The sequence below is a fragment of the Shewanella psychropiezotolerans genome, from assembly GCF_007197555.1.
Lineage (GTDB): Bacteria > Pseudomonadota > Gammaproteobacteria > Enterobacterales > Shewanellaceae > Shewanella > Shewanella psychropiezotolerans.
Genome location: NZ_CP041614.1, coordinates 3627710 through 3685380, shown reverse-complemented (window position 1 = coordinate 3685380; position 57671 = coordinate 3627710). Strand labels below are relative to the sequence as shown.

At 46.1% G+C, this 57671-nt stretch carries 45 protein-coding genes and 3 pseudogenes (1 of these 48 cut by a window edge); 31 read left to right on the top strand and 17 right to left on the bottom strand.

What is annotated here, in order from left to right; genetic code table 11:
- Positions 1-37: 37 nt before the first annotated feature.
- The 3 genes from FM037_RS16305 (at position 38) to FM037_RS16290 (ending at position 2276) form a co-directional block, all read left to right on the top strand.
- A complete protein-coding gene (locus tag FM037_RS16305; protein ID WP_144046838.1) occupies positions 38-397 on the top strand; it encodes a DUF3802 family protein in 360 nt (119 codons plus the stop codon).
- A 531-nt stretch (positions 398-928) separates the two neighbouring features.
- Positions 929-1300 (top strand): SpoIIAA family protein, encoded by a 372-nt coding sequence (locus tag FM037_RS16295; RefSeq protein ID WP_144046836.1) that lies wholly within the window; start codon positions 929-931, stop codon positions 1298-1300.
- Positions 1301-1406: 106 nt separating this feature from the next.
- Positions 1407-2276, top strand: coding sequence for a putative ATP-dependent zinc protease (locus FM037_RS16290; protein WP_144046835.1), 870 nt, complete (start codon positions 1407-1409; stop codon positions 2274-2276).
- Between the two features lie 141 nt (positions 2277-2417).
- Here the strand turns inward: FM037_RS16290 and FM037_RS16285 are convergent, their stop codons facing one another.
- The 3 genes from FM037_RS16285 to FM037_RS16280 form a co-directional block, all read right to left on the bottom strand.
- On the bottom strand, positions 2418-4646 hold the full coding sequence (locus tag FM037_RS16285; RefSeq protein WP_229380916.1) for a PAS domain-containing protein: 2229 nt from the start codon (positions 4644-4646) through the stop codon (positions 2418-2420).
- On the bottom strand, positions 4595-5038 hold the full coding sequence (locus FM037_RS29575; RefSeq protein WP_229380915.1) for a hypothetical protein: 444 nt from the start codon (positions 5036-5038) through the stop codon (positions 4595-4597). The genes FM037_RS16285 and FM037_RS29575 overlap by 52 nt, the downstream gene beginning before the upstream one ends.
- 190 nt (positions 5039-5228) lie before the next feature.
- Positions 5229-6731, bottom strand: coding sequence for a methyl-accepting chemotaxis protein (locus tag FM037_RS16280; RefSeq protein WP_144046834.1), 1503 nt, complete (start codon positions 6729-6731; stop codon positions 5229-5231).
- A 389-nt stretch (positions 6732-7120) separates the two neighbouring features.
- Here FM037_RS16280 and pheS point away from each other — a divergent pair, with 389 nt between their 5' ends.
- The 4 genes from pheS (at position 7121) to lpxM (ending at position 11928) form a co-directional block, all read left to right on the top strand.
- Positions 7121-8104 carry a phenylalanine--tRNA ligase subunit alpha gene (gene pheS / locus FM037_RS16275; protein ID WP_144048997.1) on the top strand — a complete coding sequence of 328 codons (984 nt, stop codon included), beginning with the start codon at positions 7121-7123 and terminating at the stop codon, positions 8102-8104.
- 14 nt (positions 8105-8118) lie between these two features.
- On the top strand, positions 8119-10506 hold the full coding sequence (gene pheT / locus FM037_RS16270) for a phenylalanine--tRNA ligase subunit beta (RefSeq protein WP_144046833.1): 2388 nt from the start codon (positions 8119-8121) through the stop codon (positions 10504-10506).
- Positions 10507-10510: 4 nt separating this feature from the next.
- Positions 10511-10807 carry an integration host factor subunit alpha gene (gene ihfA, locus FM037_RS16265; protein WP_013051789.1) on the top strand — a complete coding sequence of 99 codons (297 nt, stop codon included), beginning with the start codon at positions 10511-10513 and terminating at the stop codon, positions 10805-10807.
- A gap of 185 nt (positions 10808-10992) precedes the next feature.
- Positions 10993-11928, top strand: coding sequence for a lauroyl-Kdo(2)-lipid IV(A) myristoyltransferase (gene lpxM / locus FM037_RS16260; protein ID WP_144046832.1), 936 nt, complete (start codon positions 10993-10995; stop codon positions 11926-11928).
- Between the two features lie 145 nt (positions 11929-12073).
- On the opposite strand, the gene FM037_RS16255 is transcribed toward lpxM, so the two are convergent.
- Entirely contained in the window at positions 12074-12592 is a 519-nt protein-coding gene (locus FM037_RS16255) for a GNAT family N-acetyltransferase (protein WP_144046831.1), read from the bottom strand.
- A gap of 762 nt (positions 12593-13354) precedes the next feature.
- Between FM037_RS16255 and FM037_RS16250 the strand changes: the two genes are divergently transcribed.
- Both FM037_RS16250 and FM037_RS16245 read left to right on the top strand, forming a co-directional pair.
- The gene (locus FM037_RS16250; protein WP_144046830.1) at positions 13355-14842 is read left to right on the top strand and encodes a SulP family inorganic anion transporter; all 1488 of its coding nucleotides are present in this window, start codon (positions 13355-13357) and stop codon (positions 14840-14842) included.
- A 13-nt stretch (positions 14843-14855) separates the two neighbouring features.
- On the top strand, positions 14856-15701 hold the full coding sequence (locus tag FM037_RS16245) for a universal stress protein (RefSeq protein WP_144046829.1): 846 nt from the start codon (positions 14856-14858) through the stop codon (positions 15699-15701).
- Positions 15702-15889: 188 nt separating this feature from the next.
- Here FM037_RS16245 and FM037_RS16240 read toward each other — a convergent pair whose 3' ends face one another.
- Positions 15890-16996: a phosphoribosylaminoimidazolesuccinocarboxamide synthase gene (locus tag FM037_RS16240; protein WP_144046828.1), complete on the bottom strand. Its 1107-nt coding sequence runs from the start codon at positions 16994-16996 to the stop codon at positions 15890-15892.
- A gap of 398 nt (positions 16997-17394) precedes the next feature.
- Here FM037_RS16240 and FM037_RS16235 point away from each other — a divergent pair, with 398 nt between their 5' ends.
- A complete protein-coding gene (locus tag FM037_RS16235; protein WP_229380914.1) occupies positions 17395-18279 on the top strand; it encodes a substrate-binding periplasmic protein in 885 nt (294 codons plus the stop codon).
- A 44-nt stretch (positions 18280-18323) separates the two neighbouring features.
- Here FM037_RS16235 and FM037_RS16230 read toward each other — a convergent pair whose 3' ends face one another.
- The 11 genes and pseudogenes from FM037_RS16230 to FM037_RS16180 all read right to left on the bottom strand — a co-directional run bounded on the left by FM037_RS16230 (position 18324) and on the right by FM037_RS16180 (position 28493).
- Positions 18324-19085, bottom strand: coding sequence for a type 2 periplasmic-binding domain-containing protein (locus tag FM037_RS16230; RefSeq protein ID WP_144046827.1), 762 nt, complete (start codon positions 19083-19085; stop codon positions 18324-18326).
- 165 nt (positions 19086-19250) lie between these two features.
- On the bottom strand, positions 19251-19886 hold the full coding sequence (gene hisIE / locus FM037_RS16225; RefSeq protein WP_144046826.1) for a bifunctional phosphoribosyl-AMP cyclohydrolase/phosphoribosyl-ATP diphosphatase HisIE: 636 nt from the start codon (positions 19884-19886) through the stop codon (positions 19251-19253).
- Positions 19887-19975: 89 nt separating this feature from the next.
- Positions 19976-20749: an imidazole glycerol phosphate synthase subunit HisF gene (gene hisF, locus FM037_RS16220; RefSeq protein ID WP_144046825.1), complete on the bottom strand. Its 774-nt coding sequence runs from the start codon at positions 20747-20749 to the stop codon at positions 19976-19978.
- Between the two features lie 77 nt (positions 20750-20826).
- Entirely contained in the window at positions 20827-21585 is a 759-nt protein-coding gene (gene hisA, locus FM037_RS16215) for a 1-(5-phosphoribosyl)-5-[(5-phosphoribosylamino)methylideneamino]imidazole-4-carboxamide isomerase (protein ID WP_144046824.1), read from the bottom strand.
- Positions 21582-22289: an imidazole glycerol phosphate synthase subunit HisH gene (gene hisH, locus FM037_RS16210; RefSeq protein WP_144046823.1), complete on the bottom strand. Its 708-nt coding sequence runs from the start codon at positions 22287-22289 to the stop codon at positions 21582-21584. Before hisH ends, hisA begins: the two co-directional genes overlap by 4 nt.
- Positions 22286-23352: pseudogene (gene hisB, locus FM037_RS16205) on the bottom strand (bifunctional histidinol-phosphatase/imidazoleglycerol-phosphate dehydratase HisB). Before hisB ends, hisH begins: the two are co-directional and overlap by 4 nt.
- 98 nt (positions 23353-23450) lie before the next feature.
- Entirely contained in the window at positions 23451-24539 is a 1089-nt protein-coding gene (hisC, locus tag FM037_RS16200) for a histidinol-phosphate transaminase (RefSeq protein WP_144046822.1), read from the bottom strand.
- Entirely contained in the window at positions 24536-25840 is a 1305-nt protein-coding gene (gene hisD / locus FM037_RS16195) for a histidinol dehydrogenase (RefSeq protein ID WP_144046821.1), read from the bottom strand. Before hisD ends, hisC begins: the two co-directional genes overlap by 4 nt.
- A 73-nt stretch (positions 25841-25913) precedes the next feature.
- Positions 25914-26683: pseudogene (hisG, locus tag FM037_RS16190) on the bottom strand (ATP phosphoribosyltransferase); the annotation flags it as partial.
- A 717-nt stretch (positions 26684-27400) separates the two neighbouring features.
- Positions 27401-27745: an AzlD domain-containing protein gene (locus FM037_RS16185; protein WP_144046820.1), complete on the bottom strand. Its 345-nt coding sequence runs from the start codon at positions 27743-27745 to the stop codon at positions 27401-27403.
- A 4-nt stretch (positions 27746-27749) separates the two neighbouring features.
- Positions 27750-28493, bottom strand: coding sequence for an AzlC family ABC transporter permease (locus FM037_RS16180; protein WP_144046819.1), 744 nt, complete (start codon positions 28491-28493; stop codon positions 27750-27752).
- Positions 28494-28784: 291 nt separating this feature from the next.
- Here FM037_RS16180 and FM037_RS16175 point away from each other — a divergent pair, with 291 nt between their 5' ends.
- The 12 genes from FM037_RS16175 to FM037_RS16130 all read left to right on the top strand — a co-directional run bounded on the left by FM037_RS16175 (position 28785) and on the right by FM037_RS16130 (position 47974).
- Positions 28785-29165 carry a RidA family protein gene (locus FM037_RS16175; RefSeq protein WP_144046818.1) on the top strand — a complete coding sequence of 127 codons (381 nt, stop codon included), beginning with the start codon at positions 28785-28787 and terminating at the stop codon, positions 29163-29165.
- A gap of 133 nt (positions 29166-29298) precedes the next feature.
- Positions 29299-30573 carry an L-cysteine desulfidase family protein gene (locus FM037_RS16170; protein WP_144046817.1) on the top strand — a complete coding sequence of 425 codons (1275 nt, stop codon included), beginning with the start codon at positions 29299-29301 and terminating at the stop codon, positions 30571-30573.
- A 69-nt stretch (positions 30574-30642) separates the two neighbouring features.
- Positions 30643-31290 (top strand): helix-turn-helix transcriptional regulator, encoded by a 648-nt coding sequence (locus FM037_RS16165; protein WP_144046816.1) that lies wholly within the window; start codon positions 30643-30645, stop codon positions 31288-31290.
- Positions 31291-31530: 240 nt separating this feature from the next.
- Positions 31531-32751, top strand: a complete 1221-nt coding sequence (locus FM037_RS16160) for an HD-GYP domain-containing protein (RefSeq protein WP_144046815.1) — start codon at positions 31531-31533, stop codon at positions 32749-32751.
- Between the two features lie 211 nt (positions 32752-32962).
- A complete protein-coding gene (locus FM037_RS16155) occupies positions 32963-34897 on the top strand; it encodes an ATP-dependent DNA helicase (protein WP_144046814.1) in 1935 nt (644 codons plus the stop codon).
- A gap of 277 nt (positions 34898-35174) precedes the next feature.
- Positions 35175-35321: a hypothetical protein gene (locus FM037_RS28580; RefSeq protein WP_185976841.1), complete on the top strand. Its 147-nt coding sequence runs from the start codon at positions 35175-35177 to the stop codon at positions 35319-35321.
- Positions 35299-40839, top strand: a complete 5541-nt coding sequence (locus FM037_RS16150; RefSeq protein ID WP_144046813.1) for a PAS domain S-box protein — start codon at positions 35299-35301, stop codon at positions 40837-40839. Before FM037_RS28580 ends, FM037_RS16150 begins: the two co-directional genes overlap by 23 nt.
- Before the next feature lie 104 nt (positions 40840-40943).
- Positions 40944-45239, top strand: coding sequence for a response regulator (locus FM037_RS16145; RefSeq protein WP_144046812.1), 4296 nt, complete (start codon positions 40944-40946; stop codon positions 45237-45239).
- A 23-nt stretch (positions 45240-45262) separates the two neighbouring features.
- Positions 45263-46093, top strand: coding sequence for a CheR family methyltransferase (locus tag FM037_RS16140; RefSeq protein WP_185976840.1), 831 nt, complete (start codon positions 45263-45265; stop codon positions 46091-46093).
- The gene (locus tag FM037_RS16135) at positions 46086-46685 is read left to right on the top strand and encodes a chemotaxis protein CheB (RefSeq protein WP_144046810.1); all 600 of its coding nucleotides are present in this window, start codon (positions 46086-46088) and stop codon (positions 46683-46685) included. The genes FM037_RS16140 and FM037_RS16135 overlap by 8 nt, the downstream gene beginning before the upstream one ends.
- Positions 46686-46805: 120 nt before the next feature.
- Positions 46806-46988 (top strand): response regulator, encoded by a 183-nt coding sequence (locus tag FM037_RS29570; RefSeq protein ID WP_229380913.1) that lies wholly within the window; start codon positions 46806-46808, stop codon positions 46986-46988.
- An 8-nt stretch (positions 46989-46996) separates the two neighbouring features.
- Positions 46997-47974 carry a sensor histidine kinase gene (locus FM037_RS16130; protein ID WP_229380912.1) on the top strand — a complete coding sequence of 326 codons (978 nt, stop codon included), beginning with the start codon at positions 46997-46999 and terminating at the stop codon, positions 47972-47974.
- Between the two features lie 68 nt (positions 47975-48042).
- On the opposite strand, the gene FM037_RS16125 is transcribed toward FM037_RS16130, so the two are convergent.
- Positions 48043-49344, bottom strand: coding sequence for an NAD(P)/FAD-dependent oxidoreductase (locus FM037_RS16125; protein ID WP_144046809.1), 1302 nt, complete (start codon positions 49342-49344; stop codon positions 48043-48045).
- A gap of 319 nt (positions 49345-49663) precedes the next feature.
- On the opposite strand from FM037_RS16125, the gene FM037_RS16120 reads away from it, so the two are divergent.
- From FM037_RS16120 to tsaB, 9 genes and pseudogenes are all read left to right on the top strand, one after another.
- Positions 49664-50638 carry a LysR family transcriptional regulator gene (locus FM037_RS16120; RefSeq protein WP_144046808.1) on the top strand — a complete coding sequence of 325 codons (975 nt, stop codon included), beginning with the start codon at positions 49664-49666 and terminating at the stop codon, positions 50636-50638.
- Between the two features lie 291 nt (positions 50639-50929).
- Positions 50930-52307 (top strand): annotated as a pseudogene (eat, locus tag FM037_RS16115) (ethanolamine permease).
- Between the two features lie 157 nt (positions 52308-52464).
- Positions 52465-53832: a glutamine synthetase family protein gene (locus tag FM037_RS16110; protein WP_144048995.1), complete on the top strand. Its 1368-nt coding sequence runs from the start codon at positions 52465-52467 to the stop codon at positions 53830-53832.
- A gap of 49 nt (positions 53833-53881) precedes the next feature.
- Entirely contained in the window at positions 53882-55324 is a 1443-nt protein-coding gene (locus tag FM037_RS16105; RefSeq protein ID WP_227992900.1) for an aldehyde dehydrogenase family protein, read from the top strand.
- A gap of 71 nt (positions 55325-55395) precedes the next feature.
- Entirely contained in the window at positions 55396-55701 is a 306-nt protein-coding gene (locus tag FM037_RS30190; protein ID WP_324617068.1) for an iron-containing alcohol dehydrogenase, read from the top strand.
- Entirely contained in the window at positions 55644-56210 is a 567-nt protein-coding gene (locus FM037_RS30185; RefSeq protein ID WP_324617067.1) for an iron-containing alcohol dehydrogenase, read from the top strand. The genes FM037_RS30190 and FM037_RS30185 overlap by 58 nt, the downstream gene beginning before the upstream one ends.
- Entirely contained in the window at positions 56198-56566 is a 369-nt protein-coding gene (locus tag FM037_RS30180; RefSeq protein ID WP_324617066.1) for a dehydroquinate synthase/iron-containing alcohol dehydrogenase family protein, read from the top strand. Before FM037_RS30185 ends, FM037_RS30180 begins: the two co-directional genes overlap by 13 nt.
- A 33-nt stretch (positions 56567-56599) precedes the next feature.
- Positions 56600-57298 (top strand): glutamine amidotransferase-related protein, encoded by a 699-nt coding sequence (locus FM037_RS16095; RefSeq protein WP_144046807.1) that lies wholly within the window; start codon positions 56600-56602, stop codon positions 57296-57298.
- A gap of 181 nt (positions 57299-57479) precedes the next feature.
- Positions 57480-57671: the 5' portion of a tRNA (adenosine(37)-N6)-threonylcarbamoyltransferase complex dimerization subunit type 1 TsaB gene (tsaB, locus tag FM037_RS16090; RefSeq protein WP_144046806.1), read on the top strand. The gene runs 528 nt beyond the window's last position; 192 of the gene's 720 nt are visible here — the first part of the coding sequence; the start codon lies at positions 57480-57482; the stop codon falls past the right edge of the window.

Below are 57671 nucleotides of genomic sequence, written 5' to 3'. Positions count from 1 at the left end.
TACCATGCTCTAACTGAATAGGTGAATAGGGTTTAAGATGGTTACAGATAAAGATGGATATATGCATCTCATTCAGTACCTCACAGAGCATTTAGGTCTGTTTGAGGGGCAAGAGGTGGTTTCCGTGGTGGGAGATACCGTGATGGAACTATTCGAAGAGCAGTTATCGGCGCAAATCATCATGGTGTGTGGTCAAAATCCTTCTCTGAGTTTTGCTCAAAGAAATACGGTGATCCGTGAAATTGATGCGATAGTCTACGATCTCGAAGAGATCTTAGCCAATGTAGCCAAAAGAAATGCAACTCCTGAGCAGACGCTGTTTATCACCGAATTCTCTGGCTTGATCAAAAACCTGTTCGATCAAGAAATCTCTAAATTGGTGGAAGCACCGCAGTAACTATAGAGTCGCCGTAAATATTTGTCGCGCTAGCTATTCGTCGTACAAAATACTCTTTGTATCAAAATGATTGGTACGTTTATTTTTAGCTCGATTTTATATTTAGTTACAGTCTTTTACATCTCCATTCTTGTGGTCAATTCATTAGGCGCCTAATGTTATACCGATGGGTATAATACCTTCTAAACATTAGGACTCTCATTTGAACGGTTTCACTGGCTCTAGTCACAATCAGCATTTAGCTGTGTATCTGGCACTCTTGTTATTTTGGTGGGCGATTCACACTTTTAGTGCTAATGCGTTCGAGCTTGGATGGGGTTTTTTCCCATTAGTTGTGTCGCTTCCATTTGTTCCGTTTATACTTGTTTGGTTAGGTGTTCAATTTTCCCGGCATTTTAGGTGCTTTAAAACTGGTGCAAACTTAGGCAAGCATCTGATTCATTGTTTGTGTATTTTTAGCCTATTTAGTTTGTTTATTTTTCATTTTATCTACTGATAGTTCGTTGTTAACAGCTTTGCAAGGAGAGCATAATGTTAGAAATCTTGGATGGGTTTAATCACGATACCGTGGCGATAAAGGCCTCTGGTGTTGTCACTGGCGATGACTATGACAAGCGTTTGCTGCCTGCGATTGAAGGCAGACTTAAAGACCATGCGTCGATCAAACTTTGGTATGAGTTTGACGAAGGCTTCAAGGGCATCACGGTGGAAACATTATGGGATGATGCTATGTTAGGTTTTTTTCATTTGACTGACTTTTCCAGAGTCGTCATTATTACTGACAGTGATTGGGTCACTGGCATGGCGAAAGCTATGGCTTATATGATCCCCTGTCCGGTTAAGGTGTTCGATAAAAGTAGTAGCCATTTGGCTGAACAATGGATTGCAGATAACGAAAGTTAATCTCTCGCTTTGGTTAATGGATAACCACTTGAAATCGGGTCGGCTCTTGGGTCGGCCTTTTTACTGTTTAATTTCTATCTTTGATCTTTTGGAGTTGGTAAACATAATGCTGAAAAAAATAGGTTTATGTATGTTGTTACTCTCTACACCTGTGTTAGCACAAGATAAAACCATCATAGGTCCGACGGCACAAATGTCTGTGGTCGAGACTAAGCTCGCCTTTGAGGCCAGAATCGACACAGGGGCGGTAAATACTTCATTGAATGCCTTCGATCTGCAAGTGGAAGGTGGCAGTGCGAAGAAAATGAAAGATAATGTGGGCAAGATGCTGCATTTTACCACAGAGAATGCTTCTGGAGAGCGTCAAAGACTGTCGGCTCCAATAGTAAGAACATCGACCGTGAGTAATTCTCAGGGACGTGAGACTCGCTATATGGTCTGGCTCCACGTGGGCTTCGATGGCAAGGAACGTAAAGTGCTGGTTAATTTACGCGATAGAAGCCACATGGATTACAAATTACTCATTGGCCGCAGCTGGCTAAAGGGAAAATACCTAGTCGATGTGTCTGATAAGAAAGTGATAGGGCCTGTAGCACCTATCCATATCATTGAGACGGGCTTAATGTTTAAGACTCGTATCGACACAGGCGCTGTGGAAAATTCACTTCATGCGGTAGATTTGAAAGTCGACAATGGGGTCGATAACATGAACGAAAATATCGGTAAGATGCTCAGCTTTACCACGGAGAATGAGAAGGGTGTTTCTCATCGTGTGAAGGCCATGATTGTCGAGACATCGCTGATCCGTAACGCCCAGGGCAGTGAGATCCGCTATATGGTGGAGCTCAATGTTGGAGAGCCTGGTCAGGAATATAAGGTGAAAGTGAACCTCAGAGACAGAAGCAAAATGAGTTATAAGTTACTCATAGGACGAAACTGGCTCCAGGGTCATTACCTGGTGGACGTAGAGCGTTAATCAGCTGAGTGTTTATAGACGAGAGAGGCGTTCCCTCTCTCGTCTTGTTTTTCTATTCGTGTTGTTTTCAAGTCGGGTCATCTAGTTCATTCAACTTTGTCTCTAGGCATTGTTCCTAGGCTCTTTTTCTAGGTATTGCCTTTAGTCACTGCCATCAGGAATGGTGAGTAAACACCTTATTTCTGTGTATTTGGACAGTTCAGAGCTAAGACTTAACTCTCCTCCAAATTCGATTTTCAGCCAGAGGGCTAACTCTGCCAGGGTGCCTGTACTCGTGTGTTCTTTAATCTGCTTATTTATCTCTTCCAGATATGAAGGTTCGACACCTACGCCATTATCCCTGATGCATATCACTAGCTGTTGGCCGTCTTTATGCACTGAGATCGCGATCTCATTCTGATCTGTGTCCATGGTGAAGCCATGGGATAAGGTGTTCTGTAACAGTTTATAAAACAGCAGTAACAGTGACCAGGGCGAGACTTGTAAGGCCAATTGCTCAGAACATTCCAGGCTAGCCTTCACCTTGTATACATCGAATTGTGGGGCTAACACGGCCAACAGATGTTCCACAAACTGTTTGATGTGCACCGACTTGATTTCTTCGCTCTGGGGCACAACCAGGTAGAGCAGGTGACGAAGCTTATCGGTTTGCTCTGTGACAAGGCGCATAAGCTCCAACAGCTCATCCCCCCGTTGTAACGGACTGTTCTGACGCAGCTTAGTGAAGATCAGTTCATGTTCCTTAAGTTGTTCTCGTAAGATGTCTGTGATCAGTTGAGGCATCAACTTATGGTTCTGAGCCCCGATATGTTGCAGTTGTAGCGATTGTTGCTGGTGTTTTTCTATGCTGATGCTCGACAGCTCAACCCGGCGTAGCGTCATCTTGAGCTGCTGCACCTGCATCTCCCGGTGAACTAAGTCTTGATTGAGTTGTTCAACCTGGCCGGTCAACTCCTGGTTAACTGCCTTTATATGACTGATATCGAACGCCATGGCGCCCAAAGCAAAAATATTTCCTTCATTATCCTGAATGGGATATTTAGTGATCAGGTAAGTGATTTCACCTTGATTGGTTGGTATGGGTTGCTCAAAACTTTGTGGGGTTTCTGTGCTGGCGATGATCTTGTCATGTCTGGCAATGATCTCGGCGATGTGGGCAGGAAAAAGATCCCTGTCTTTAGCCCCGATCACCTTGTCACGTTCAAGGCCTAACACTTCACAGAACCTATCATTCACTAAGGTATAAAAGCCTTCTGTGTTCTTGATGCAGATGAGGTTTTGTGATGAATTGAGCAGGTCATTGAGTTGATTTTTATGTTTGCTCAATTGAATTTGTGCGTGTTTTTGCATCGCGAGTTGCTGTTCCAGCGCTAGGTTACCGGCATCTAAACTGGCATAGGCTATTTCAAGTTGTTGATTTCTTTTTGTAAATGCCTTGGCTAGCTTGCCTATTTCATCTTTACGTTGATTGGCGGTTAGCTCTAATTTCGCTATGTTGCCCTCTTGCAGAGACTCGACCATCTTGGAGATGGGCTTGATAAATAATCTATGCTGGAATATAAACAGCACTACAAGGGCAATCAATTGAGTTAAGAGCAAAAAAATACCAATTTTTGCCGCAATTGCATGCTCTTTATTACCCACTTCACTCAAGGGCGTTACTAAGATTATTTTCCAGTAGGTTCTTGGCATGTGAAACACTGAAACCAATACAGGCTCCTTGAGCTGAGGGTCTTGGTCTAAGACGAAGCTAGTGGTTCGTTCAGAGTTTGGCGATATTCCCCTGGCATTGGCATTGATAAGCGCCGAGAGCCTGTCTCGTTTAGATGCATCCAGGGTATTTAACAGAGTATCGAGTTGGGTTTTATCATAGGTGCTGCTCGTCCCCGCTTGCTTTAGGAATTGCGCATCAATTTTCTCTACCTCAGTCAGAATCGAGGCGTATGCAGGATGATCTTGGGTGAATTTCTCGAACGGATAACTCAAGTAAGGGGATGGTTTACTTGAGTCTTGCTCTTCAGAATCATAGGGATGAGCCAAGAGGTTGTTGTTACTATCGAGTGCGAACAAGTAACCTTGGTGCAGCTCTAGTTTATTAAAAAAGGATTTTAGTGATGAAAGCGCCAGATCGACAGTAGATACCCCGATAAATTGATGTTCTAACCACATGGGGACCGAAGCGGTGATCATGGTTTCATCAGTATAAGGATCGATATAGGCATCGGACCAGTAAGTGGTGCCGACAGGATAAAAACGCGTCGGTTTGTACCAGATTTCTGAATGGTAACCCGATCCATTGGCATTATTATATCCGTAGACTAGCTCAAATTTATTTTGCTCATTACGGGCCCAGAAGTAACTGTTACGCAATTTAGATGAATCGAAAGCACCGGGCTCGGGCCATATTCCCCCCCCGCGATCAGGGATTTTTGCCCATCGGTATCGAGGAGGGCTGGGACTATCTGCTGTAGTTGAGATGGAGAATGTGCGTAAGTGACGCCTATAGAGGCCATAGAGGCGGCGAGGGCTTCAATTTTTGATGTGGTTTGCTGCAGTTGAGCGACTATGGCCAAGCCTAAATTCTGGCTTAAGGACAGTTGGGTCTCCTGATGGTGCTTCTTCTCTATGGATAGAATAAGCCAGATACTCGACGCGATGATCAGGCCTACGATACAAAACTGAATAATAGAAAACTTAAAGGGCAAGCTGTTCAGCCAATGTGTATTGAAAGAGCGCTGGTCATCGGGTCCATTATTTCCCATTTAGGCATACTTCCTTTTTACTCTCATCATCATTGATGATTGAATTCTACCATAAATTAAAAACCACCAAGTTTAAATCAGGTCGAGGGCTAGCTTGACTGATTAGAAGCATTAAAAGGCCCTGTGCGTTAAGCATAGGGCCTTATATTCTATTATTTAAATTACCTACCCGAGCATAACTCTTGAGTCATTAAATTTTGAGTCCTACCAGCAATTGATCTAACTGCTCCGCAGTAGCATGCAATTCATCACAACCCGATACCGAGTCATTAGCCGATTGTTCAACGTTATGGGATTGGTTGCGGATCTCCATCAAGTTTGTCGCGATCTCATTTGCCACTGCCGATTGCTCATCGGCGGATGTGGCGATGAGTACACTCATCTCATATACGCGGCCACTGTGTTCGGCAATGGCTTTTAAGTCATCACCCGTATCGAGAACGTGTTTCTTACCTTCGTTTGCCTTGTCTACGGTGCGCTTCATCACTTGAGTCAAGTCTTGTGATCCCGTCTGCAGTGCCTCGATCATCGATTTTATCTCGACAGTCGCATCTTGAGTTCGACCCGCTAAGGTTCGGACTTCATCGGCGACAACTGCAAATCCACGACCTTGCTCACCAGCACGAGCGGCTTCGATAGCAGCGTTGAGTGCGAGCAGGTTAGTTTGTTCAGAAATAGAATTAATCGTGGTAACCACGGCGTCAATTTTTGCCGCATTTTCATTTAGGGTATTCACTGCCGTGGAGGCTTCACCTATCTCATCTGATAGCATCTCGATGGCGTTAACGGTAGTGGCAATATCCTTTGAGCCTGCATCAACCTGAGCATTAGCCTCTTGGGTCTCAATAGATGACTGCTCGGCATTACGCGCCACCTCTTTAACTGCTGCCGTCATCTCTTCCATGGCCGTTGCCAGTGAGTCGAGATGCTGTCTCTGATTAGAGGCCAGAGATTGACCTTCCTGGGCATTTTGACGAAATGATTGCACCACTTGACGGATTTGCATGCTGGCCTGACTAAGCTCAGTCACTAAATTATGTTGGCGCTCGACCAAGGTATCTATACTGATCGCTAATATACTGAACTCATCTTTGACCTCGAAGAAGTTGAGTCTGGCGGTAAGATCACCATCTGCCGCTCTCTTAAGCGCCATCACATTCGTGTAGAGGGCACCACCGACGAAAGAGGCAATGTAATAGTTGGAGATAATGATGATTAAGATGAGTGTCAATAAGCTGGTTATGACATAGCCCCAAGATCCATCCATAACACGCTTGAGATCACTCACTGTCACGACAGCGACAACACCGTCTCGACCCATGGAACCTATGGCTTGAGTCTGATAATTATCGCTGACGATGCCACCACCTTGATTGGCCGCCTTAGCTTGATCCCGAGATAAATTCTGCTTATTGATAACCAGCTGTAGTCGTGTCAGTTGGCCTAGATATTCGGCTTGTTGCTCCTGAGGGATATATTGAGCACTGAGTGTCACTATTTCGTCGATGGCTCTTGTTTGCTGCTGGGCGGCATCATGCTGGCTCTGTGTTATCTGCAGCATAAATTGGCTATAAAGGATAAAAGAAAGACCTACTAAGGTGAGAATCGGAATAATAGCTAGAATGGCGAATTTAGTTTTCAGTGTCATTTTTATAAGAAACTGGTCTACCCAACGAAATTTTACTTCTTTCATAGCACTTCTCTGTTGCTGAATGTCATCACACAGGTATATCGGATGTTTCTCCAATTTCTTAACGTGTATTTAGTATTCATGGATTTGATCGTTTAATGTTTGTTCGAATTGTTGGTTAAATGCGTGTTTAGCCTCAACTCTTTTACATTTGTGAAGCGAGAAGTTCGAGTCTTATTCAGGCATTGGGTATTTAATTGTTGATGCAGAGGGATATATATTGGGGATATGAAGGATATATCTAGGTTTTATGGGTAAAAAGCGTAAATTAGCCCTAGTCAAAATCGATGAGCTCACGTAAAATTTGTCTCTTTTTCTATTTTCGTAAGATAAATAGACAGTAACACAAAGTAATGGCCTTAATGAAAAGGTCAAATGCACTGGAAGAAATGATGTCACAGTTAACAGAGATCGTAGAACAGGCCTTGTTGGCCGTCGATGGGGCGAGTGATCTTAAAGCCCTCGATGAACTTCGTGTCGAATACCTGGGTAAGAAAGGTAAAATAACCGACATGATGAAGATGATGGGTAAACTGAGCCCGGCTGAGAAACCCGCTTTCGGTCAAGCTGTGAACCAAGCCAAACAGGCCGTTCAGCAGAAATTATCTGAGCGTATCGAAGGCTTAAAAGCGTCAGAGCTAGCCACTAAACTCGCGACTGAGAGTATAGATGTGACTCTGCCCGGTCGTTCAATCGATAACGGTGGACTACACCCGGTAACGCGTACTATCGAACGTATCGAAACCTTCTTTGGTGAACTTGGCTTTAGCGTTAAGCAGGGGCCTGAAATTGAAGATGATTTCCATAACTTCGACGCACTGAACATCTCGGAGCATCATCCTGCTCGTGCCGATCACGATACTTTTTACTTTAATCCTAAAGTCATGTTGCGTACTCAAACATCTGGTGTGCAGATCCGCACCATGGAGAATGAGAAGCCGCCTCTACGCATCATCTCTCCGGGCCGCGTCTACCGTAATGATTACGATCAGACTCACACGCCTATGTTCCATCAGGTGGAAGGTTTGTTGGTTGCTGAAAACGTGAACTTTGCCGAGTTAAAAGGCATATTGCACGACTTTTTGCGTAACTTCTTCGAGGAAGACTTAGAAGTGCGTTTCCGTCCTTCATACTTCCCATTCACTGAGCCATCGGCCGAAGTGGATGTGATGGGTAAAAACGGTAAATGGTTAGAAGTGCTAGGTTGCGGCATGGTACATCCCAATGTCCTGCGCAGTGTCGGCATCGATCCTGAAAAATACTCTGGCTTTGCTTTCGGCATGGGGGTTGAGCGTCTGTCTATGTTGCGTTACGGCGTTAACGATCTACGTTCATTCTTCGAAAATGACCTACGTTTCCTCAAGCAATTTAAATAACGGAGCTGTACAGCATGAAATTTAGTGAATCCTGGCTCCGTGAGTGGGTTAACCCAAACATAAGCCGTGACGAATTGTCACATCAAATCACCATGGCCGGTCTCGAAGTCGATGGTATCGAAGGCGTGGCTGGTGAGTTTTCTGGCGTTATCGTCGGTGAAGTTGTCGAATGTGGTCAACACCCGGATGCAGACAAGCTACGTGTAACCAAAATTAATGTCGGTCAAGATGAGCTTATCGATATCGTTTGTGGTGCACCTAACTGTCGTCTAGGCCTGAAAGTCGCCGTTGCCATGGTCGGCGCTGTGCTGCCGGGTAATTTTAAAATCAAAAAGGCTAAGCTTCGCGGTGAACCCTCATTTGGTATGTTGTGCTCCTACGGTGAGCTTGGCATAGATATCGACAGCGACGGCATCCTTGAGCTCCCAACTGACGCGCCAATAGGCGTAGATATCCGTGAGTTTTTGAGTCTGGAAGATGCGATTATCGATGTCGATCTTACAGCAAACCGCGCCGATTGCCTCGGTATGTCGGGTCTGGCACGTGAGGTTGGCGTATTAAACCGTCAAGCCGTGACTGAGCCTACATGGGAAAAAGTCGTTCCTTCGATCGATGATTCGATTCAGATTGACCTTCAAGCTCCCGAGTCTTGTGCTCGTTATCTTGGCCGCGTGGTTAAGAATGTGAACGTTCTGGCTCAATCGCCATTATGGATGCAAGAGAAACTGCGTCGCAGTGGCATTCGCTCCATCGATCCCATTGTCGATATTACTAACTATGTCTTGATCGAATTTGGCCAGCCTATGCATGCCTTCGACCTGGCCAAGCTAAGCGGTGACATTCAGGTTCGCATGGCAACAGGCGATGAGAAGCTCACATTGCTTGATGGTAACGAGATCACCGTTCCAGCGGATATGTTAGTCATCAGTGACCAAGAGAAGCCTCTGGCGCTTGCAGGTGTCTTTGGTGGCGAATTTTCAGGTGTGAGCAGTGAGACTCAAGATATCTTGCTTGAATGTGCCTTCTTCGCGCCTCTGGCTATCTTAGGTAAGACACGTCGCCTCGGACTGCACACTGATTCATCTCATCGTTTCGAGCGAGGTGTGGACCCTGAGTTGCAGCATAAGGTGATGGATAGAGCGACACGTCTGGTTCTCGATATCTGTGGCGGCGAAGCCGGACCGGTTATCGAAGCTAAATCTGATGAGCTTCTGCCTAAGCCTGTATCGATCACCTTGCGTCGCAGCAAGTTAGATCGCATCTTAGGTCATCATATCTCAGACGCTGAAGTCACCGAAATCCTTGAGCGTTTGGGGTTTGCGGTCGAATTTACTGCTGAGCAATGGAATGTGGTTACCGCCACATACCGTTTCGATATGGCTATCGAAGAAGACTTGATCGAAGAAGTCGCCCGTATCTATGGCTACAACAACATACCTAACATAGCGCCTGTCGGCTCTTTGAGCATGCCTGACCATAAAGAGTCTGATATCAGCTTAAAGCGTGTGCGTAGCATGCTGGTGGCTCGTGGATTCCAGGAAGCCATTACCTACAGTTTCGTCGATCCTAAGCTTCAAGATAAGGTGCATCCGGGCTGTGAAGCTATGGTCTTGCCTAATCCTATCTCTATCGAGATGTCGGCAATGCGTCTGTCGTTATTTACTGGCCTGCTAGGTGCCGTCGGCCATAACCAGAGCCGACAGCAAAACCGCGTTCGTCTGTTCGAAACTGGCCTGCGTTTCGTGCCAGATACATCTGCCGATTCAAATGTGCGTCAAGAGCCCATGATTGGAGCTGTAATTTCTGGTAATCAGAATGACGAACATTGGTCAATGGAATCTAAAACTGCAGACTTTTTTGACCTCAAGGGCGATCTTGAAGCAATTATAGGCTTGACAGTTTCCGATGAAGAATTTACTTTTAGATCAGCAACTCATCCTGCACTTCATCCAGGGCAATGTGCTGAAATATTAAGAAATGATCGCGTAATAGGTATCATAGGTACAGTTCACCCGAGCTTAGAAAAGCCGTTTGGCCTCAATGGCAAAACAATTGTTTTCGAGCTTGAATTGAACGCTTTATTACATGCTAGTTTACCGCAAGCTCAGGCTGTATCTAAGTTCCCGGCTAATCGTCGTGATATAGCTATCGTAGTCGATGACAATATTTCCGCTGGTGATGTTGTAAAAATGATAAGAAAAGTTGGCCAAAATCAGTTGGTTGGCATAAACTTATTCGATGTATACCAAGGTAAAGGCGTTGAGTCAGGCAAAAAGAGCCTAGCGATCGCACTTACATTACAAGACAACACTCGTACACTTGAAGAAAAAGAGATAGCTGAGATGGTTGATTCAGTGGTTTCTGCACTCAAGTCCGAGTTCAACGCATTGTTGAGGGATTAAAAGTATGGCACTTACCAAAGCCGAAATGGCAGAGCATCTTTTTGAAACGCTTGGAATTAATAAGCGTGTAGCTAAGGAGATGGTTGAGACGTTTTTCGAAGAAATTCGCCAAGCGCTCGAAAGTGGTGAGCAGGTCAAGTTATCTGGCTTCGGCAACTTTGACCTTAGAGATAAGAATCAAAGACCGGGAAGAAACCCGAAGACAGGTGAAGATATCCCTATCTCAGCTCGTCGCGTCGTCACCTTCCGTCCTGGACAGAAGCTGAAAAGCCGCGTAGAAGAAGCTAACTCTAAGAGATAATCTTGAGTTAGTTTAAGGTCAAGGCCACTCAAAGGAGTGGCTTTTTCTGTTTCTTTTTCTTAGTATTCTCATCATCTCTTAGGTGTTTATTTGAACAATGGGTGCTTACTCTTTGTTTAACTAGCTATTTTCATCTTGAAGATGAAGTCATGTGTCTTTTTTATTTCTAGCTCGAGGCCAGTATCTTGTCGAGAAAGCCAAAGTATTTCGATCGCCGTTTTAAACTCGAATTATTGCACCCTAAGTATTTTTTTACCTGGGTTGGTATAGCCATCTTAGTCCTGTTTGGACTTATGCCTGCCTGGTTACGTGATCCTATTGCACGGCAACTGGCAAAATTGGTGACTAAAATAGCTAAAAAGCCTATCTCGGTGGCGAGAACGAATCTGACTATCTGTTTTCCCGAGAAGTCTTCACCAGAGATTGAGTCTCTGCTCAAGGAGAATATCGAGAACTTCGTGATGATATTGCTGGCGCAATCAGAACTTATGGTGCGCTCCACAGCCAACCTGAGACGCAGAGTCAATCTCATGGGCTTTGAGCATGTAGAGCAGGCGAGGGCAGCGGGTCAACCTGTGATCTTTGTCATGCCCCATGTATGGGGGATTGAATATGCGGGATTGAGGCTCAACCTGGACCTGCCCATGGTCAGCATGGCCAAGCCTCATAGAAATGGCCTATTTAATTGGTTCAACAATCGCATGCGCAGCTCACTCGGAGGCAACATCTACATGCGAGAGGCGGGTATACGCGCCTTGTTATCTGAGCTTAAGAATAACAACAGCTTTTTTTATCTGCCGGATGAAGACTTAGGCCCGGATAAAAGTGTGTTTGCCCCTTTCCTTGGTACGGTAAAAGCCACCTTACCCGTAGTGGGCCGCCTGGCTCAAGCCGGAAATGCTCAGGTGATGCCGGTTAAGATAGGTTACGATCAAAAAGCTCGCCGTTATGATTTGACCGTGATGCCGGCCATCGACCCCGAAGAGATGAAGGGTAAAGAGAATGAAGCCTTAGCGCTGAACAAGGTGGTTGAGCAAGTGATCTTGGCTTACCCAGAGCAGTACATGTGGTTTCTCAAGGTGCTCAAGACTCGTCCCGAAGGTGAAGCTCCTCTGTATTGATGTTCCTATCTGATAAGAAGTAGTGTCATAAAAACAGAGCGAAATATGTATCACTTCGCTCTGTTTTCGTTCAACGGCTGTTTTTCTGTGACAATCATAATTAATATTTTATCAGCGTACGTCCAGCGTTTTCCCCTGCAAACTATCATTTACACAGTCCATAGACATAGTCATCCACGTATCTGTTGTTGATGATGGAATTTTGTTGCAAACAGCCTTCACGAATAAAACCCAGTTTTTCGAGTAGTTTAAATGAGCCGGTATTGTGGGCTGAACATGTCGCCGTCAGCTTGTTTAATTGCAGAACGTCAAAGCCGTAGTCTTTAACCAGATCCAATGCCTCAGCTGCAAATCCCTTCCCTTGAGCGCTTTGCTTGATCATATAACCGATCTCAGCAATTTTCGCTTCATGGTTAGTTATTTTGAGGCCTAAGTGCCCCAGCTTCTCCCCTGAATCGAGTGCTGATATGCTAAAAGATAGCCAACAATTACTTTTAATCGTCCAAGGCTGAGACTTAATTTCAAATGCGGCAACTGCTTCTTCGTAAGTGAAAGGCGCATAAATATGCTTCATGGTCTTGGGGCACATGAAAAACTCGATAAACAGAACTTTATCCGTTTCATCAAATGGTGAAAGCGTTATTCTTTTACTCGATAACTGCACAGATTTTCCTTGGTTCTTAAATATCTATTGGCTAAGATTCTCATAATCCTTTTGAATATACTAGTGAGTATTATCAGAGAGTTAATCGCATGTGAATATCGAGCTTGTCTGGACTTTTATTAGCTGAATTTGCCCTAAGAAGATGATCATGAACAGAACCAAACTGATTGTGTGTGATATTCGCCAGTTTGCGCCCGAGCTAAGTTGTTTCCTGAGTTGCATAACCCCTATCAAGTTGCTAACAACTAATGTGGTTTGTAATGTCAATGAAATTAGCCAGATGAATGTAAATTGGTAAGTTTCGGCAATCGATGAACTAATTAGGAAGCAGGGCTGTGCTGGTAGCAAACAGCGTATTGCCGGAGATTATGTAGTTAGTTGCTTTATAAAATTTGTTGAATTGTTGAATTGTTGAATTGATGACATAAGGACATAAGCTCACCGTGCGTTATGTTAGTGTGAGCTTGCATACGATGAAATCGAGAAAAGTGTCTACAGGTGTTTTATCTACAAACTAATGAGCGTAGAATACAGTTTCGTTTCATGCAGAGGATATTGATCACCGTGTTAATTACGCCGCCTTAACGTTTCGCCCCCCTATAGCTTTCATTGCTAACCTAAGCGCCATGCTTATTCTTTGCGTTTGTTAATTCGTAATCAAATTTTTACGATCTTTTCCGCGCCAAAATTTTATCAAAAAAGCACGTATAACACGTCAGCCTAATCTCTGGTGCGAACTGCCGTGCGTAAACTGAGAGTTCAATGTTAAAAAACTTTAAAACAGATTGGTTATCTAATATTCGTGGCGATCTGCTTGCGGGTATGGTTGTGGCGTTAGCCTTAATACCTGAAGCTATCGCATTTTCAATTATTGCAGGAGTCGATCCCAAAGTTGGCTTGTATGCTTCATTCAGTATATCGGTGGTGATAGCGTTTACTGGGGGTCGAAGTGGAATGATCTCCGCAGCAACTGGAGCCATGGCATTGTTGATGATTACTCTAGTTAAAGATCACGGTTTAGAATACCTGTTAGCCACGACAGTATTAACGGGTGTATTACAGGTGTTAGCCGGGTATTTAAAATTAGGTAATTTGATGCGATTTGTCTCGCGATCGGTGGTCACAGGCTTTGTTAATGCGTTAGCCATACTCATTTTTATGGCCCAGTTACCCGAACTGACCAATGTGACCTGGCATGTGTATGCCATGACAGTGGCAGGCCTTGGTATTATCTATCTCTTTCCTTATCTGCCTATTATCGGCAAGTTAATTCCCTCTCCCTTGATTTGTATTGTTGGATTAACTATTTTCGCTATCATGTTTAATATCGATGTGCGTACAGTCGGCGATATGGGAGACTTGCCCGATACCTTACCGATATTTTTATGGCCTGATGTGCCTTTGAATTTAGCAACCTTATGGATAGTTTTACCCTACGCCACAGCTCTCGCCCTCGTTGGCTTATTAGAGTCAATGATGACAGCGACGATAGTCGATGACCTTACCGATACCAGTAGTGATAAGAATCGAGAATGTAAGGGGCAGGGCATTGCCAATGTATTCACCGGCTTTCTCGGTGGCATGGCGGGATGCGCCATGATTGGTCAATCTATGATTAATATAAAGTCTGGCGGGCGTGGACGGTTATCGAGTTTAGCTGCGGGTATGTACTTATTATTAATGGTGGTGTTTCTTGGGCCATGGCTGAAGCAAATCCCGATGGCCGCATTAGTAGCTGTGATGATTATGGTCGCAATAGGAACGTTCTCTTGGCACTCTATTACTGACATGAGAAAACACCCTCTGTCGACCAATATCGTGATGCTATCCACTGTGGTTATGGTCGTTGTCACTCATAACTTAGCCCTAGGAGTATTTGTTGGGGTATTGCTTGCATCACTATTTTTTGCTAATAAAATTAGCCGCATGATGGTGGTAAGGCATGACGATGCCCTGAGTAACCACTGCGAGTATCGCGTCATTGGCCAAGTCTTTTTTGCATCAGCGGATAAATTTATTGATTCATTTGATTTTAAAACCGTACAGGAGTCGGTAACGATTGACTTATCGACGGCTCATTTTTGGGATGTCACAGCGGTATCTGCATTAGATAAAGTGGTGATTAAGTTTCGCCGGGAAGGTAGCGACGTGACACTGATTGGTATGAACGAAGCGACACGTACGATCGTTGATAAATTTGGTGTACATGATAAACCCGAAGAAGTTGAAAGACTAATGGCAGGACACTAATAGGATGAGGCAAATGAAAAATATAGTCGCGTGTATTGATGGCTCAACATTGACGCTAGCAACCTGTGAAGCCAGTGCTTGGGTTGCACAGAAGGTTGAGGCGCCTCTTATCTTATTACATGTACTCGATAAAACAACGAGACCTGTGGTAAGTGAATTGTCAGGACAGATAGGCTTGGGGAGCCAAGAGGAACTCCTCAATGAGCTAGTGGAGCTCGATGAAATGCGCAGTAAAGTTGCCCTCGAGCATGGTAAGCAACTCCTTACCGATGCTAAGGCATTAGCGGTGTCGAGAGGCGTCGATGAGATCGGCACATTGCAACGTCACGGAAGTTTACTAGAAACGCTCATCGACCTAGAATGTGAGTTAAGGGTATTAGTGATCGGTAAATCGGGTGAAGATCATAGCACCAGTAAAACCATAGGTTCGCAACTTGAAAGCGTTGTCCGCTCCATAAAAGCACATACCTTGGTGGTCAGCGAAACATTTGTGACACCTAGATCTTACATGATTGCCTTTGACGGCAGCACAACCAGTGAGAAACTGATTGAAAAGGCAATGAACACACCGTTACTTAAAGGGCTTGAGTGTCATTTGGTGATGGTGAATGAATCAGGCAGTAAGAGTACTGCTTTTGATCAGGCGGCAATGCGGCTGCGAGGAGCTGGGGTTAAGGTCAGTGAAAAAATGCTCTCAGGGCGTGTCGATGAAGCGCTGCTTAATTATCAGCAACAGCAACAGCTGGACATGATTGTTATGGGGGCTTTTGGTCACTCAAAATTAAGGCAATTTTTTGTTGGCAGTAATACTACAGAGGTGTTAGTGAAAAGTGCGGTTCCGCTGCTTTTGATCCGCTAAGGCGTGTAGAAATGAGTGGGTAAAGGGCTGATGCTTGTCATCCTAGACTTCAAATAAGCTAACTCAAAAGTTAAAAACCGCAGTTTCATTTGCATGAAGCTGCGGCTTATCATTATTTCACTTTAGCACCTTTCAACTCTACTTACTTCACTTAACTGCACCAGAGCCAAGCACTGCGTAAGCCAAGCTTAGTCTGCAATTAGCTGATAATCATTGCGAAGAATATTGATGATCTCTTGCTTAGGATTCTCGCTGATATGAAGCTTCTCACCGATCACTTTCTCTGCGATGCCGATGTAAGTGTTGGAGATATCCATCATCACTTGGGTGGGTAGCTTGTTTTCTTGTGCCAGTGAGAAACGCTCAGGCATACGCTCCTTGTTGAGCAGTATGTCCGGGTCCGGGAAGTGGTTAAGCAGCCACTGTCTGAATCCTTCTTTCGACTTCTCTATAATATGACCTTCACGGTGCGCTGGACCATCCCAGATGCGTGAGCTGTCAGGTGTGCCCACTTCGTCCATATAGATAAGCTTCTCCTTGCCATCGGCACCTTTGACATAGCCAAATTCGAACTTGGTATCGATGAAGATCTGATCTTGCGCTGCAAGGGCATCACTGATAACGGCAAAGCCTTCTTTCAATAGCTTCTCGTACAGGTCGATATCCGATTTAGCGTGGAAGTTAAAGCCTTCTAGATGACGCTCGAGATCGGCACGTGAAACGTTAACATCATCGGCTTCTGGTACGCCTTCAAGGCCGGTAAGCACACCTTTGGTAGAGGGAGTGATTAACAGCTCAGGAAGTTTCTGGTCTTTCTCGAGGCCTTCTGGCAGTGTTATGCCACAAAACTCACGCTCACCTTTGGTATAGGCGCGCCACATCGAGCCAGTAATAAACTGTCTGGCGATCGCTTCAACCATCACGGGCTGAGCTTTTTGCACGATCCAAACAAATGGGTGAGGGACGTCCAGAATATGGCTATCGGCTAAACCTTTTTCTTTGAATAACTTAAACCAATGGTTAGAGATGGCATTGAGTGCAGCGCCTTTACCGGGCACGCCATTGAGGCCATTTTCACCTTGCCAGATACAATCGAATGCTGAGATTCGATCGCTGATCACCATGATAGCCAGTGGCGTATCTTTAGGTACATCATAACCTTTCTGTTCGATTAGACGGGCACTATCCTCAGCCGTAAGCCAATAGACACTGCGAACCTTACCTGAATGAACTGGCTTATCTGTGCGGATAGGCAGATCATCATTAACTGCTAGAACTTTGTTTGAATGATTCATAGGATATTTATTATGGTCTATGTTATTGGTTGTAGTAGGTGTACATAATCGGGTGGATTGTAACAGAACTTACATTTGCCAACACTATGGTAAAAGAAGAACAGACTGTTTTTGGCTGATTTTTTCTGGAATTATTGGCTAACCTTTACTCTGGTTATATCGATAGTTCAGAAGGTGTTAGTCAAACTTAATTTAAACTTAACATGATAGATTTAGTCCTGTTCCGCTTCTGACAACAACTTGAAAGTCAGCGTAAAAAAGCAGAGTACTGTTTCGCTTATAAAGCCTGATACTAAAATTAATCACTACCTTCATCTTTTATGTTCACCCTGCTATTACTATAGATAGATGGCGTATATGCAAATTAACCCATCAACTATCAGGAGCTGGCTAAACCCTTGAAAAGTAACTCAAGCATGTTCTACCTACAGAGCGATAAACTCAGCGTTGCTTTTTATAAAGCAGGCCCTTGGTATAGGCGTGGGCAGATTCTATCATTGGCGCTACTTTGGTCGCTAGGGGCGGCATTTTCATTCGCTACTGCTGGGACCGTAACTGAGGCGTCCAATACCAGTACGGCTAAGCCTATTATATTCGTGACCAGCGCTTATGCGCCCTATGTGATCAACACCTATGGTTTAGCCAGTGGACTATTTCCGGAAATCGTGTCTGCGGCTTTTTTCGAGATGAATCACAAAGTTGAGTTTCAATTCCAACCTTGGGTCAGGGGCGAGAAAACGGTGGGGGCCGGTAGAGCGTTTGCGACCTTTCCCTATTTAAAGAACCCCGCCAGAGAGTCGGAATTTGATTTCTCTGAACCTGTGTTGTTTTTTTTTCCAAAATTTTTCTACAACACAGAAAAGTTTCCCTATGGATTCGAGTGGGAAGCATTAACCGACTTTAAGGCCTACAGAGTCGGTGGTGTCAGAGGCTATTGGTATGAAAGCAGCTTTAAACAGGCTGGCATAGCAGCACATTATGTGACATCGGATAAACAGAACATAGAGATGCTGCTGATGCAGAGAATCGACTTCACTCTTATTGATGAGCTGGTTGGTTGGAATTTAATTCGCGAAACAGCGCCAGATAAGATAGACAAGTATGCGGTGGCCAGTAAACCTCAAAGCAGTGACGCGTTCCACCTGATGATCTCCAGAAGCTATCCGAATTCCAAGCTACTCAGGCTGACTTTTGATTTGGGCCTACTCAGAATAAAGCGAAATGGTATTTATCAGCAAATACTCGACCAGTATCAGGTGACTTCCGAATACGCAACACCTTAAGTATGTCGGGCTGCACATGCCATTGAGCTTTCGAGCTGAGGATTTTATATTCCCTGATAGAATTTGATTATTTGATCCACTTTTCCTGAGCCTTTTAATTCAGCAATCGCTTTGTCAATACTCAGTTTGGTCTTCTCAGTCACTGTGGAACTATAGGACAGGTGAATTGGGTAGGGAGGGATTATGCTCGAAAAATCGATAAGTTTAAATTTTTCGCGATCTAATCCTGCTTCGCTAATGGTATATAAAGCCCGAGTTTTCATTGCGATAAAGGCGATTCCTCTACTATTGTCAATGGCTCTTAAGGCGCTTTCATGACTTCTCACGGCTAGCGTATCTATTTCACCGGTAGCGACATACTCATCAAGGCCTGGATAGCTGAAACCATTTAGGGTTATCACCGTTTTACCAAAAAGTGCTTCGATGGAATAAAAATTAAAGTCTCTGTCGGCTTTTATGACTAAAACATGGGTGACATCAAACAGCTTCACCTTGGAGAGATGTCGGCTTTGAATACTTATCTCAGAGTCACCTTGCCAGGCTGGAGAGCCATAACTTATCCATAAGGGATAATGATCTGTATGCATCATTCGTACGTAACGCATAAAAGGGTAAGCTTGCTCGGTGAAGGTGATATCTAAGTTTTGTACTGCCTGAGCCAGAATATCAGTCACTATACCTTTGTTAGGCTGAGCTATGATTTGAAAAGGTTCGGCTTGGGAAGAGATGGCAAGGTAAGTGAGTGATTGTGCTTGGGCACAAAAAGAGTATAAAAAAACAAATAAAATGACAAAGACGCGAAACATGACTAATTCAGTTAATCCGTTATCTGTGTTGGTATTCTATTCTCCTAAAAGGAAAATAAACAGTATAGCGTTGAAAAATGACAATTTTGTAAATTACATTTTTGCTATTAGCTTGTTATTTTAGCTCATAAAAGAGCGCACAATGCGCTCTTTCTATGACTTAATTTAAGATTTTGTCGCTGCTGTGTGTCTTTGCATCAAGTTGTTGGTGATATCATTCATGCTCAAGTCTTGATCTTCGAGCAAGACCAGCAGGTGATACATGAGGTCTGACGCTTCGTCGATCAATTCTGGCTTGTCGTGAGTGGCCGCGGCGAGGGCGGTTTCCAGACCCTCTTCGCCGACCTTTTGGGCGATACGCTTAGTGCCACGTTCGAACAGATGAGCCGTGTAACTGGACTTAGGATCGTCTCCCTTACGTGAGGCGATAAGCTTGGTCAGATTATCGATAAAAGGGTGGGCATGACCATCGGGCCAGCAGCTCTCACGTTCGAGGTGGCAGGTGGGTCCATTAGGAATAACCTGTACCAGCAAGCTGTCGTTATCACAATCTTTGTCGATAGCCACTAAATCCAGGGTGTTGCCTGACTCTTCCCCTTTAGTCCAGAGACGCTGCTTGGAGCGACTATAAAATGTCACTTGTCTGCTGGCCAGAGTCTTCTCCAGTGCCGCACGGTCCATATAACCCAGCATCAACACCTTGCCAGAGAGATGGTTTTGCACTACCGCCGGGATCAAGCCTGCTTGTTTGTCCCAATCCAGTTGATTTGCCAATGTTTCATTCATGTTTATTTGTGTCATTATTTTTCCTACTACAGACGACTGTTTAACCCTATCTAGCTATATCAATAACAGCCTAAAACAAGATATGTGAGCCGATTGATAACGAGTTAGTATCTGATGGCGATACGTTGAGCGCTTAGATAGTGCTTGAGTGCTTGAATATCTATGATGCCTTTATGAAATACGCTGGCCGCCAGCGCTGCATCGACTTTGGCTATCTCAAATACGTCCTTAAAATGCGCCATGGTACCAGCGCCGCCTGAAGCGATAAGCGGTACATCACAGAGCTCACGAACGATAGAGAGCTGTTTTAAGTCATAACCTTGACGTACACCATCTTGGTTCATCACATTGAGGACTATTTCGCCACAACCGCGTTTTTGTACTTCCTGCACCCAATCTTGGGTGAACCACTGAGTGTCCTTGGTGGCGGCTTCATCTCCGGTAAACTGTTTCACCTTATAGCTGTCGCTGGCGGCATCGTAATAGGAATCTATGCCGATGACGATACATTGCCTGCCGAACTCATCTTGCAAACGTTCAATCAAACTCGGATCGGTCAAGGCGGGTGAATTGATTGAGATCTTATCCGCGCCAAAGGCCAGTTTCTCGCGAGCCTGCTCTATGCTTCTTATTCCACCTGCGACGCAGAAGGGGATATCTATCTGCTCCGCGACGCGGCTGACCCAAGACTTGTCGATAACCCTGCTATGGGCACTGGCGGTGATATCATAAAAGACCAGTTCATCGGCACCTTCCTCGGCATACCGAGCGGCCAATGGCACGATATCACCGACAATTTCATGATTCCTGAATTGAACGCCTTTGACCACCTTGCCATCTTTAACATCCAGACAGGGGACAATCCGTTTAGCTAACATCGCTGCCTCCAAGGGAAATTAGCACAAGGCTAAAATTAATAGAAAGCAAAGTAAAAGCCGGCGAGGTCATATTGCTTTTAGCTAACATCGCAGCCTCCAGCAGGGTTAGGCCAACATTCAATGGCTTGCTTAACGTTAAAGTTTTCGATCAAGAGGGCCTTGCCTATAATGATGCCGTCGGCGCCGCTATCTCGTACGGCGGCCACATCATCTAAGGTGGCGATACCACCAGAAGCTTGCCAGTTGATTTCTGGATAACGAGCCGCTATCTCTCGATATAATTCGTTATTAGCGCCTTTTAAGGTGCCGTCGCGGCTAATATCTGTCACTAGGGCATGTTTGAGTCCGTAGGGTTTAAACGCTTCGACTAAAGATTCCAGTGATTTGCCCCCGCCGCTCTGCCAGCCTGATACCGCCACTATCTTCTCACCGCTATCATTAATGTTGATGTCCAGTGCCAGACAGATGGCTTCTGGTCCATACTTTTCAAACCAGCTCTGTACTAACTCGGTTTCTTTTACCGCTAAGGAGCCGATAACCACCCGCTTAACGCCAATCTCTAACAGCTCTGCTACTTGCGCCTCAGAGCGAATGCCACCGCCCACTTGGATGTTGGCATCGAGCCCGGCGACAAGCTCTGAGATGAGCTCAGTCTGGCGTGTATTGGGATCTTTCGCACCAGTGAGGTCGACGATATGCAGCCATTTGGCCCCTTGCTCTTGATAAGACTTGAGCTGAGAAAGCGCAGACAGATCGAAGGTGGTCTTCTGGTTATAATCGCCCTGATAGAGGCGGACTACTTTACCTTCAATAAGATCGATTGCCGGAATGATCATGCTCTGCTCTCCTTATCGAGTTGCCAACTTGTTTGGTTAGGTGTCTGGTAAAGTGTCTGGGTATTCATAGCTAAAAAATTACTTAAGATCCGCGAGCCTACTTCGGCGCTCTTCTCCGGGTGGAACTGCACCCCCATAAAGTTATCTTTGGCGATAGCGGCGCTGAAGCGCTCGCCATATTCACATGTTGCGATAGTAAATTCGCTCAGTGGCGCCTTATAATTATGAACAAAATAGAGGTAACTTCCCTCGGGTATATCCTTAAATAAAGGATGCGATGAAGGACTTATTTGATTCCAGCCCATATGGGGCAGGGGCAAGCCCTGGCTATCTAAATCTGTGATTGAAGTCGGGATGAGTCTTAAACATTCACAAGCTGTTTTTTCATCAACTGCCTTGTCACTAGCGTCGCGCCCGCCTTGCTCTGTTGATTTCTCCGTCATCATCTGCATGCCTAAGCAAACGCCGAGCACAGGTTGATCTAGGCTCTGGATTAGCTCGACCAGTTGCTTATTGTTAAGGGACGCCATGGCGGCCCCGGCCGTGCCAACGCCGGGGAGGACTACACGGGTGGCGGCCTTGATCACTTGATGATCCTCACTCACGACCACATCCTTGGTGAGGCGCTCGAAGGCATAACGAACCGAGCTTAAGTTAGCGCAGCCCGTGTCTATGATCACGGTTGAATTCGTGTGTTGGCTCATAGCACACCTTTACTGGAGGGTAACAGGTCGCCCTCGACTTTAACGGCTTGTCGAAGGGTGCGGCCCAAGACTTTAAACAGGCTTTCTACCTTGTGGTGATCGTTGTTTCCCTGAGTCTTGAGGTGCAAGGTGCAACGCAATCCGTCTGCAAATGAACGGAAGAAGTGTGGCACCATTTCGGTGGCCATCTCGCCAACCATCTCGCGCTCAAACTCACCGCTGAATTTAATGAAAGGACGACCGGAAAGATCCAGCAGACATTCGGCGCTGGCCTCGTCCATGGGAATACTGAAGCCAAAACGGGCGATGCCACGCTTATCGCCAAGGGCTTGCCTTAAGGCATCGCCGATAGCCAGCGCCGTGTCTTCGACGCTGTGGTGATCGTCTATCTCGAGATCACCATCGACCTTGACGTCCATCTTGAAGTTACCGTGGGTAGAAATCTGTTCCAGCATGTGATCGAGAAAACCTATGCTTGTGTCTATTTTGCCTTTAGTTTGTGAGTCGAGGTCGATGCTCACATGAATATCAGTCTCCTTGGTGGTGCGCACCACAGTCGCTATTCGTTCCGTGCTCAATAGTTGCTCTGCGATATCATCCCAGTTGAGGTTTTCACGGTCGTACAAGAGGCCCTTAATCCCCATGGCCTCGGCCAGACCCATATCTGTATGACGATCGCCGATGACGGCAGATTGAGTAAAGTCGACTTTACCTAAGGTGAGATAGTCTTTGACCAAGCCAAGTTTAGGCTTACGACAGCTGCAGTTCTCATCATCAAAATGAGGGCAGATAAGCACTTCATCAAACTTGACGCCCTGACTCTGTAAAATCTGCATCATCATATCTTGGGGGCATCGAAGTCATCTTTAGGAAAGGAGGGGGTTCCTAGGCCGTCTTGATTACTCACCATGACTAAGCGGAAGCCAGCACCTTGGAGTTTAAGAAGAGCAGGGATGACCTTGGGCTCAAATACCAGCTTTGCCAGGCTATCGACCTGCTTGTCTGTCACCGGCTCTTCGATGATGGTGCCGTCACGGTCGATAAATAATATTTTCTGTTTCATGCTCTTTCCACCTTAAATTAAAATCTGGTCTATCTAATTTGTTTAATACTTATTTTTATTTAGCTTACCAAGATACCTAGGTTCACTAGGGACTAAGGTCATGCTGTCACGGGTGCTAACAGCTTGATTAGAAAATCAGTCTCATCTGTGTTGCTAAAGCTAAAACGGATACAAGTCGCTAAGCGTGGGTCGCCATAGGCTCTGGCGACTATGCCATTGCTAAGCAGTATCTCTTGTATCGCCGAGATATCATCAAATTGGGCTAACACGAAGTTGCCGTTTGCCGGGAGGACTTTGGCACCATAGCCTTGTAAGGCATTGCTGAGACGAGCGCCGCAGGCTTTAAGGCTAGTGACTTGCTCAGTCATAGTGTTAATTCCCTGCTCACTCAGCGCGCTGGTTGCCAGTAGAGACACGGGTAATGGCACTGGGTAAGGGGCAATAACGCGCATCACCATCTCGCAGATACTTGGGCTTGCCAACATGAAGCCACAGCGCGCGCCAGCCAAAGCGAAGGCTTTCGATAGGGTTCTGAGCACGACTAAGTTGTCATATTTTTCGATAAGGTCTGCTACGCTATAGTCTGGGCAAAACTCGATATAGGCTTCATCTACAACCACCAGAGTATCGGGCAACTGAGTGATCACTCGCTCAATCGATGCTTTGTCGATAACCGTGCCTGTGGGGTTGTTGGGGTTACAGATAAACACCAGCTTGGTATTGCCTATTCGAGCGGCGATATCTTGTGGCAGCTGATAATCACCCGTCAGGCTTAACGCATTTACGCCGACATTAAAGGTCTTGGCACTGATGGCGTACATGCCATAAGTCGGGCCGAAACAGGCAATGGAATCTTTGCCGGGAGTACAGAAGGTCCGAATCAGTAGCTCTATGGCCTCATCGGCGCCGCGGCCTGCGATGATGCACTCTTTAGCCACGCCGCTGTAGTCACTATAGGCTGAGATAAGCTCGGGTGGCTGACACTCAGGATAACGGTTGATGCCATTTAGTTTAACACCAGAGAGCGCGGCATTATTAAAAGGGGACTCGTTGGCATTGATCCAGATATCCCCTTGACCTCCGATACGCCTCGCAGACTGATAGGGCTCTAGGGATAACAGCTCGGGACGTGCCAAACGCTGAGCGAGCTTACCTGTACTTCTACTCTCCCTTATATTCTCACTCATGATGTATCTCTCGCGGTTAAACTGTCTAATCTGATTTTTACCGCATTCTTGTGGGCATCGAGTTGCTCAGCCGCTGCCAAGGTCATTACAGTTTCGCCGAGTCCCATTAAGCCTTCGGCGCTGAGTTCCTGCACGGTGAAGCGGCGCGAGAAATCAGCCAGAGACAGGCTAGAGACTGCCCGGCTATAACCGTAGGTTGGTAAGACATGATTGGTACCGCTGGCATAATCACCAACCGACTCCGGAGTATAAGCACCGAGGAACACTGAGCCCGCAGCGCGAATAGAGGTTAACAGTTCACGGGGCGTCTGTGTCTGAATGATCAGGTGCTCGGGCCCATAGAGATTAGACACCTGAGTTGCTTGCTGCATGTCTGTAACTAACAGGGTGCGGCTGGATTCGAGAGCAAGCTGGGCTATCTCCATACGTGGCAGGGCTTCGAGTTGACGATTGATAGCGGCATTGACCTTATCGGCCAAGGTGGCGCTGTCGGTCACGAGCATGACCTGAGAGTCGGGTCCGTGTTCGGCCTGAGACAGTAGATCGGCGGCGATAAATTCAGGATTGGCCTCTTTGTCGGCAATCAATAATACTTCCGACGGACCTGCCGGCATATCGATACTCACCACACAACGACTGTCTTGAGATACCAGCCTCTTGGCTTCGGTGACGAAGCGATTACCCGGGCCGAATATCTTATCTACCGCTGGCACAGATTCAGTGCCAAAGGCTAATGCCGCAATGGCCTGGGCACCGCCGACTTGGTAAACCTCAGTGATGCCACACTCTTTTGCTGCATAAATTATGGCATCGTCGATCGGCGGTGGGCTGACCAGAACCCGCTGTTCACAGCCCGCTATTCTTGCCGGCAGGGCCAGCATCATGACGGTGGATATCAGCGGCGCAGTGCCGCCGGGAATATACAGACCCACTTTCTCGATGGCTTCAGATCTTAGCTCGCAACGTATGCCGACTTGAGTCTCAATGCTGATGGGCTCAAATTTTTGTGCCAGGTGAAAGGATTCGATATTGGCCATGGCTTGCGCGATGGCCAGCTTGATATCCCCACTGACACGAGAGCAGGCAGCGTCGATTTTATCTGTCGATAATCTAAGCTCAGTTAAGCTCACACCATCAAACTCCTGACTGTAAGATAAAAGCGCCGCATCTTTCGAGGTTCGGACCGTGTTGACGATCGCCGCTACTGTTTGCTCCAGGCTTCCATCTCCGACGAGGGGGGAACGGCTCAGTGCGTTCTTACGCTCAGCTTCGCTTAAACTTTGCCAATTGAGGATCTGCATATCTTGGTTACCCCATCATCTTTTCGATTGGCATCACTAAAATAGAGGTTGCGCCAAGCTCGGTTAGCTCTTCCATGGTGTCCCAGAACAGATCTTCCGTGCTGACAGCGTGGACGGCGACGCGATTGGTGTCATCATTGAGGGCAGTACCGTCGGGTTCTCGGCGCCGGGGAGTAGGGCAACGATCTGCTCCAGTGTCTCAGTCGGCGCGTGCAGCAAGATGTACTTGCTCTCTTTAGCACGAACGACCCCATTGATGCGCGATAAAATCTTGTCAATCAAGGCCTGTTTAGCTGGAGTTTGAGTCTCTGTAGATTGAATGATACAGGCACTTGAGCGGTAGATGACTTCGGTTTCATAAAGACCGTTAGCCTCTAGTGTGGCACCAGTTGAGACTAGGTCACAGATCCCATCGGCAAGCCCAGCTCGCGGCGCGACCTCTACCGAGCCTTTGAGCATACAATCGCTATAGGTGATGCCTTTCTTCTGCATATAGCGGCGCAGCAGGTTAGGGTAAGAAGTGGCGATACGCAGTCCTTCCAGAGACTGGGCGTTTTCATAGCTAAATTCATTAGGTACGGCAAGGGAGAGACGACAGGTACCAAAATCCAGTCCCCTAAGCTTGATACAAACTGAAGGCTTATCGAGTCTTTCACGCTCAATCTGTTCCTCTTCGAGCACGTTCTCACCTATGATGCCTAAGTCAACCACGCCGTCCATGACCAGACCCGGAATATCGTCATCACGGACGCGAAGCAGGTCGATGGGTAAGTTGTCTGAGTGGGCGATGAGGCGTTGCTCGTTGATGTTAAATTTAACACCACAGCTTCTAAGGAGTTTCATCGATTCTTTCGACAGGCGACCCGACTTTTGAATGGCGATACGTAATCTGTTTGACTCTGACATGATGTATTTCCTATTAAGTTGATTCTAATATCTTGTTTAATTCTGTTTTAGCTGATTTTTATCTTTATAAATCAGCTGACTAATAACAAAAACTCTAAAACGAAAAACCCCCGGAATTCCTTCCAGGGGTTCTTGATATTCTTGAATCAACCGCCGGAAGGAAATAGTCCTTCGGCAGTGAGCTTCCGAAGGCTACCGCATATGATGGTGACGATGAATAGTGTTCAGAAGCTGTATCATAATTTTGTCTCTTTCTTGATTGAGTCTGATGACTCTAAATTAGTTCACAAGCTTACTTGCCTGCGTTGATATTTAAACTAAACATTTTCGTAAATGATTGCAACCACTAATTGTGGCGTATGAATATTCTTCAAGCATAAGTTATAGGATTAAGTAAGCTCGTTAGGCTGAAGATAGCCTGTTTTGTATTTAGAACAGCCATTAAGGCAGAATGCTATACGGATTGTTTGGTTTTTTTAAGGGGTTACTCTTACCTGGAGAACTGGATCTTTTGCTAAGCTTTCGGTGTCGAGTTTCGTTGAAGATTCTCAGTAGAGACTAACTCTTGGCATTGGCCATTTATTGAAATTGACGTAACAGTACAGCCCTTCTCTCAATATGAATTTGTCGGGAGAAGGGCTGTATTTATCTGAATTAACATAAGAAGTGCTTGAATAAGAGTAAGGAGACGATACCACTCATCACAACCCAGATTAAATTAAAACGTAGGCTCACTAAGGTGCAGACGATGGCGGCCAGTACCTTAGGGTTATGCAAATTAAACTCCATATCAGAGCCTGAGCCCAAGATCTCTATCGCGATAATAGCCGGCAGTACAGTGACTGGCACAAATCTTAGGGTCTTCTTGAGTCTCTGAGGCATCTCAAATGACCCTGCCATGCAGATTACCGAGAAACGTATGATAAAGGTTGCCAGTACCATAACCAAGGTGATGAGTAAGAAGCTGTTCATGTCTAGTTGAGTGTGTAGGTGTTCCATAGTCTTATGTCTCACTGTGAGTTGCGGGAAGGGCGTTTATGGGGTTTGTTTCTTGTGCTTCGGCGGACATTTTCTCACTGGAAAGGTCCATTCTATAACCAGCGTACACACCTGTGATAGCTGCGACGACTAATCCTAAAGAGTAGGGAAGCCCTGAGAGCAAGATGCCTGTCACACTAGCCACGATGGCGGCGACGATGCACTCGCGACTCTTGACTTGGGGGATAACGATGGCAATAAATGCCGCTACCATGGCGAAATCAAGGCCGTAATGGGCTATTTCAGGGAAGGAGGATCCGACTAAAGCGCCGAGAAAGTTTGCAAATACCCAATTCATCCAGAACCCCATCATGGCGGCAAGATAGAACCAGTGCCTGCCAGCTTTTTCTTGTTTTACCTCACCTATAGTGGCTGCATAAACTTCGTCCGTGAGCCCATAGGCCATTAAGGCACGAATGTGCAGTGGATAATCTTTGATATGTTCTGACAAAGATGCGCTATAAAGCAAGTGCCTCAGGTTGATGATAAAGGTGGTGATCATGATGACTAGGATGCTTGCCGATGATTGAATCAAGCCAAGCGCTACCATTTGGGACGATCCCGCAAATACCGTCAGAGACCAGAATGTGCTCTGCCCCAGTGTCATGCCCGCATTAATACTGATGGCCCCGACAATAAAGGAAAAAGGAAAGGCGCCTATACATAGGGGGAATATCGCTTTCAAACCAGCTTTGATGAGTTTGTTCATGTTTGACCTTAAGTCATTTGGTTGTCTTGTTGCAAATATATTTGACTAAATTCCATTTATCAATAAATAGTTTCAAAAAAATCAAATAAATTTGATGTTGATCAGGTTATGGATCTTTACTAATAATAGTGAAGGCTAGTAGTCACAATCCCTGTATAAGTGGGTTTTAGTTATGATTTGGTTGTTTTTATGGGATGCTACATACTAATGCAATAAATAATCCGCAAAAACACTTGCGCAAGTATAGTTGAGGATTTATGCTTGTTTCAAGTTAAATAATCAGGATTAATCATGAAGAAGATCATCACATCAGACAGAGCGCCCGAAGCCATCGGCCCATACTCACATGCTAATGCCTATGGCAACCTCATCTTCACCTCGGGTCAGTTACCCGTGTGTAAACAAAGCGGTGGTGTCGTCGAGGGTGGCATAACAGCTCAATCCCGTCAGTCACTGGAGAACCTTAAATCTGTGCTACAGGCCGGAGGAGGGGAGTTAGACACAGTATTGAAGACCACCTGTTACCTTGCGGATATAACAGACTTCGCCGCGTTCAATCAGGTTTACCAAGAGTTTTTTAAAACAGATTGTCCTGCTAGAAGCTGTTTCGCCGTGAAAGACTTACCTCTCGGTGTGAAGGTTGAGATCGAAGCGATCGCTTTTAGCAAATAGAACTTAGTACGTAACACTTAGCAAAAATCACATATTAAATAGTTGCATTAGAAAAATGAGTGCAAATAGCCTTGAGGAATAGGATTATCTCAAATGACTGTTTGCCATTACATACTGAGTATTAGGGGATTTTATGAAACATCAATGGCAGCAATATCAAGATATTCTTAACGCCGTCGTCAAGCCTGCACTTGGCTGCACCGAGCCTATTTGCGCCGCCTATGCATCAGCCGTGGCAGCGTCGATGTTGGCATCCAAGCCTGAGAGCATCTCTGTTAAGGTGTCCGATAATCTGTATAAAAACTCCATGGGGGTATTTGTACCTGGTACTGGCAAGATTGGACTCGCCATCGCAGCCGCAGTCGGTGCCATCGGCGGTAACGCCGAGGCTGGCCTTGAAGTGCTGGCATCTATTGAACCTGATCAGGTCGAGGACGCTCAGGCCTTAATTGATGCCGGCAATGTCTCTGTGAGTCGCACTAAAACTGATGAATTTATCTATTGCCATGTCAGCGTTACGAGTGGCGACGATGTGGCTAGCGTTGAGATATCCGGTGGCCATACTCAAATCATAGAGAAAAGCCTCAATGGAGAGATCGTGTTTGCTAAAGCTGTGAGCGCGACATGCTCGACGGCTGGGATCTGTGAGGGTGTAGATATCAGTATTGAAGGGATTTACGCCTACGCCACTCAAGTTAATTTTGAAGATATTCGTTTTATTCTCGAGTCTGCTGAGTTAAATACTAAACTCGCCGCCGAAGGTCTGAAAAATGAATATGGCCTGCAAGTCGGGCGAACCATAGAGAAGAGCATTCAGGCAGGTTTCATGTCGGCGGATTTCTCTAATAATATTCTTATGCAAACGGCGGCGGCATCCGATGCCAGGATGGGAGGCGCCAGTCTGCCGGCCATGAGCAACTATGGCAGTGGTAATCAGGGGATTGCGGCGACCTTACCGTTAGTCATCACGGCGAAGCATTATCAGGCAAATGACGAATTACTCGCCAGGGCTCTGATCCTGAGTCATCTTGGAGCCATTTATATTAAGTCCCATTATCCGCCCCTGTCGGCATTTTGCGGCAACACAGTGACCAGTGCTGCGGCCGCCATGGCTATGGTGTACCTTGCAGGCGGCAGCTATCAGCAGTCATGTTTCGCGATTCAAAATGTTTTGAGTGATTGCTCCGGCATGGTATGTGATGGGGCCAAATCAACCTGCGCCATGAAGGTGAAAACCTCAACTGGCAGCGCAGTTAATGCCTTTATGTTGGCTATCCAGAGCACAGCGGCTCAAGCTCAAGGCATAGTTGCAGAGGATGTGGAACACACAATACGCAATATTGGTCAGTTAGTTACCCAAGGTATGGGCTCCACAGATACTACAATCATTGATATAATGTCGGCATAATATGTAACAAGCAGACCATATACCGCCGATTTGAAAAGTATCGGTGGTTTATATTCAGGGAGACGGTGAGTGCAAGAGTTAAGTGAAACAGACTACGCCATATTGAGGGCCAGTGAAAACATCGTCGATGGTATTGCCGCCATGTATGGTGAGCATACCGAGGTATTAATTCACAGTTTAGATGCCAGCAACCCATCTATCACCAAGATAGCCAATGGCCATATCACAGGGCGCTCGGTGGGGGCACCTATCACTAATCTGGCGCTGATGAAGCTCAATGCTGGTCAGGATATCTCTGATTCTTACCTGACTAAGAGTCCGGACGGTAAAACATTAAGATCCATTACTATCGTTATTCGTAATGCCCAGAATGATGCTATCGGCTTATTGTGTATTAATTCAAACCTTGATGCACCGTTTCAGTCCGTGATGGCCACCTTGTTCCCGGGCTTAGTACCACAGGCCGACACTAGCTTCTCTCCCGAGACATTTGCGCGCAGTAATGATGAGATGATGCAAACTTCTATCGAAAGTGTGCGCGCTCAAGTCATGGCTGACAATAGTCTTTCACCATCGAAGAAAAACCGTGAGATAGTGATACGACTCAATGAACTCGGTATCTTCAATCTAAAAGACAGTGCTCAGATCGCGGCTAAGGGATTAGACATCTCTATACATACCATCTACCGTTATCTGAGGGAGTTAAAATCTGCATAATATGATCTAAGCTTCTTGGGCCCCGTTTTGGGGCTTTTTATTAATCAAAAATTTAACCTTTTCTCAATCTCTACTTCTCTATCGGGCTAATGATAAAATGCTCTTCATTCCCGCCGTTGATGACTATACTTTTTAAACTAGCTTGGCTCATGTCGTCACCTTAGTGTTCTGATATCCACCATCAGTGGCTTACAAGTTAGTCAATGTTATCAATAGCTGAATATCGAGGTTGATGAGACGATGGGAACTAAGCATAAAACGAGCTCAAACGCATTTAACGACATTCCTATCGACGAGTTAAAGCCGGGCATGTATGTGGTCTCTATTTCCACTGATAATAAGAAGTTGAGCATCAAATCTGAAGGCTATATCCTCAATGATGAAGGAGTTAACAAGCTGGTTAAATCTGGAGTCAAGCGAGTTTGTGTCGACCCGGTCAAAGAGAAAAAGACAGAGCAGATTGATAAGGTGTTGCCCGAGCTCAGTTCAGATAAGCCCAAGGATGAGCCTAAGGTTTCACTCGAACAAGAGATGAAGCAAGCCAATAAACTATACAAAAATGCCAAAGCATTGCAGCACAAAATGTTAGCTTCAATCATTGAGGGTAAAGTGATCGATGTCGAAGAGGTGCAGGAGATCACTAATGCCATGGTCGATTCGATATTTAGAAACCAGGATGCCTTATCTTGTATGTCGCGGCTGCGGATTAAAGATGAGTATCTGGTTGAGCACTCACTAAACGTCAGTATCTTGATGACCATTTTTGCCAAACATTTAGGTTTCGATAAATCAACAATTGAGGAGTTGGCCTTAGGCGCATTTCTCCACGATATCGGTAAAGTATTAGTGCCAGATGAGATTCTTAACAAGCCGGGGAAATTTACCCGGGTAGAATATGAGGTGATGCAAGAGCATGTGCTATTAGGGCTCAGAGTACTGGAAGAGACTCCCGAGATCTCAGAAATAGCCATCAGCATGGTCAGAGAGCATCACGAGCGTATAGATGGTACCGGCTATCCACATGAATTAGAGGGAGATGAGATATCTGAATATGGGCTAATGATCGCCATTATTGATAGCTATGATGCTATGACTGCGGAGCGTGTCTATAAACAGGGTATGCATCCGATCACTGCGTTCAAAAATCTGATTATGGAGTCACCCGCTTGTTATGATGAGGCGCTGGTTGAGCAATTTATTCAATGCTTGGGCGTCTATCCTGTGGGGACGCTAGTCTGTCTTAATAGTGGTAAAATTGGCTTAATCAGTAGGCTGAATAAAAGTAAGCCATTGAATCCTTGTGTTCGTATTTTTTACAATGCTAGATTGAAACAAGCCGTTGCCATGGAGGAGATAGACTTGAGCAAGTCAAAATACAAAGACCAGATTGATCGTTGCATCAAGCCAGAGGAGTTTAGTTTGAATTTAGTGGGCTTCTTTAAGGCGGCTTTTATCGACTAATATCATTGGTATAATACCAATCGGTATAACCAAAGAATACAATGCGCTTCGATACCCATATAATGGTCTCGAAGGGCCTAGCTTTCCAACATATCACTTCAAGGTTTTCTTTCTTCATTCTCACTTAAATTTATGTTCTTAGCCTTGATGCCTTGTCATAAACAAGGATAATGCCTGATTAATGATGATTTCTAATTTTATAGCCCAATAAGTGAACGCCTTGAGCAGCAGACTGACAATCGACAGTGAGCAAGCCTTCGATGCCGATGGCGTGCTAGCCAGGCATATTAAGGGTTACAGTGCTCGAACCGTGCAAAAGCAGATGGCCTCGGCGGTCAGCTGTGCTATTAATGGAAAAAGTAATCTGGTTGTCGAAGCGGGAACCGGTGTGGGTAAAACCTATGCTTATTTAATTCCTGCTTTGTTAAGCGGTAAACAGATTATCGTCAGTACAGGCAGTAAAAATCTGCAGGAACAGCTGTTTTACAAAGATCTTCCCGCCTTGCTCGACATGTTAACCCTTGCTCCGAAACTGGCGCTCCTTAAAGGTCGCAGTAACTATTTGTGCCAACTGTTATTAGATAAGCAGCTGGAGGCATGTGAATCACATGAGCCTAAGGTATTAGACGACCTGCTACGAATCAATCAGTGGGCGGGACAGACCGGCGATGGCGATCTCGGGGGCTTGACCTCAGTTTCAGAAAATTCAGATGCTTTGCAGCTCATTGCCAGTCAACGGGATAAATGTACCGGAAACAAGTGCGCTCACTATGAAAGCTGTTTTACCCGTAAGGCTAGAGTCCGTGCCATGGACGCTAAGATTATAGTGGTGAACCATCACCTGTTCTTCGCCGATAGGATCCTCAAAGAAACTGGCTTTGCTGAGTTATTGCCCGATTCAGATGTCGTGATCTTCGATGAAGCACATCTGTTACCCGATATTGCAGTGACCTATTTTGGTCAGCAAATTTCAACTCGAAGCTTAGATAGTTTATTGGGACAGATCCTAGCAGTCTATCGAACTGAGCTGAGAGACTCGGCTCAGATTGAGCAGTTAACCTCTCGTTGTATCAGCCGGTTAAATGGCTGGCATCAACAAATGTATGATGTTTTTGAGACCGATTGGCGTCTGTTGATGGGCAATAAAAACATAGCATCGGCCTCCTGGGCAATCATTGAAGAGTTGAAGGCGTTGGAGAGCCTGTTATTCGCGCACATAGGCCGCAGTGAAGCGCTCGATGAATGCACTGAAAAATTGGTGGCTTTCTCGAGTAAGATGGGCGTGTTTTTTCAGTGTGAAAATAATCAAGCCGCTTACAGTATTGACTATGGTTTCAGGTACCTGACGCTGAGTATTGCGCCAATCAATGTCGCCAGGGAATGCGAGAAATTATTTGATGCTCAGACAAGCTGGATATTTACGTCGGCGACGCTACAGATTAACCGAGACTTGAGTCTGTTTACCAAGGGACTGGGCATAGACAAGAGTCTGCAAATAATTTTAGACAGCCCCTTCGATTATCGTTCCAATGCCTTGCTGTGTGTGCCGCGTCATCTGTCTAAGGTGAGCAATCATGAGGCGGCGGCGAGGGAGTTAGTCGATGTCTCTGTAAAGGCCATCAATGCGGCGAAAGGCCGTACCTTCATCTTGTTTACCAGCCATCGTATGATGAACGCCGTGGCAGCTCGGCTTCAAAGCCGTGTTCATTATCCCTTGTTAGTTCAGGGCCAAGGCAGTAAACAAAGTCTGATGAAGAAGTTCAGGCAACTTGGTAACGCCGTATTGTTGGGAACTGGCGCATTTTGGGAAGGTGTGGATGTGCGTGGCAGACTGCTCAGTTGTGTCATCATAGACAAACTGCCATTCGTGTCACCCAATGATACCTTGTACAGAGCCAGAGCCGAGAATGTCTCCCGGGATGGACGAGACCCTTTCACCAGTATCTCTCTGCCTCAGGCGGTTATTTCATTGAATCAAGGCGTCGGTCGTCTGATCCGAGATGAAAGAGACAAGGGAGTATTGATCTTGTGTGATAACCGTATCGTCAACCGCGAGTATGGTGAGGCATTTTTGAACTCCCTTCCTCCCATGAGTCGTACTCGAGACATGGACAAGGTGGTGGATTTTTTACAACAAATTAAATAGCTTGCCCGGGTAAAATATGAGCCGAAAGTGTCATTTTTTATCTCATTCAGTACGTTAAATTTTTACATTAATCCCTCTCTTATGCTCACTTTCTATGCTTTGCATTCTCTTCGGTGATCTGAGTATCAGCCTCGAGTGTCTGGCTCCTGCCCAAAATTTAGTTTTATTTACTATGCTTTTAGTTACCGATATACATCATGGATCCTTTCATCTCTGCATTAGAAAGGATGTCATATCACTATCAGCATGCTGAAAATGCATTGTTATAGGTCTCTGGATGACTGAAATACAAACACTATCACAGATTGAATTCACTATAGTTGAACAACTTCAATTCCCTCTCGGTAACGATGAAGAGGCCATGTTTAAAGGCTGTCGGAGCATTGGCCTGGGAGTGAGTAATGTTGATCAACCTCAAGTTTAGAACACAGTTACTAATCAGTTACGCGGTGATCCTGTCATTTATGTTGGTTATCGCTATGGTCGTTTTCTTTAGTGTTAAGTCTCTGGAAGATGATCTAAATTGGGTCAATCATACTCATGTTGTATTAAATAAAGCGGCAAAAATTGAAGCCATAGCCATAGACATGGAAACAGGGATGAGGGGCTATCTGCTGGCGGGTAAGAGCGAGTTTCTCGCCCCTTATGAGAAAGGAGACAAGATTTTCTATGAGCAGCTTGATTCACTCATGTCCGATGTCGGTGATAACCCAGAGCAGGTGAGTCAGCTTAAAGAAATATCAGCCATTATAGATGAGTGGCACAGTGAAGTGACTAAGCCTGTGATTGCTCTAAGAGCTGAGATAGGCGATGGCAAGTCGATGAATGATATGGCTGATGTTATCAAGGAGGCACGCGGCAAACAGTTTTTTGATAAATTCAGAGTTCAGATAAGTACTTTTATAGAGCGTGAAAAAGAATTATTGGAGAAGAGTCATCGCAAACTTGAGAGCAGTACCAATGCCGCAGATCTTAAGCAACTTGAGAAGTTAGAAGTCCATTCCTATCGCGCGATTACCAAGGCGCAAGTTGTTCTGGCATCAGCGGTTGATATGGAGACAGGTATGCGTGGTTTCCTGTTGTCGGGACAAGAGCACTTTCTCGATCCCTATAAAGAGGGAAGTGTTCGTTTTCATCAGCTGATTAAAGAGTTATCTGTTTTTATTGCCAGCAATCCGCAGCAAGTCTCATTGCTAGTCGAAAGCAAGAACATCATAGATAACTGGATAGGTGAGGTGGTAGAGCCACTCATTGAGTTACGTCGTGAGATTGGTGACGCAAAAACCATGGATGATATGGCGGAGCTTGTGGGGGAGGCGAAGGGTAAGGTTTATTTCGATAAGTTCCGCGTACAAATACAAAAGTTTAAAGATAAAGAGCTCACGCTGTTAGCACTGCGGAAAGAATCCCTGGCAGATACTGAATCTTTGGTCACTAACATTACGATCTACGGCACATTACTAGCCATCTTTGTAGGATTGGGCGTGGCGTTTAGATTAACAAAGCACATAGTGAACCAATTAGGCGGAGAGCCTGCATATATCGCAGAAATAGCCAGAAATGTGTCTAATGGCGATCTGAGTGCCAAACTGGAGGGAGGCGATAACGCTCAAGGTATCTTTGCCGAAATGATGCGGATGGTAGTGACACTAAAAGATAAAACTAATCTGGCACAAAAGATTGCGGTTGGGGAGTTAGATCAAGTTGCCAAGCTAGCTTCCGATAAAGATATGTTGGGTATTGCACTACAGGAGATGCTGAACAATTTAAACAGTGTTGCCGATCAGGCCGATGCGATAGCTGGCGGTGATTTTACTAAGGAGGTGGCGATCAAGAGTGATAAGGACAGATTAGGTACAGCACTGCATGAGATGAAGAGTCAGATAAAGGAGCGTAACACTTCTTTGTCTCGCAGCTTGAATCTTAACCAAGGCATAGTCAACACAGCCATCGATGGCATCATCTCCATTAAGGATGATGGCAGCATAATATCGGTTAATTCCGCCACTGAGAGGATGTTTAAGTATTCCGCCGAGTCACTGATAGGCAAGAATATCAAGATGTTGATGCCTGACCCCTTTCATTCAGAGCATGACGCTTACCTAAGTCGGTATAAATCCACGGGAGTGAAGACTATTATCGGTCAGGGGCGTGAAGTTGTTGCCCTGTGCAGCGATGGCAGTACATTTCCTATCTTTCTCTCGGTGGGCGAAGTGAAGCAAGGTGAAGAGGTGATGTACACCGGATTTATCCGTGATATTAGTGCTCAGAAAAAATTTGAGATGGAGATCTTAAAGAGTGAATCTCTTAATAAGGGACTGATCAATACTTCCCTGGACGCCATCATTTCAATCAGCCCCGAAGGCATCATACTGTCCTGCAATCAGGCAACCGAGATTATGTTCCAATATTTGAGTAAGGAACTGGTTGGCAAAAAAATTAACATCTTGATGCCGAGCCCCTATACCGAAGAGCACGATACTTACCTTAGCAATTACCTGAGCACGGGCGTGAAAAAAGTCATAGGTAAAGGCAGGGAACTTGTTGGTTTGAGAAGGGATGGCAATCAGTTTCCTATTTTTCTGTCTGTGGGGGAGGTTCAGCTTGAAACTGGTGTGGTATTTACCGGTTTCATTCGCGATATCAGTGAGCAGAAAAAATTCGAGCGAGACATGATCAAGAGTGAAACACTCAATCGAGGCATGGTAAACACTTGCTTAGATGCCATTTTGTCCATATCCAGTAAAGGGGTGATCATAGCTTGCAATAGCGCCGCTGAAACACAGTTTCAATATAGTGCGGATGAACTGATGGGGAAGAAGATCAATACTTTGATGCCCAGCCCTTTTACCGAGGAGCATGATGGCTACCTGCATAACTATCTGACCACTGGGGTCAAGAAAGTGATAGGTAAGGGCAGAGAGGTCATTGGCTTGAAGAAAGATGGCAGCACTTTTCCCATGTACTTGACAGTGGGGGAAGTGAAGCAAGGAGATGAAATAGTCTTTACCGGTTTTGTTCGCGATATCACCCAAGCGAAACAATATGAACAGGATCTAAAAAAGACCAATGAAGATCTGCTGAAGCAAAATGAGTTGAAGAATCGAGTATCCATTATTAATGAGTTGACTCAGGGGGCTTCAGAACTTAACACCATGGCCGATAATATCATCTCGGCGTTAGCCGAAATGATGCAAGCCGGGCATGGGGTGCTCTATACCTATGGGGGCGAAGATGATGGCTTGAGTCTCTCCGGGAGCTATGCATTCAAGAAGCGAAAGGTAATATTGCCAAATATTCCCATAGGTGAGGGGCTTGTAGGCCAGTGCGGTAAAGAGAAGAAAACCATCTTATTGACTCAAGTCCCTGGGGATTATATTCAAATTAATTCAGGGCTGGGTGAGAGCACTCCGATGAATGTACTTGTGGTACCCGTCTTATTCGAAGATGATCTGATGGGGGTGATTGAGCTGGCTACATTTCAAACATTCAGTGATGAACAGATCGAGGTCATCGAACTCATCTGCAGTAACCTGGGTATTGTTATCAATAACCTCAGAAGTCAGGAGCGGACACAGACATTACTGCTTGAAACCCAAATGCAAGCGGAAGAGTTACAGGCACAGCAAGAGGAACTGAAAAGTTCAAATGAGAGCCTACTGGAACAGACTCAACTGCTTAAAACCTCCGAAGAGGAGCTCAGACAGCAGAGTGAAGAGCTCAAGGTGTCCAACGAAGAGCTGGTAGAGAAGCAAGTGTTTCTCAAACGCCAAAAAGATGAGATAGAGGTGGCTAAGGTCGACCTCACCATCAAGGCCAATGAACTGGCGCTGGCCAGTAAATATAAGTCAGAATTTCTGGCCAACATGAGTCATGAACTCAGGACGCCTCTCAATAGTTTACTCCTGTTAGCCAAAGGGTTGGCCGATAACAAGAGTCAGCACTTAGATGAGGTTGAAGTCGAAGATGCTAAGATTATTTTCGATGGGGGCAACAATCTCCTCTGCCTCATTAATGACATCATGGACCTCTCTAAGGTTGAAGCGGGCAAGCTCACCATACATATCGAAGAGGTGAACTTGAGTGTGCTTAGCCGTAACCTGAAGCAGGTATTTGATCCTATTGCCAGGAGTCGCAACCTGAAGTTCATCATTAATCTGGATGAAAAATTGCCACAGAGCATTACCAGTGACGGCCAGAGGGTCGAGCAGGTGTTGAGAAACCTACTGTCGAATGCGCTGAAATTTACCGAGACAGGGACTGTTTCTCTCAATATTGGCTACGCTAAAGCCGATACCCAGTTTTCTCATAGCAGTTTGGATGCAAATAAGGCGTTGTCAATTGCCGTGGTCGATACTGGTATCGGCATACCTTCTGACAAGCTCCAGGCCATTTTTGAGGCGTTTCAGCAACAAGATGGCTCTACTAGCAGGAAATATGGCGGAACCGGTCTGGGTCTCACCATCGCCAGGGAGCTGACGCGTCTGTTAGGTGGAGAGATCCAGCTCGAGAGCTCTCCCAATCAGGGCAGCACCTTCACCCTATATTTACCCAGTAAGTTTGACTTAGGTGGCATAGACCCTAAATCTCAGGGTCACAATGAAGCCATTCTGTCTGAGGTTAAATATTCAACAGTGACAGATGAGTCCGGTTCTCAATCAAAGGTCACTTATTCCTCTGCAGGGGATCCAGCCAAGCATGATCCTGTCATGCGGCTTCATCCTGAGTTCATTCCTGATGATAGAAATAACTTACATGAGGGGGATCGCTCTTTGCTTATCATCGATGATGATAAAATCTTTGCCAAGATATTGCGGGATCATGCCCGGGAAAGTGGCTATAAATGTCTGGTTGCCGGTGACGGACGCACGGGGATCTACTTGGCTCAGGAGTATCAACCCGATGGCATCATTCTCGATATCATGTTACCCGATATCGATGGCCACAAGGTACTGGAACAACTCAAGTTCAGTCTCAAGACTCGCCATATACCGGTGGAGATCATCTCGGCGCACAGTGACGATAAAAATGCTGCCTTAGTTCAGGGAGCTATCGGCCTACAAACTAAGCCTGTTAGTCAGGAGCAACTCTTGACGGTATTCGACGAGATAAAGACATTTTCAGCCACCGAGCTGCGTCATGTGCTGGTGGTAGAAGATGATATCGCCAATCAAACCTCTATTATCAGACTGTTGGAGAACAGTGATATCGACATCAAGTGTGTCGATAACGGTAGCCAAGGTGTAGAGGAGATCATGTCGGGTAAATATGACTGCGTCATCTTAGATCTGGGCTTACCGGATTTTAGCGGTTTCGAAGTGCTAAAGCGGATCGATGCCAGTGACCTTGCCCGAGTACCGCCGGTGATTATTTATACGGGTAAAGAGATCACCGATGAGGAGCAAGATGAGCTGAACAGGTACTCATCCACCATAGTCATCAAGGGAGTGGGCTCTGCCGAGCGGTTGCTCGACGATATCTCACTGTTTTTACATGATATCGAGTCTCGTTTTTGTGACAGTAGTCGAAAGACCATACATATGCTCCACGATGAAGACTCCATGCTTAAGGGCCGCAAGGTATTGCTGGTCGATGATGACATGAGAAACACCTACGCCTTGTCGAAAAAGCTGATCGAGATTGGCTTCGATGTCGAGATGGCCCATAACGGTAGGGAAGCGGTGGAACAGTTAGAGCAAAATAAAAATTTCGAATTGGTGCTGATGGATACCATGATGCCAGAGATGGATGGTTATGAGGCGACGCGAAAAATAAGGGAAATGAGCGATTACAAGCAAATCCCAATTATAGCGTTAACCGCTAAAACGATGGCCGAGGACAGGGAGAAATCTTTGCAAGCCGGCGCATCCGAGTATCTGACTAAACCTATAGATTTAGAGAAGTTGTTATCTATCATGCGTATCTGGCTATTTAAGCACTAGTGTGGGGATATCTGAACTATGCTTTTAGGTATTGATTGAAGGACAAGGACTCTACTGAAGACTTAGCTGAGTTTAAGTAGATTAACGTACAGGTGTGGACTTTCATGGCTGAAATTCAAACTCGATCATTTTTCAAATTCACCATAGCGAAGAAATTGATGCTAGCGGCTGTGCTTAATTTGTCTTTGATGGCCATGGTCGGTTCCTATTCCATGGTCATGATTGGGCTTATAGGCGCAGAGATAGAGGAAGTTTCCAACATAGACCTACCACGAGTACGCAGCCTGACTCAAATTGAAACTCATCTGTTAGAGCAGGAGATCTATTTTGAGAAAGCCCTACGCTTGGCCGAAGAGATGCAGCTGGATAGCCGTGTAGGCGCCGAAGCAAGTCTGTTGATTGCAGCTAGAGATTTTAATCATGTAGATATTCAATACCGCGAGTTGTCGGCCAAGATCAATGATGAAATAGATGAGATAACGGAGGAAGTGAAACATGACATAAAGGCGGCCTCGGCGCAGACTGATATTGATGCTTTTAAAACAATACTGAGTGGATTAATCAAAATAAAACAGGAGCACCTGCAATTTGAACAAGACTCTTTCACTATCTTGACCACCATAGAATCGGGGGAGTGGGATCACACCATCAGTCAGGCCGTCATAGAAGCCGTTGAGCAAGAGGGGGCGGATCTTGATCATGAACTCATAGCCTTGCGTGAGAAGGTGGAACACCTTATACAAGCCTTACTATCTGATGCCGAAGAAAATGGTAAAGAGGGCTTTAAGGGGATCATTATCTTTGTGCTTATCTCCTTGGTCTTGAGTGTGGTGATCTCTTTTGTCATGGCCAGGTTGATTATTAAGCCCGTTACAGAGATTAAAGCCGTGACCGATGGACTCACCACTGGCGATCTGACACAAAAAGTCTCCTGGAGCAGCGCGGATGAAATTGGTGATTTGTCGGTGTCGATCAATACCATGATAGCGACCCTGAATGATGTTGCTGATCAGGCCGATGCCATAGCCAGTGGTGACTTCTCCAAGGAGATAGTGACTAAGAGTACTAAAGACAGATTAGGCATAGCACTGCATGAGATGAAAGGGCAGATCAAGGAAAGAACCGCGTCCTTGTCAAACAGTCTCAATATTAATCAGGGCATAGTCAACACATCCGTCGATGGCATCGTCTCCCTTCAAGATGATGGCACCATCATTTCGGTCAATGCTGCGACCGAGATGATGTTTAAGTATTCAGCCGAGTCACTCATCGGTAAGAATATCAAGATAATGATGCCTGAACTTTTTCATTCTGAACATGACGATTATTTAAGCCGAGATAAAACGGTAGGACTCAAGGATGCTGTAGGTAAGGGGCGTGAGGCTGTCGCCCTGCGTAGCGATGGCAGTACATTTCCGTTATTTCTGTCGGTGGGCCTGGTTAAACAAGGCAAAGAGGTGATGTATACCATTTTTATTCGCGATATCACTCAAGAGAAACAATATGAACAGGATCTAAAAAAGACCAATGAAGATCTGTTGAAGCAAAATGAGATGAAGAACCAAGTGTCTGTTATCAATGAGTTGACTCAAGGGGCATCAAAGATTAGGGCCATGGCCGATAATATCATCTCTGCGCTAGCCGAAATGATGCAAGCCGGGCATGGAGTCCTCTACACCTGTGGGGATGAAGATGATGGTTTAAGTTTGTCGGGAAGTTATGCATTTAAGAAGCGAAAGGCGATATTATCCAGTATTCCCATAGGAGAGGGACTCGTTGGCCAGTGTGCTAAAGAGAAGAAAACCATCTTATTGACTCAAGTCCCCGGTGATTATATTCAAATTAACTCAGGGCTGGGTGAAAGCTCGCCCTTGAACGTGCTTGTGGTACCCGTATTATTCGAAGACGAGTTGATGGGGGTGATTGAACTGGCATCATTTCAAACATTCAGTGATGAACAGATCGAGGTTATCGAACTCATCTGCAGTAACCTGGGTATTGTTATCAATAACCTCAGAAGTCAAGAGCGGACACAGACATTACTGCTTGAAACCCAAATGCAAGCGGAAGAGTTGCAGGCGCAGCAAGAGGAACTGAAAAGCTCAAATGAGAGCCTACTTGAACAGACTCAACTGCTTAAAACCTCCGAAGAGGAGCTTAAACAGCAGAGTGAGGAGCTCAAGGTATCCAACGAAGAGTTGGAAGAGAAGCAAGTGTTTCTTAAACGTCAAAAAGATGAGATAGAGGCGGCTAAGGTTGACCTCACCATCAAGGCCAATGAACTGGCGCTGGCCAGTAAATATAAGTCAGAATTTCTGGCCAACATGAGTCATGAACTCAGGACGCCTCTCAATAGTTTACTCTTGTTAGCCAAAGGGTTGGCCGACAACAAGAGTCAACATCTGGATGAGGTTGAAGTCGAAGATGCTAAGGTGATTTTCGATGGGGGCAACAATCTCCTCTGCCTCATTAATGACATCATGGATCTCTCTAAGGTTGAAGCAGGCAAGCTCACCATACATATCGAAGAGGTGAACTTGAGTGTGCTTAGCCGTAACCTGAAGCAGGTATTTGACCCTATTGCCAGGAGTCGTAACCTTGAATTCATCATTAATCTGGATGAAAAATTGCCACTGAGTATTACCAGTGACGGTCAGAGGGTCGAGCAGGTACTGAGAAACCTGCTGTCGAATGCGCTCAAGTTCACAGAGACCGGCTCTGTCTCTCTCAATATTGGCTTCGTTAAATCCGAAACCCTCTTTTCCCATAGCAGCTTAGATGCTAACGAGGCGGTGTCACTTGCCGTGGTCGATACTGGTATCGGCATACCTACAGACAAGCTCCAGGCCATTTTTGAAGCATTTCAGCAACAAGACGGGTCTACCAGCAGAAAGTATGGCGGAACCGGTTTAGGTCTCACCATCGCCAGGGAGCTGACGCGTCTGTTAGGTGGAGAGATCCAGCTCGAGAGCTCTCCAGAACAGGGCAGCACCTTTACCTTATACTTGCCCAGTAAGTTTGACTCGGATGGTATAGACCCTAAGTCCGAGGGACACAATGAAGCCATTCTCTCTGAGGTTAAATATACAACAGTGGCGGATGAATCTAGCTCCTCATCAAGCGTCACCCAATCCCCCACTAGGAATCCCGTAAAACATGATCCTGCGATGCAGATCCATCCCGAGTTCATCCCCGATGACAGAAATAGTTTACATGAGGGGGACCGTTCTTTACTTATCATCGACGACGATAGAATTTTTGCCAAAATATTGCGGGATCATGCCCGGGAAAATGGCTACAAATGTCTGGTTGCCGGTGATGGACGTACGGGGATCTACCTGGCACAGGAGTACCAACCCGATGGCATTATTCTTGATATCATGCTACCCGATATCGATGGCCACAAGGTACTGGAACAACTTAAGTTCAGTCTCAAGACACGCCATATACCGGTGGAGATCATCTCGGCCCACAGTGACGATAAAAACGCTGCCTTAGTTCAGGGAGCTATCGGCTTACAAACTAAGCCTGTCAGTCAGGAGCAACTTTTAACCGTATTTGACGAGATAAGGGCATTTTCAGCCACCGAGCTGCGTCATGTGTTAGTGGTAGAAGATGATATCGCCAATCAAACGTCAATCATCAGACTGTTGGAGAACAGTGATATCGACATCAAGTGTGTCGATAACGGCAGTCAGGGAGTCGACGAGATCATGTCGGGTAAATATGACTGCGTCATCTTAGATCTAGGCTTACCGGATTTTAGTGGTTTTGAAGTGCTAAAGCGGATCGATGCCAGTGAGCTTGCTCGAGTACCGCCGGTGATCATCTATACGGGTAAAGAGATCACCGATGAGGAGCAAGATGAACTGAACAAGTATTCATCCACTATCGTCATCAAGGGGGTAGGTTCTGCCGAGCGGTTGCTCGACGATATTTCACTGTTTTTACATGATATCGAGTCTCGTTTTTGTGTCAGTAGCCAAAAGACCATACATATGCTCCACGATGAAGACTCCATGCTTAAGGGCCGTAAGGTTTTGCTGGCCGATGATGACATGAGAAATACCTACGCCCTGTCGAAAAAATTGATCGAGATAGGCTTCGATGTCGAGATGGCCCATAACGGTAAGGAAGCGGTGGAGCAGCTAGAGAAAGATAAAAATTTCGAATTGGTGTTGATGGATACCATGATGCCTGAGATGGATGGTTATGAGGCGACGCGAAAAATACGGGAAATGAGCGATTACAAGCATATCCCTATCATAGCGTTAACCGCTAAGGCAATGCCCGAGGATAGAGAGAAATCTCTCCAAGCTGGCGCTTCGGAATATCTGACTAAGCCGATCGATTTCGATAAATTACTGTCGATTATGCGGATTTGGCTGTTTAGGAACTAGATTTTGGGGACGTTATCTTGATTATGAAATCTGAAGATATGATTGAGTTTGAAGTCAATCAACTGCTTGAGGCGATACATTTCCGTTATGGCTATGACTTTCGTGATTATTCCAGAGCCTCTCTGGAACGAAGGATTTTAAATCGAGTTCAGCTATCGGATCTTGACTCTGTGTCTGACATGGTACCTAAAATTTTACATGATCCGGATTTTTTCGATCTCTTTTTACGGGACATGTCGGTGACTGTGACCGAGATGTTTCGTGAACCTCTGGTGTTCAAGAAGGTACGTCAAAAAGTTTTTACTCAGCTCAAAACCTACGCAAGAGTCAACATCTGGCATGCAGGTTGCGCGACGGGAGAGGAGGTCTATTCCATGGCTATCATGCTCAAGGAGGAGGGGCTGCTGGAGCGTACCCGGATTTATGCCACCGATTACAATAATCATTCTCTGGAGATTGCCGAGAAGGGGATTTATCCCGCCGAAAAAATAAAACTATTCACGCAAAATTATCTGGCATCCGGCGGCAAGGCCTCATTTGCCGATTATTATCAGGCAAAATTTAACTCGGCTAAGATGGCAGAGTCGCTCAAAGAACATATCACCTTTGCCAACCATAATTTAATGAAAGATCAGGCCTTTGCCGAGATGCACCTGATCGTGTGTCGCAACGTGCTCATCTATTTTAACCCCAGGTTACAAGATAGGGTTCTCAGCCTGTTTAAAGAGAGTCTGATCCCCAGAGGCTTTCTCTTGCTAGGGGATAAGGAGACTCTGGAGTTCAGTCAGGTAAAGTCCTCATTCGAGGAGTTTGCTACTAAGGAGCGGATATTCAGGCGGCTCATTCATGTATGAGGCCATGGTCATAGGGGCTTCTGCCGGTGGGTTACATGCATTGACGGCTATCTTGCCGCAACTTCCCTGTGATTATCCTTTGGGGGTTCTTATCGTTCAGCACAGATGCAGGCAAGCAGATAATTTTTTGGTGGAGTATTTAAATGACAGATCAGCTGTGGTAGTCAAGGAGGCTGAGCCTGGTGAGGCTATACAGCCTGCTCATGTGTATATTGCGCCCGCCGGTTATCATCTGCTGGTGGAGCGGGATAAAACTTTGAACTTGAGCATAGATCCACCAGTGAATTATTCTATCCCTTCAATCGATGTATTGTTTCAATCGGCGGCGGCCTGCTACAAGAATCATCTGATTGGGCTTATACTTACAGGAGCTAATTCTGATGGAAGTCTGGGTTTGAAAATGATCAAAAATTATGGCGGTTTCGCCATAGTACAAGATCCTCAAACTGCCGAGGTCGATGTGATGCCAAAAGCTGCTATAGACATGGTCGTTGTCGATAGGAAAATCCCCTTAGATAAGTTGGGGCATTATCTTGCTAAGTGTGATTTTAAGCCTGAGTTTAGTGTGGCTAAGGACCATTTACATGAATGAGTCCTGTCCTAAAATTCTGATCGTCGATGACGAGCCCAATAACCTGCGTGTTTATGAGCGTATTTTAGCCCCCTAAACTTAGACTTTACGAAAGCCATGTCCGGTCATCAGGCGTTGGCGGTGGCTCATAAACATGATTTCTTTTTGATCTTGATGGACGTGCAGATGCCCGGCATGGATGGTTTCGAAGCGGCTTCACTTATCTTAGAGCACCCGAAAACCTGCCATATCCCCGTTATCTTCATTACCGCATTTGCCCGTGATGAGGCCTTCGAGTTTAAGGGTATATCAGCGGCGCGGTAGATTATCTGGTGAAACCGATTAATGATGAGATTTTGAAGAGTAAAGTGGGGGTGTTTCTAGAGCTCTATAAAGAACGCCTTAGATTAGATAAGGCTTATGAGACGAAGAAGAAGGCCGAAGAGGAGCTGAGAGTACACAAGGAAAACCTCGAAGAGTTAGTCAAAGACAGGACCAAGGAGCTACAGGAGTCCATGGAGCACTTGATATCGGCGCAAGATAAGCTAGTCAAAGCTGAAAAAATGGCGTCCTTAGGTCGATTGGTGGCCGGGGTGGCTCATGAGCTCAATACGCCGATTGGAATTTGTGTTACAGCATCTTCCTTTATGCAAGGGGAGACGGGGAGATTGAGTCATGAGTTTAATGAGGGACACTTGTCACATGAAGAGATGTCCGGATTTTTCGATGCCGCTGTTCAGTCATCTGAGATGATTTTATCGAATCTGAACAGAGCGTCTAAGCTGATAAAAGACTTTAAACTCGTGGCAGTCGATGTGTCATCAGAAGAGCTAACCACATTTAATCTTATGTCCCATGTCGATGACAGCATTACTGAAATATTGCCTGAGTTAGATTTAATCCATCATCAAGTGAGTATCGAAGGTGATAAAGACTTGAGGGTGACTACATACGCAGAAACCTTGAAATTAGTACTCAAAAATTTACTGCTTAATGCCATCACTCATGCCTTTGAGCATGATACGAATGGAAAGATCATGATTCACATTGCCCGAACAGAGGACAGGGTGATAGTTCGTTTTAAAGATGATGGCAAAGGCATGTCTGCGGAAACCGTGTCTATGGTCTTTGAACCTTTTTATACGACTCGTAGAGGCTCTGGGGGCAGTGGGCTTGGTTTATACATAGTGTTTAATCTGATCACTCAAGTGTTAAAAGGCGATGTGCATTGTAAGAGCCTGCTGGGCGAAGGTACTGAGTTTAAGATCACCTTTCCGATTGAGAGAGATACCGATTTATTTGGTAATTAAAGCCATTACTTTGATCGTTTTATGCCCTCATTGTCATTGAGGGCATACATTATTTGTAAAATATTATTTTAGTGTAACTTCATTCGAGGTCTGACTACCCTCATCAATTTTTCGGCTAGCCACAGAGCGATAGTTTTAAACGTTCCATGTATGGCTTTTTGATGCATGCGGTAAAGAGAGATATATACCAAGCGGGCGATCTTGCCCTCGATAAACATACTGTTCTTAGTTAAATTCCCCATCAGGCTGCCGACTGTGCTGAAACGAGACAGATTGACCAGGGAGCCATGATCCACATAAATGTATGATTCCAGTGACTCTCCCTTGAGTTCATGTAGGATGTTTTTCTCGACGCACTGTGCCATCTGGTGAGCGGATTGTGCTCTTGGTGGCACGAAGCTACCATCGGCCTGTTGGCAGGCACAGCAATCACCGATCACATAGATATCATCATTGATGGTGCTGAGTAAGTTAGCCTTAACCATGATCTGGTTGGCTCGGTTTAACTCAAATATCTCGATATTTTTGATAAAATCAGGGGCCTTCACCCCAGCGGCCCACAACATCAGGTTGGCTTCGATGAGTTCACCTTCGGCTGTGACAAACCCTGCGGTACTCGCTTCACTTATGCGGGTATTTTCCATCACATTGACCCCAAGCTTACTTAGCTCACGCCTTGCTGACGTGGCTATGCGTTCGGGGAGTGCGGGAAGGATGCGCGGACCCGCTTCAATCAGATGAATATTGAGTTTTTCTTTGGTCATCTTGCTCAGGCCATAGATTTTCAATAGTTCAGTAACATGATAGAGCTCAGCCGACAGCTCAACACCAGTCGCGCCGCCTCCGACGATAGCGATATTGAGCTCATTGATGGACTCAGATTGATGCACGCGAGTAAAGCTGTCTAACAGGGCATGATGAAACCGATTGGCCTGTTGATGAGAGTCGAGGAAGAAGCAATGTTCTCTCACTCCAGGAGTATTGAAGTCATTGCTGACACTGCCGATGGCGATGACTAATTTGTCATATTGAATTTGACGCTCAGGTAACAGCACTTTACCCCTGTCGTCTGTGATTGGGGCGACCTTAATCAACTTATTATCGGCATCGAGATCGCAAAACGTCCCAAGTTGAAACTGATAGCCATGTTTTGCCGCATGGGCAGAGTAAACCACTCCATCGAGATCAGAATCCAGAGAGCCTGTGGCCACTTCATGAAGTAAGGGTTTCCAGATATGGGTTCTGTTTTTATCGACGAGCACTATTTGGGCGCTGTTTTTCTTGCCAAGCCTGTGGCCTAATTGAGTCGCTAGCTCTAACCCTCCGGCCCCACCACCGACAATGACAATTTTTGGACATGATGACTTCATTATGCGTTCCTTAATTACAGCACTGTTAACCTTGCTATCGATAGCTTGATTTTTCACAGAATGGATTTTTCTTCGAGACACTAATTTATTAAGTACTGATCTATAGCCTAATTATGTTGTCGTATATCACACCTTAAGTCATGGTTATAAACTCTGTTGTTTTAGGTTTATCCAGTGTTATCTGCTTAATTTGTGTCGTGATATCTTCAGCAAGGTGAGAGACTGGGAGTTCAATTTACGATTTGTGAGTAATAAAGCTACTAAATAGATGAGTTTCATGGCATGTTTTTTATTCATCCCAACGGATCTTCAGGTATGAGTGCGATCATTTGACTTCGATTTAAAAGCCTTGCAGGTATTTGTTATGACTGCGCAAACAGGCAACATGACTGAAACGGCTAAGCGCCTGGGCCTGACTCAATCTTCGGTGTCACAGACCTTGTCGGTGCTTGAGAAGGGGGTGAATGCCAAGCTGCTGGATCGCAGCATACGTCCCGTAGGCCTGACTATTGCCGGGCGATATTTTTTCGACCAATCCTCTCATCTCTTATCTCAAGCGGAGCAGACTCAAAGAGTGATCGCTCAAGGCAGTTTCGAGCAGCTGCATCTGGTGCGTATTGCCTTAGTGGACTCATTGGCCACAGCTTTGGGGAAACCCTTAATAGAGGTGGTGAAACGACGCACAGAGAACTGGACATTAACCACGGGTCGCTCAAACATGCATGCCGATGCCTTGCTGTCTCGGCAACTCGATATCATCATCTCGGATGATGCCCTCGAAGATAACGACGATATCTGTCGATATCCGATTCTTTCAGAGCCATTCGTGCTGGTGGTTCCTGCAAATTTTCAAGTGTGTGGGGCGAATCAACCTTCGCTGCAACAAGTTAAACAGCTTGAGAAAGAACTCGATTTTGTCCGTTATACCCAAGACTCACTCATTGGTATCTGCATCGAACGTTATCTTAAGCGTCTCGCTATAGAGCCAAGTTTGCGGCTGCAACTGGACAATACTTTTGCTGTCTTGTCTATGGTCGCTGCTGGTATCGGTTGGACGATAACCACTCCCTTATGTCTATATCAGAGTGGCATAGGCCTGGATCAGGTTAAATGTCTGCCTCTCCCAGGGAAAGCGCCTCTACATCGTCAATTGACTCTAGTGTGCCGCCGGCATGAGTTGGGGGATCTGCCTCAGAAAATGGCCGAGGACAGCTGTGACATCATGCGGCAGAGTTTCTTGCCTGAATTAGAAGAAGATCTGCCCTGGCTGGTCGCAGGGATCAACATAGGTTAGTGAGAATAGGCTGATATTTGAGGTAAGTAGTAGATAAAATTTGAGAAGGAATTCGCCCTAGTATTAAGAATTTTAATACTAGGGCGTTAGTACAAATGATTGTTGTTGTCCAATTGGCTGGAGGCCATTAGGTTCGATGAAGCGTTAATTTACCACGAGTTAACACGCGTCTATCGGGCCATTTCGCAAACCAAGATAAAGGGAAGTGTCATGTCACAAGAATCAAAGCAAGAGGCAGTAACCAGTACCCAAAGTACCGGCATCGAGAATAACGCCGTTTCCGATGAATACATGAGTAAGAGGCAGCTGAAAAAAGGGGTCGCGGGCTGGATAGTGCTCGCTAGCCTTGGGTCTCTTATGTTATTTCAGGAGATTTCGCTGGCTGGAATTTTGGCTTAGCCTTGGGCGGTTTCGGCGGCATGTTTATCGCGACCTTAGTGATGGGTTTGATGTACATCTGTCTGGTATTGAGTCTGGCTGAGATGTCTTCTTCTCTGCCCACGGCAGGAGGTGGCTACAGCTTTGCCCGCCGGGCCATGGGTCCCTGGGGAGGCTTCTTGACCGGCACCGCGATTTTGCTGGAATATGCCATCGCCCCAGCCGCTATCGCTGTGTTTATCGGCAGTTATGTTAATGAACTCATAGGTATCGACGGCCCCATTGTCTACGCTGCTTTCTATCTGACCTTTGTCGGGCTGCATCTGTGGGGAGCGACTCAGGCATTGCGGATCATGATGGGAATAACCTTACTTGCGGTTATCGCGATAGGGGTCTTTGCCTTTTCTATGGTGTCTCATTTCTCCGTGGACAACTTGTTTGATATCGCGGCTAACCCAGATGTTGCTGGTTCGAGCCGTTTTCTACCCGAAGGCTACATGGGGATCTGGGCGGCGTTGCCATTTGCTATGTGGTTGTTTCTCGCAGTGGAAGGTGTGCCATTAGCGGCCGAGGAGGCTACGAATCCGGCGAAAGACATGCCCAGAGGTATCATAGCTTCTATGCTGGTGTTAATCGTATTTGCTGCCGTGGTGCTATTACTGGTACCCGGCGGGGCAGGTGCTGAGGCGATGAAAGCACATGGTGCGCCTCTGGTTGGCGCTCTCCAATCTGTCTATGGATTAGATTCTTTCGCGGCAAAGTTTGTCAATGTCGTCGGTTTATTTGGCCTGATAGCCAGTTTTTTCTCTATCATCTACGCCTACTCCCGTCAGGTGTTTGCACTCTCCCGCGCCGGCTATATTCCTCGCTTCCTGTCGCTGTCGGGTCAGCGTAAAGTGCCTGTGTGGGCCTTGATTGTTCCCGGCATCTTGGGCTTCTTGCTGTCCTTATCCGGTGAGGGGACCTGATGATCACTATGGCGGTATTTGGCGCCACTATCTCCTATGCCATGATGAGCCTGTCTCATATCATTCTTCGTAAGAAAGAGCCCAATCTCGAACGTCCCTATAGGACTCCTGGTGGCATCATTACCTCTGGAATTGCACTTGTGCTCTCTCTTGTCGCCCTGGCATCGACCTTTATTGTCAGCCTGCAAGCCGCGGCTTGGTCAGCACTCTTCTATTTGATCATGGTGACCTATTTCGTGCTCTATAGCCGACATAGACTGGTGGCCTCGGCTCCCGAGGAAGAGTTCGACATCATTTCATCTGCCGAATCCGAGCTTAACTAAATCTACAGCTAGAGTGACTGCAGCTCATTGTTCTTATACTAATATTTAGTTATCAGTTAGGCGATGAAGTCAGTCATTAAGGGGTGAGTCAGTGTGATTGGCTCATTAGCCTGTTGGCCTGCTAATAATAAAAGGAAGCATGACTATGCAAACAAGAATGCAAGCGAGAGAAGTAAAGAATGTGGCCGATGCCATGGCCATCATCGAAGAGCGAGGCTTGAGTCATGTAAAAGTCGGTGTATTTGATAATGATGGTGTGATGCGCGGCAAATATATGTCTAAGTCTAAGTTCTTCGCTTCATTAGAGAAGGGCTTCGCTTTTTGTGATGTGGTGCTTGGCTGGGACATGAAAGATCAACTCTATGACAATGCCAAATACACAGGTTGGCACACCGGCTACCCGGATGCGGCAGTGAGGATTTTGCCCCATACCTGTCGCGATGTGGTCGATGAGCAAGGTATGTTGCTGTTTATTGCCGAATTTGCCCAAGAGGCTGAAGTCGTCTGCCCCCGTGGCACCCTGAGGCGGGTGATTGAGAAAGCAGACAAAATGGGTTTTAAGGCGTTCGGAGCGCTGGAATATGAGTTTTTTCTCTTCAATGAAACGCCGCATTCAATTCGTGAGAAACACTACCGTAATTTAGAAACCGTGACACCGGATTGGTTTGGTTACTCGATGATTCGTAATTCGGTGCATTCGGACTTATATGAGGCCATTCTCTCCATGGGTGAAACCATGGACTTTCCCATCGAAGGAATACATTCCGAGACGGGTCCTGGTGTTATCGAGGCCGCCATCGCAGTGGACGGCGTCGAGGCTGCGGCCGATAAAGGCGCGCTATTTAAGACTTATATGAAGGTGTTGGCACAGAAACGCGGCTTGATGGCCACTTTTATGGCGAAATGGTCAGGTGATTATCCCGGGCAGAGTGGTCATATTCACCTCTCACTGCAGCATAAAAACGGTCAGTCGGCATTTTTCGACCCCAGTCAGCCCCACAATATGAGCAAGAACCAGCGTCATTTCCTCGCTGGACAACAGCAGCTGATGCCGGAATTTCTGTGCATGATAGCCCCAACCATCAACAGCTATTCCCGTATGGTACCAGGTTTTTGGGCACCCACCGACGCAACTTGGGGGGTGGAGAACCGTACCACGGCATTAAGAGTCATCCCGGGCAGTGCCAAGTCCCAGCGAATCGAATATCGATTGGGCGCCGCAGACGCTAATCCTTATCTCGCTCTAGCCGCTGCGCTGGCCAGCGGTTTATACGGCATAGAGCATCAACTAGAACCTCAGGCTCAGGTCAAAGGTAACGCCTATGAACAGGAACATGATGTGTCCTTGGCATTGCCTGCCACCCTGTGGGATGCCGCGCAGCGATTTAAGCAATCCAAGGCGGCGAAAGAGTGTTTCGGTGAGCAGTTTGTCGAGCACTTTGCCATCAGCCGGGAGTGGGAAGAGCGAGAGTTCAGGAAGCATGTTAGCGACTGGGAGATGGAGAGGTATTTCGAGATTATCTAGTCGTCTATGAGCATATGTATGTACATTTTTAGTGGGAGTTCAGTGCTAAATGAATATGTCGCAGCAAGTGAAAATATCAGATGAAACCAGCAAGGTCGTTATTCAGCAGACCATCTCGCCTATCGATGCCAGTGTCTATGTGACTCGACACTTGGCCGACACGGAGCAGGTGTCTGCCTGTGTGAAGCGGGCAAGCCAGGCTTTTAAAGGCGCAGATACAGGCTGGAAACAGACTTCGCTGGAGAGACGAAAAGCCCTGTGTCAGTCGGCTATCGATATCTTAGTGAGCCATAAAGAGGAGATAGCTCAAGAGCTGAGTTGGATGATGGGGCGTCCGGTCCGCTATGGCGCTGGCGAGCTCGCCGGCGTCGCCGAGCGTAGCGAGTACATGATAGGCGTATGTGAGCAAGCGTTGGCGGATATCGAATGTGAAGATAAACCTGGTTTTACTCGCTATATAAAGCGAGAAGCATTAGGTGTTGTGCTGGTGATTGCGCCCTGGAATTACCCTTATCTCACCGCCATCAACGCTATTATTCCTGCGCTGCTGGCGGGTAATTGTGTGATCCTCAAACATTCGGCTCAGACCCCATTGTGCGCGGAGCGTCTGTTTCAGGCGTTTGAACAAGCCGGGCTCCCCGAAGGCGTGTTTCAGTATCTGCATATGAGTCATGAAAATACAGCAAGCCTTATCGCCGATAACAGAATCAGTTATGTGGCCTTCACCGGCTCGGTATTTGGCGGAGAGATGGTGGAGAAGGCCGCTCTGGGGCGTTTTATCGGTGTGGGGCTCGAGCTTGGGGGGAAAGATCCCGCCTATGTGCGCCAAGACGCCGATATCGACAAGGCGGTCGAGGCCTTAGTCGATGGCGCCTTCTTCAATTCGGGTCAGTCATGCTGCGGCATCGAACGTATCTATGTGCACCACAGTGTTTATCAGGAGTTTGTCACTAAGGCCGTGGCGTTAACCAAGCAATACAAGTTAGGACGCGCCGATGATAAGCGTGTGACCTTAGGGCCTTTGGTGAGGCGAGAGGCGGCCGACTTTGTGCGCGGGCAAATCCAGGAGGCTTTGGCCCAAGGCGCCGTCGCTCATATCGATGAATCTCAGTTTGAATGGAGCCAAGCGGGGAGCGCTTATCTGGCGCCGCAAATTTTAACCCATGTGGATCATCAAATGCGGTTGATGACAGAGGAGTCCTTCGGTCCCGTAGTTGGGATCATGAGTGTCTCAGGCGATGATGAAGCTCTGGAGCTGATGAACGACAGTGACTTTGGCTTAACGGCGAGTATTTTCACCCAGGACATTGAGAAGGGGATCGAACTCGGTGAGTGTGTTGAGACCGGCACCTTCTTCTTAAATCGCTGCGATTACTTAGATCCTGCGTTGGCCTGGACTGGCGTGAAGCAGTCGGGCCGAGGCTGCACCTTATCACAGCTTGGATTTGAGTCATTTACTCGACCTAAGTCGTTTCATATCAAGCACGGTTAGTGCTGAGTTCTGCGCAGGTGTCGCGATGTTGAACTCATGTGTTTAATACATAAGAATTAAGGAAGCTGTCTATGTTATTGCAAGCCAATTGGAATTACCCCACAGATATCACGGTGGGCGAGGGCTGTATCAAACAGGTTGCTACTTGTTGCCTCGAGCTTGAGATGACCCAGGTGTTACTGGTGACAGACCCGGGATTAGCCAAGCTGCCCATGGTGCAAGAAATACTCGACATTTGTGTCGGTGCGGGTCTGGTTATCGAGGTCTTTTGCGATATTCAGGCTAACCCGACGGGGGGAATATTCGCAGTGGCGTCGATGTGCTCAACAGTGGCAAGTTTGATGGTGTGGTGGCGCTGGGCGGCGGTTCGAGTTTAGATGCGGCCAAAGCCATCGCCTTGATGGCAAAGCAAAGCATTACCTTGTGGGAGGCTGAAGATGTAGGCGATAACTGGCGTCAAATTAATGGGAGTTTGATGTTACCTGTGGTGGCAGTGCCTACAACCGCAGGCACAGGCTCCGAAGTCGGTCGGGCCTCGGTGATCACTGATACGGATGGAGAACGGCATGTGAAACGCATTATTTTTCATCCCAATATGATGCCTGCCAAAGTATTACTGGACCCTAGGCTGACAATAGGCTTACCCGCCCATATTACCGCCGCCACTGGCATCGATGCCTTATCTCATAATCTGGAAGCCTATTGTGCCCCCTTTTACCACCCTATGGCGGAGGGCATCGCCATCGAGGCTATCAGCTTGATTAAAGACTTCTTACCCAGGGCCGTGGCCAATGGTGAAGACATAGAGGCCAGGACGCAGATGCTGGTCGCATCCTGCATGGGCGCCACCAGTTTTCAGCGTGGCCTGGGGGAATGCATGCCTTAGCGCACTCTCTCGGCGCCTTATACAACAAGCATCATGGCTTGTTAAATGCGATCTTGATGCCCTATGTCTTATTAAGAAATAGAACCGAGATTGATACTCGTATCACCAGACTCGCCGGTTATTTAGGCTTAAAGGATCCAAGCTTCGATAGTTTCCTCTCTTGGGTACTCGAGCTTAGACAAGCATTGTCTATACCAAATAGTTTGAGTGATATAGGCATTAATCTGGATGATGTTGTGCTCGTGGGGGAGATGGCTGCAAAGGATGCTGCGGCAGGAGGAAACCCCATACCCTTAACTCCGGTGCAATACTCTATTTTATTCAGTGACGCGGTTAAAGGTCAGCTCTGCTCTTGAAAGAGGCGAAAAACACCTCTTGGAGGACACAATATGATAATTGGAATTTTGCAATGTGATGATGTGACTGAAGAGTTGCAGGTGCGCCATGGCAATTATCCTCGGATGTTTACTCAGTTGTTTGAGGCGGTAGAGGAAGATATTCAATTTAAGGTGTATCGTGTGATTGAGGGAGAATATCCTCAGTCTATCCATGAATGCGATGCCTATATCACCACCGGCAGTCGTTTCGGGGTCAATGATGTCCATGAGTGGATTAAAGCACTCGAGGACTTCGTTATCGAGTTATACCAATCTAATAAAAAATTGGTCGGGATCTGTTTCGGCCATCAGATGATAGTTAAGGCATTAGGCGGTGTGGTGGAAAAGTCAGTGAAAGGTTGGGGAGTCGGCGTCAGCACCACAAGGGTGCAGCAACAACAGCAATGGATGGGTCAAGGTCAAAATGAAATATCTCTGGTGGTGAGTCATCAAGACCAAGTGATGCAGTTGCCGACTGACTCACAGGTCTTAGCATCGAGTGAGTTTTGTCCCTTCTACATGATACAGATTAATGAGCATTTTTTAGGAATACAGGGTCATCCGGAATTCAGTAAGCGTTATTCATATGATCTTATGCAGGCTCGGCGAGGCAGAATCCCCCATGAGCGTATCGAAGCAGGCATAGAGTCACTGGACTTGAGGGTTGACGATAAATTAGTGACCCGCTGGTTGATCAACTTCTTAAAGTAATCCTTATCCATACGGTTTGCTTGATTTCTGGCCGTTAAATCTATGTTTAGCCGTTTAATTCCCCCTTAGCCGCCGACAAGTGAATATCACATAGGTTATAATGTTCAATTTGCACGTCGTCTTGCTGAGCTTATCTAGGCTCTTCGAGGCGTGATTTTAGCCTTTTTGTTTGTGGTAAGAGATGACAGATATACAGAAAACCTCCGATGAGCTCACCATACTTTCACTAGACACCTGCACCGAATCTTGTTCGGCGTCTTTGGTGAGCAACGGCAAGACATATCATGAATTGGCGATAGTGCCTCGTGAACACAGCCAGCGTATCTTGCCTATGATAGACAGTGTCTTATCTCAAGCAAATATCAAGATTGCC

Excerpts from the sequence above, each read along its gene's own strand:
- FM037_RS16305 (WP_144046838.1), top strand. The coding sequence starts at position 38 with ATGGTTACAGATAAAGATGGATATATGCATCTCATTCAGTACCTCACA.
- FM037_RS16295 (WP_144046836.1), top strand. The coding sequence starts at position 929 with ATGTTAGAAATCTTGGATGGGTTTAATCACGATACCGTGGCGATAAAG.
- FM037_RS16290 (WP_144046835.1), top strand. The coding sequence starts at position 1,407 with ATGCTGAAAAAAATAGGTTTATGTATGTTGTTACTCTCTACACCTGTG.
- FM037_RS29575 (WP_229380915.1), bottom strand. The coding sequence starts at position 5,038 with ATGGGAAATAATGGACCCGATGACCAGCGCTCTTTCAATACACATTGG.
- FM037_RS16280 (WP_144046834.1), bottom strand. The coding sequence starts at position 6,731 with ATGAAAGAAGTAAAATTTCGTTGGGTAGACCAGTTTCTTATAAAAATG.
- pheS (WP_144048997.1), top strand. The coding sequence starts at position 7,121 with ATGTCACAGTTAACAGAGATCGTAGAACAGGCCTTGTTGGCCGTCGAT.
- pheT (WP_144046833.1), top strand. The coding sequence starts at position 8,119 with ATGAAATTTAGTGAATCCTGGCTCCGTGAGTGGGTTAACCCAAACATA.
- ihfA (WP_013051789.1), top strand. The coding sequence starts at position 10,511 with ATGGCACTTACCAAAGCCGAAATGGCAGAGCATCTTTTTGAAACGCTT.
- FM037_RS16250 (WP_144046830.1), top strand. The coding sequence starts at position 13,355 with ATGTTAAAAAACTTTAAAACAGATTGGTTATCTAATATTCGTGGCGAT.
- FM037_RS16245 (WP_144046829.1), top strand. The coding sequence starts at position 14,856 with ATGAAAAATATAGTCGCGTGTATTGATGGCTCAACATTGACGCTAGCA.
- FM037_RS16240 (WP_144046828.1), bottom strand. The coding sequence starts at position 16,996 with ATGAATCATTCAAACAAAGTTCTAGCAGTTAATGATGATCTGCCTATC.
- FM037_RS16230 (WP_144046827.1), bottom strand. The coding sequence starts at position 19,085 with ATGTTTCGCGTCTTTGTCATTTTATTTGTTTTTTTATACTCTTTTTGT.
- hisIE (WP_144046826.1), bottom strand. The coding sequence starts at position 19,886 with ATGACACAAATAAACATGAATGAAACATTGGCAAATCAACTGGATTGG.
- hisF (WP_144046825.1), bottom strand. The coding sequence starts at position 20,749 with ATGTTAGCTAAACGGATTGTCCCCTGTCTGGATGTTAAAGATGGCAAG.
- hisA (WP_144046824.1), bottom strand. The coding sequence starts at position 21,585 with ATGATCATTCCGGCAATCGATCTTATTGAAGGTAAAGTAGTCCGCCTC.
- hisH (WP_144046823.1), bottom strand. The coding sequence starts at position 22,289 with ATGAGCCAACACACGAATTCAACCGTGATCATAGACACGGGCTGCGCT.
- hisC (WP_144046822.1), bottom strand. The coding sequence starts at position 24,539 with ATGAGTGAGAATATAAGGGAGAGTAGAAGTACAGGTAAGCTCGCTCAG.
- hisD (WP_144046821.1), bottom strand. The coding sequence starts at position 25,840 with ATGCAGATCCTCAATTGGCAAAGTTTAAGCGAAGCTGAGCGTAAGAAC.
- FM037_RS16185 (WP_144046820.1), bottom strand. The coding sequence starts at position 27,745 with ATGGAACACCTACACACTCAACTAGACATGAACAGCTTCTTACTCATC.
- FM037_RS16180 (WP_144046819.1), bottom strand. The coding sequence starts at position 28,493 with ATGAACAAACTCATCAAAGCTGGTTTGAAAGCGATATTCCCCCTATGT.
- FM037_RS16175 (WP_144046818.1), top strand. The coding sequence starts at position 28,785 with ATGAAGAAGATCATCACATCAGACAGAGCGCCCGAAGCCATCGGCCCA.
- FM037_RS16170 (WP_144046817.1), top strand. The coding sequence starts at position 29,299 with ATGAAACATCAATGGCAGCAATATCAAGATATTCTTAACGCCGTCGTC.
- FM037_RS16160 (WP_144046815.1), top strand. The coding sequence starts at position 31,531 with ATGGGAACTAAGCATAAAACGAGCTCAAACGCATTTAACGACATTCCT.
- FM037_RS28580 (WP_185976841.1), top strand. The coding sequence starts at position 35,175 with ATGACTGAAATACAAACACTATCACAGATTGAATTCACTATAGTTGAA.
- FM037_RS16150 (WP_144046813.1), top strand. The coding sequence starts at position 35,299 with ATGTTGATCAACCTCAAGTTTAGAACACAGTTACTAATCAGTTACGCG.
- FM037_RS16145 (WP_144046812.1), top strand. The coding sequence starts at position 40,944 with ATGGCTGAAATTCAAACTCGATCATTTTTCAAATTCACCATAGCGAAG.
- FM037_RS16140 (WP_185976840.1), top strand. The coding sequence starts at position 45,263 with ATGAAATCTGAAGATATGATTGAGTTTGAAGTCAATCAACTGCTTGAG.
- FM037_RS16135 (WP_144046810.1), top strand. The coding sequence starts at position 46,086 with ATGTATGAGGCCATGGTCATAGGGGCTTCTGCCGGTGGGTTACATGCA.
- FM037_RS16125 (WP_144046809.1), bottom strand. The coding sequence starts at position 49,344 with ATGAAGTCATCATGTCCAAAAATTGTCATTGTCGGTGGTGGGGCCGGA.
- FM037_RS16110 (WP_144048995.1), top strand. The coding sequence starts at position 52,465 with ATGCAAGCGAGAGAAGTAAAGAATGTGGCCGATGCCATGGCCATCATC.
- FM037_RS16105 (WP_227992900.1), top strand. The coding sequence starts at position 53,882 with ATGAATATGTCGCAGCAAGTGAAAATATCAGATGAAACCAGCAAGGTC.
- FM037_RS30190 (WP_324617068.1), top strand. The coding sequence starts at position 55,396 with ATGTTATTGCAAGCCAATTGGAATTACCCCACAGATATCACGGTGGGC.
- FM037_RS30180 (WP_324617066.1), top strand. The coding sequence starts at position 56,198 with ATGCATGCCTTAGCGCACTCTCTCGGCGCCTTATACAACAAGCATCAT.
- FM037_RS16095 (WP_144046807.1), top strand. The coding sequence starts at position 56,600 with ATGATAATTGGAATTTTGCAATGTGATGATGTGACTGAAGAGTTGCAG.